The 42,795-nt window shown below is 44.9% G+C and carries 37 protein-coding genes and 1 pseudogene (1 of these 38 cut by a window edge); 18 read left to right on the top strand and 20 right to left on the bottom strand.

The genetic code is table 11. The annotated features are described in order from the left end of the window. The 3 genes from RID09_RS26580 to RID09_RS26570 form a co-directional block, all read right to left on the bottom strand. Positions 1-927 (bottom strand): alpha-hydroxy acid oxidase (locus tag RID09_RS26580; RefSeq protein WP_446338924.1); only part of this gene is annotated, 927 nt, incomplete at its 3' end. 166 nt (positions 928-1,093) lie between these two features. Continuing rightward, the gene (locus RID09_RS26575) at positions 1,094-2,926 is read right to left on the bottom strand and encodes a protein kinase domain-containing protein (protein WP_446338923.1); all 1,833 of its coding nucleotides are present in this window, start codon (positions 2,924-2,926) and stop codon (positions 1,094-1,096) included. A gap of 127 nt (positions 2,927-3,053) precedes the next feature. Further along, positions 3,054-3,479: a DoxX family protein gene (locus RID09_RS26570; RefSeq protein ID WP_446338922.1), complete on the bottom strand. Its 426-nt coding sequence runs from the start codon at positions 3,477-3,479 to the stop codon at positions 3,054-3,056. A gap of 337 nt (positions 3,480-3,816) precedes the next feature. On the opposite strand from RID09_RS26570, the gene RID09_RS26565 reads away from it, so the two are divergent. Beyond that, positions 3,817-4,533 carry a response regulator gene (locus RID09_RS26565; RefSeq protein ID WP_446338921.1) on the top strand — a complete coding sequence of 239 codons (717 nt, stop codon included), beginning with the start codon at positions 3,817-3,819 and terminating at the stop codon, positions 4,531-4,533. 68 nt (positions 4,534-4,601) lie between these two features. On the opposite strand, the gene RID09_RS26560 is transcribed toward RID09_RS26565, so the two are convergent. Continuing rightward, positions 4,602-5,105 carry a leucine-rich repeat domain-containing protein gene (locus tag RID09_RS26560; RefSeq protein WP_446338920.1) on the bottom strand — a complete coding sequence of 168 codons (504 nt, stop codon included), beginning with the start codon at positions 5,103-5,105 and terminating at the stop codon, positions 4,602-4,604. A gap of 78 nt (positions 5,106-5,183) precedes the next feature. Here RID09_RS26560 and RID09_RS26555 point away from each other — a divergent pair, with 78 nt between their 5' ends. Next, a complete protein-coding gene (locus RID09_RS26555) occupies positions 5,184-5,450 on the top strand; it encodes a Precorrin-3B methylase (protein ID WP_446338919.1) in 267 nt (88 codons plus the stop codon). 259 nt (positions 5,451-5,709) lie between these two features. Here RID09_RS26555 and RID09_RS26550 read toward each other — a convergent pair whose 3' ends face one another. After that, entirely contained in the window at positions 5,710-6,198 is a 489-nt protein-coding gene (locus tag RID09_RS26550; protein ID WP_446338918.1) for a hypothetical protein, read from the bottom strand. A 192-nt stretch (positions 6,199-6,390) separates the two neighbouring features. On the opposite strand from RID09_RS26550, the pseudogene RID09_RS26545 reads away from it, so the two are divergent. Next, positions 6,391-6,579 (top strand): annotated as a pseudogene (locus RID09_RS26545) (SWIM zinc finger family protein); the annotation flags it as partial. A gap of 101 nt (positions 6,580-6,680) precedes the next feature. On the opposite strand, the gene RID09_RS26540 reads toward RID09_RS26545, so the two are convergent. Then, positions 6,681-7,706, bottom strand: coding sequence for a hypothetical protein (locus tag RID09_RS26540; RefSeq protein WP_446338917.1), 1,026 nt, complete (start codon positions 7,704-7,706; stop codon positions 6,681-6,683). A 944-nt stretch (positions 7,707-8,650) separates the two neighbouring features. On the opposite strand from RID09_RS26540, the gene RID09_RS26535 reads away from it, so the two are divergent. The 3 genes from RID09_RS26535 (at position 8,651) to RID09_RS26525 (ending at position 11,398) form a co-directional block, all read left to right on the top strand. Further along, the gene (locus tag RID09_RS26535; protein WP_446338916.1) at positions 8,651-9,403 is read left to right on the top strand and encodes a DUF4230 domain-containing protein; all 753 of its coding nucleotides are present in this window, start codon (positions 8,651-8,653) and stop codon (positions 9,401-9,403) included. A 283-nt stretch (positions 9,404-9,686) separates the two neighbouring features. Beyond that, positions 9,687-10,457: a peptidase gene (locus RID09_RS26530; RefSeq protein WP_446338915.1), complete on the top strand. Its 771-nt coding sequence runs from the start codon at positions 9,687-9,689 to the stop codon at positions 10,455-10,457. Between the two features lie 47 nt (positions 10,458-10,504). Next, positions 10,505-11,398, top strand: coding sequence for a vitamin K epoxide reductase family protein (locus tag RID09_RS26525; RefSeq protein WP_446338914.1), 894 nt, complete (start codon positions 10,505-10,507; stop codon positions 11,396-11,398). Position 11,399: 1 nt separating this feature from the next. Here RID09_RS26525 and RID09_RS26520 read toward each other — a convergent pair whose 3' ends face one another. The 5 genes from RID09_RS26520 to ctpB form a co-directional block, all read right to left on the bottom strand. Further along, positions 11,400-12,311, bottom strand: coding sequence for a transglutaminase family protein (locus tag RID09_RS26520; RefSeq protein WP_446338913.1), 912 nt, complete (start codon positions 12,309-12,311; stop codon positions 11,400-11,402). 165 nt (positions 12,312-12,476) lie between these two features. Further along, positions 12,477-13,379, bottom strand: a complete 903-nt coding sequence (locus tag RID09_RS26515) for an FkbM family methyltransferase (RefSeq protein ID WP_446338912.1) — start codon at positions 13,377-13,379, stop codon at positions 12,477-12,479. A 33-nt stretch (positions 13,380-13,412) separates the two neighbouring features. Next, positions 13,413-14,363: an alpha-E domain-containing protein gene (locus tag RID09_RS26510; protein WP_446338911.1), complete on the bottom strand. Its 951-nt coding sequence runs from the start codon at positions 14,361-14,363 to the stop codon at positions 13,413-13,415. Between the two features lie 95 nt (positions 14,364-14,458). After that, complete coding sequence (locus RID09_RS26505) at positions 14,459-15,904, bottom strand: circularly permuted type 2 ATP-grasp protein (RefSeq protein WP_446338910.1); 1,446 nt, start codon at positions 15,902-15,904, stop codon at positions 14,459-14,461. Positions 15,905-16,603: 699 nt separating this feature from the next. Then, a complete protein-coding gene (gene ctpB, locus RID09_RS26500) occupies positions 16,604-17,926 on the bottom strand; it encodes a carboxyl-terminal processing protease CtpB (protein ID WP_446338909.1) in 1,323 nt (440 codons plus the stop codon). Between the two features lie 261 nt (positions 17,927-18,187). On the opposite strand from ctpB, the gene RID09_RS26495 reads away from it, so the two are divergent. After that, on the top strand, positions 18,188-18,886 hold the full coding sequence (locus RID09_RS26495) for a YdcF family protein (RefSeq protein WP_446338908.1): 699 nt from the start codon (positions 18,188-18,190) through the stop codon (positions 18,884-18,886). Here RID09_RS26495 and RID09_RS26490 read toward each other — a convergent pair. The 3 genes from RID09_RS26490 to RID09_RS26480 all read right to left on the bottom strand — a co-directional run bounded on the left by RID09_RS26490 (position 18,880) and on the right by RID09_RS26480 (position 22,787). Continuing rightward, on the bottom strand, positions 18,880-19,815 hold the full coding sequence (locus RID09_RS26490) for a hypothetical protein (RefSeq protein ID WP_446338907.1): 936 nt from the start codon (positions 19,813-19,815) through the stop codon (positions 18,880-18,882). The genes RID09_RS26495 and RID09_RS26490 overlap by 7 nt on opposite strands. Positions 19,816-20,152: 337 nt before the next feature. Beyond that, positions 20,153-21,943: a peroxidase family protein gene (locus tag RID09_RS26485; protein WP_446338906.1), complete on the bottom strand. Its 1,791-nt coding sequence runs from the start codon at positions 21,941-21,943 to the stop codon at positions 20,153-20,155. 49 nt (positions 21,944-21,992) lie between these two features. Beyond that, the gene (locus tag RID09_RS26480) at positions 21,993-22,787 is read right to left on the bottom strand and encodes an SDR family NAD(P)-dependent oxidoreductase (RefSeq protein WP_446338905.1); all 795 of its coding nucleotides are present in this window, start codon (positions 22,785-22,787) and stop codon (positions 21,993-21,995) included. 243 nt (positions 22,788-23,030) lie between these two features. On the opposite strand from RID09_RS26480, the gene RID09_RS26475 reads away from it, so the two are divergent. The 5 genes from RID09_RS26475 (at position 23,031) to RID09_RS26455 (ending at position 28,961) form a co-directional block, all read left to right on the top strand. Beyond that, the gene (locus tag RID09_RS26475) at positions 23,031-24,458 is read left to right on the top strand and encodes an NADH:flavin oxidoreductase (protein WP_446338904.1); all 1,428 of its coding nucleotides are present in this window, start codon (positions 23,031-23,033) and stop codon (positions 24,456-24,458) included. Between the two features lie 175 nt (positions 24,459-24,633). Continuing rightward, positions 24,634-26,091, top strand: a complete 1,458-nt coding sequence (locus RID09_RS26470) for a c-type cytochrome (RefSeq protein ID WP_446338903.1) — start codon at positions 24,634-24,636, stop codon at positions 26,089-26,091. A gap of 178 nt (positions 26,092-26,269) precedes the next feature. Then, a complete protein-coding gene (locus RID09_RS26465) occupies positions 26,270-26,695 on the top strand; it encodes a hypothetical protein (RefSeq protein ID WP_446338902.1) in 426 nt (141 codons plus the stop codon). A 165-nt stretch (positions 26,696-26,860) separates the two neighbouring features. Further along, positions 26,861-28,294 (top strand): c-type cytochrome, encoded by a 1,434-nt coding sequence (locus RID09_RS26460; protein WP_446338901.1) that lies wholly within the window; start codon positions 26,861-26,863, stop codon positions 28,292-28,294. Positions 28,295-28,628: 334 nt separating this feature from the next. Continuing rightward, entirely contained in the window at positions 28,629-28,961 is a 333-nt protein-coding gene (locus tag RID09_RS26455) for a hypothetical protein (protein WP_446338900.1), read from the top strand. Between the two features lie 154 nt (positions 28,962-29,115). Here RID09_RS26455 and RID09_RS26450 read toward each other — a convergent pair whose 3' ends face one another. Next, on the bottom strand, positions 29,116-31,659 hold the full coding sequence (locus RID09_RS26450; RefSeq protein WP_446338899.1) for a single-stranded-DNA-specific exonuclease RecJ: 2,544 nt from the start codon (positions 31,657-31,659) through the stop codon (positions 29,116-29,118). A 221-nt stretch (positions 31,660-31,880) separates the two neighbouring features. Here RID09_RS26450 and RID09_RS26445 point away from each other — a divergent pair, with 221 nt between their 5' ends. Then, positions 31,881-32,408 carry an REP-associated tyrosine transposase gene (locus tag RID09_RS26445; protein ID WP_446338927.1) on the top strand — a complete coding sequence of 176 codons (528 nt, stop codon included), beginning with the start codon at positions 31,881-31,883 and terminating at the stop codon, positions 32,406-32,408. A gap of 594 nt (positions 32,409-33,002) precedes the next feature. Here RID09_RS26445 and RID09_RS26440 read toward each other — a convergent pair. The 3 genes from RID09_RS26440 to RID09_RS26430 all read right to left on the bottom strand — a co-directional run bounded on the left by RID09_RS26440 (position 33,003) and on the right by RID09_RS26430 (position 35,584). Continuing rightward, on the bottom strand, positions 33,003-33,719 hold the full coding sequence (locus RID09_RS26440) for a DUF2259 domain-containing protein (protein ID WP_446338898.1): 717 nt from the start codon (positions 33,717-33,719) through the stop codon (positions 33,003-33,005). Positions 33,720-34,205: 486 nt separating this feature from the next. Further along, positions 34,206-34,388: a hypothetical protein gene (locus RID09_RS26435; RefSeq protein WP_446338897.1), complete on the bottom strand. Its 183-nt coding sequence runs from the start codon at positions 34,386-34,388 to the stop codon at positions 34,206-34,208. Positions 34,389-34,786: 398 nt separating this feature from the next. Next, entirely contained in the window at positions 34,787-35,584 is a 798-nt protein-coding gene (locus tag RID09_RS26430) for a pantothenate kinase (protein WP_446338896.1), read from the bottom strand. 358 nt (positions 35,585-35,942) lie between these two features. On the opposite strand from RID09_RS26430, the gene glgX reads away from it, so the two are divergent. After that, on the top strand, positions 35,943-38,066 hold the full coding sequence (glgX, locus tag RID09_RS26425; protein WP_446338895.1) for a glycogen debranching protein GlgX: 2,124 nt from the start codon (positions 35,943-35,945) through the stop codon (positions 38,064-38,066). A gap of 70 nt (positions 38,067-38,136) precedes the next feature. Here the strand turns inward: glgX and RID09_RS26420 are convergent, their stop codons facing one another. Both RID09_RS26420 and RID09_RS26415 read right to left on the bottom strand, forming a co-directional pair. After that, entirely contained in the window at positions 38,137-38,622 is a 486-nt protein-coding gene (locus RID09_RS26420; RefSeq protein ID WP_446338894.1) for a sterol desaturase family protein, read from the bottom strand. A gap of 139 nt (positions 38,623-38,761) precedes the next feature. Continuing rightward, the gene (locus RID09_RS26415; RefSeq protein ID WP_446338893.1) at positions 38,762-40,096 is read right to left on the bottom strand and encodes an aromatic ring-hydroxylating dioxygenase subunit alpha; all 1,335 of its coding nucleotides are present in this window, start codon (positions 40,094-40,096) and stop codon (positions 38,762-38,764) included. A 390-nt stretch (positions 40,097-40,486) separates the two neighbouring features. Between RID09_RS26415 and RID09_RS26410 the strand changes: the two genes are divergently transcribed. From RID09_RS26410 to RID09_RS26395, 4 genes are all read left to right on the top strand, one after another. Beyond that, on the top strand, positions 40,487-40,906 hold the full coding sequence (locus RID09_RS26410; protein ID WP_446338892.1) for an alpha-amylase family glycosyl hydrolase: 420 nt from the start codon (positions 40,487-40,489) through the stop codon (positions 40,904-40,906). After that, on the top strand, positions 40,890-41,087 hold the full coding sequence (locus RID09_RS26405) for a hypothetical protein (protein WP_446338891.1): 198 nt from the start codon (positions 40,890-40,892) through the stop codon (positions 41,085-41,087). The genes RID09_RS26410 and RID09_RS26405 overlap by 17 nt, the downstream gene beginning before the upstream one ends. A 290-nt stretch (positions 41,088-41,377) precedes the next feature. Further along, complete coding sequence (locus tag RID09_RS26400) at positions 41,378-41,944, top strand: zinc ribbon domain-containing protein (protein ID WP_446338890.1); 567 nt, start codon at positions 41,378-41,380, stop codon at positions 41,942-41,944. A 121-nt stretch (positions 41,945-42,065) separates the two neighbouring features. Next, positions 42,066-42,795: the 5' portion of an alpha-glucosidase family protein gene (locus RID09_RS26395; RefSeq protein WP_446338889.1), read on the top strand. The gene runs 989 nt beyond the window's last position; 730 of the gene's 1,719 nt are visible here — the first part of the coding sequence; the start codon lies at positions 42,066-42,068; its stop codon lies off the right edge, out of view.

Here is a 42,795-nt window from a genome sequence, read left to right as displayed (position 1 = left end):
TGCTAAGGCTTTGAGGACATCTGTGCCACGGCGAATCCCTCCATCCATAAGCACATCAACCTTATCGCCGACAGCCGCAACAACTTCAGCAAGAGCATCAATCGACGCGATCGCACCATCCAATTGCCTACCCCCATGATTGGATACAATCACTGCCTTTGCCCCATGTTCCACTGCCCGCAGCGCATCATCACCCCTTAAAATTCCTTTAACAATAATTGGTAAATTTGTCAAGGACTGCAACCCGTCCAAATCCTGCCAAGTCAGCCCCGGGTCAAGCTGCTGGACAAAATAGGCGAATAAGCCCGACTCGCCGACGATTTCAGGAATATCTCGATGGGCTAAATTTGCCAATTCCATACCCATAGGTAGGGTAAACTGGTTGCGCTTATCTTTTTCTCGACACCCTAAAACAGGCGCATCTACAGTAAGACAAAGGGCATTATAACCTGCGGCTTGAGCCCGTTCAACTAAGTTCTGAGTCAAAGCGCGATCGCGATGCATATAGAGTTGAAACCATAATGGAGAATGAGTATCTATCTGAGATTCTGACTGCACCTGTTTTGATGCCAATGCGACTTCTTCTAAAGGTTGAGTGGATAGGGTACTCAACACCATTGCTGATCCTACTTTAGCCGCTGCTTTTGCTGTCACTATTTCCCCCTCTGGATGTGCCAGACATTGAAATGCCATCGGTGCAATTAGAATCGGTAGGGAGAGAGATTGACCTAAAACGGTTGTACTTAAATCCCGCTGACTCACATCAACCAACATCCGGGGGCGAAGTTTGAATTTCTCAAACGCCGCACGATTATCACGTAACGTTACTTCATCCCAAGCGCCACTGGTGTAATAATCTACAGCCATTCGAGATAACTGCTGATGAGCTAATGATTCGTACTCGAAAAGATTAATAGGTTGAGTCATAGAATGAGGGAACAGGGAACAGGGAAAACCCGGAACGATATTCAATCCTTGGTAATTTTGGGGCTGGGAGATGGGCGCAGTAATTTTGGGGCTGGGAGATGGGCGAAGCATTCTTGAAGAATATTTATCCTCTTCGGAGTAAGTTTTTGGCAAGAATGCTTCGCCCCTACAACAACCATACTCGCCAAATTTTAATCGTTCTATCACAACTACCACTCGCCAAGGTTTGTCCATCGGGGCTAAATGCCACAACTTGAACTGTGTCCGTATGTCCTTCGAGAATACAACAGTCTTGTCCAGTCGCAACCTCCCAAATCCTAATCCTGTTATCGCCACCGCAACTGGCGAGGAGACGCCCGTCGGGACTAAAGGCGAGAGAACGCACCTGGAGTAAATTACCCTTAATGATAGAAGTCTGGGTAAGGGTACGAATATCCCACAACCGAATCATCCCGTCAGAACTGCCACTGGCTAAAGTTATACTATCAGGACTAAACGCGATCGCATCAACTGAGTTTAGATGTCCCGCTAGAGTCTCCAGCTTTTGCCAATGGGGAACGTGCCACAGTTCAATTGTCCCATCCAAACTCCCACTCGCCAAGATTTGCCCATCGGGACTAAATGCGACACAATTAAACCCACTGGAATGACTTGATAAAACCTGTAGCGTTGTCAACCTACGACTCTGCCAAATTCTAATTGTGCTATCTCTACCGCAACTTGCCAATAGGGGTTTATTGGGGCTAAATGCTACTGAATAGACTCCACCGTTATGACTTTTGACACTAACCAGTTTTTTTCCGGTTCGTACCCGCCATAACTTCAGGGTTGTATCCCGACTCCCACTCACTAGATATTTTCCATTAGGGCTAAACGCCAGACAACTCACATCCTGGGTATGTTGTCCGGAAAACCATCCCCCTAAAGTACGAATTTCCCATGCCATACTCACTTGCCACAACTTAATTGTTTTATCGACACTACCACTAGCAAGACTTTTTTTATCTGGGCTAAAGGCTACAGTGCCAACTCCCCCAGAATGCCCTTGGAGTGTATGAACAAAAGAGGCATTAATTTCAGGTTTTGGATAATTAGTTTGGTATTGAATTATTGCCTGAATTATCCCCAATTGACGGAAATCTTGGAGGACTTCCTCAACAGAATGATACCGCTGCTTCAATAGAGGATGAATCATTTTATCCAGAATATCAGCAAGTTTCTGACTGACGGGATTATTCACTAAATACTGTCGCCAGACAAAGCCATTTTCTAAAGGTTCATATAAGTCAAACGGCTGCATCTGAGTTAACAAATGAATGCAGGTAACTCCCAAACTATAGATATCGCTGGCAAAGACAGCTTTACCAAACGTCTGTTCTGGTGCCGCATATCCCGCAGAACCAATTGTTGTGCCAGTTTTAGCTAAAATCGTCCAGGTGGCATACTTAGCCGCACCAAAATCGACGAGGACTAATTTCCTATCGCGACGACGCCGAATAATATTCTCTGGCTTAATATCTCGATGAATAACATTTCCCTGATGAATAAATTGCAGTACGGGGAGTAAATCATTCAACAGACTGCGAATGTGACCCTCTGAAAATGCGCCTACTTCTGCTAACTCTTGATTTAGATTTTGTCCATCGATAAATTCTTGGACAATGTACTGACAATTATTTTGATCAAAATAGGCTAAAAATTCCGGAATTTGGGGATGGTTGCCTAATTCTTTTAATCGTTCAGCTTCTTGGTGAAATAATTGGGCAGCTTTTGGGGAATTGTTTTGTCCTTGGGGGTAAAACTGTTTGATGGCACAGTAAGGGTTTGATGGCTGGGATTCATCCTCGGCTAACAGCGTTCTACCCAATCCCCCAGTACCCAAAAGCCGAAGCGGACGATATCGTTCTGCTACTATCAGTTTTGTGCCGCAAGTTTGGCATAAGTTTTGCTCGGTTTTGTTTTTAGGTTTTGGACAGTTTGGGTTAATACAGTAGCTCAAGAGGAAAAGGGTAGGAGGATAAAAGGGTAAAAAGGTAGAAAGGTAGAAGGGTAATGATCCCTTTCAACTATTGGGGTGCGAGCGGATTTTATTACTGTCAGGTAGCACGGCTGTGCGCCCTTTGTATTCACCCGTTTGTTCTGATCACATCATCCCTTGATTTCGCCGAGTTCATTGAGGATTCTGTGCGTTCATCAAAACTAATTGCACCCGCACCAAAAGCGACAACCATTAATAATCCTCCCATTAATCCTAAATTTTTGAAAAAGGCAATTTCTTCTTCAGGGAAATTAGTGTGAAAAATCAAGGTAGCGGGAATTAAAAAACCAATCAGTAATAATGCTCCCCAACGAGCTTTGTATCCGAATAAAACCGAGAGTCCCCCTCCTAGTAATACAATAATAGTAGGAATGAGAACTAGACCAGCCAAAGGAATTCCGCTAGCAGCCATATACTGTTGAGTGCTAGCGAAACCGAAAATTTTTCCAATCCCTGATTTGATAAAAATAGCAGAGAGGAAGATACGAGCGACTAAAGGGAGGTACTTTTGCATAGGAGTTCCTGCGTTGACGGGTGAATGTCCTATTATTCAGGGTACAAGGTTCTGGAAGTCCAGATACGCCTAGCTTAAGCGTAGCAGTTACCGGGGTTGCGATCGCGCTTTGGGTTCGGGGTAAGCTAAGATGCATTTCAATGAGCGATTCCCTAACCGTGAAATCCCCCTTGGGAGGACAGCAAAGCATGGACGAAGCACAAACATCTTGCTCCCGGGTATAACCTAATTTCAATGCACGACGGCTTAAAGACACCCTAGGACATAATTAGCACAAATCTTCGGCGACGCGAAAAAAATATCTGATTATTGGCAAACCTGATATTAAAGATTAATAATGAGTAAAATTAGAGTCGTTTTGATTGAAGACCATGAACTAACTCGGATGGGCTTTAGAACAGCCTTGCAACAGAGTGATGAGATTGAATGGGTTGGTGAAGCGACAAACGGTGCTGATGGGTTAATTTTACTGGAAACGGTTAAACCGGATGTTGGGATTGTTGATATTGGACTTCCTGATATGGATGGCATTGAGTTAACTCGACGATTCCAAAATATTAAAGAGCATCAGCAAGATAATTCTACAAAAATTTTAATATTAACCCTACAGGGAAATGAAGAAACTGTTATGGCTGCATTGGCAGCGGGGGCGAATTCTTATTGCCTGAAAACGGTTAACCGAGATCAATTATTAAAGGCGATTAAACTTACGCATAGGGGCGATGTTTGGCTCGATCCCGAAATCGCTAAAACTGTCCTAAAACATGCCAGTTTAACCCAAGCTCAACCTGAGATAGCAGCCGCCAAAGAAACAGCACCGATTCAGGCTTCTATTAGCGAGTCCAGCCCACTTATATCAGCTTGTCCTTTGACTGAACAGGAGTTAGCCGTTTTGCAGTTCATTATTGAGGGGTACGATAATGACATGATTGCTAAACGGTTAGATATTCCAGTGGAAATAGTTCAAGTTTATGTCCGAAATGTTTTAGAAAAACTGCGTGGTGATGGTTCCACTCAATCAGCAGTTCAGGCGATTCGTTCTGGGTTGATGTAGTGTCAGAATCTGAACAGATGCTTCACTGCGTCGATAAAAGAAACATTGAAATGCAAGGGTTTAAGCCTTTATCGGTTCAAAACCAGGCAAAATAGCGAGCGAGACGCTCGCACTACGGCTTGACTAATCGATTCGGGAATCTTATCAAGGTCTGTACGAATTAGAGTTAATTGCTCCAGATGCCGTAGTTGAGTGACCACATCGGGAATTCTTTCCCAAGGGTTCCCACTTATGTCCAGCTTCCGCAGGTTGACCAAATTTGCCAGTTCAGGCGGCAAAGACTTCAAGCGATTACCCAAAATCAAGGGAACAAGTCGATGCCCTATCAACTCGTAGCCTTTCAGCCCTTGAGAACCCTTTTTCTCTTTTGCCCAAGTTCCCAAAATCAATGTTTCAAGTTGCGTTAGCTTGCCAATCTCTGGAGGCAATTCTGTTAGCCCTTTTCCTGATAAATCTAATTCTTTCCATCCCTCATTCGATGCCTGGTTAATGAGTGACAGCAACTCTTCCCGCGTCATACCATCCCCTATGCTGAATAGCTCTATTTTGACAGAGCTTTTCGGGGATGTCATGGTATTCAGCCCCCCAAGTAAGGGCAAACGCTTTCATCCTAAAGGTTAGGATTGAGAGTAGTGCATTCTGATTAAAGTATGGCAAAACAGAAACAACCCCTGACGGGAAAAGCACTGATCAAGGAAGTCTGTCGGCGGATTCGGGTTGCCCGTAGCTACTGGGATGCTCACAATAATGCTGCCTGTCGCCGAGAACGCGATCGCGCCTTAGCTCTTTATAATACCCTGACCAAAGAACAAAAAGAACAGATTCCCCAAGTATTGCGAGTGTGGCTTCGCTACCGCAGTGAAAAATACTTCGGCGCACACCGAACACCGCCCAAGTCGAAACGAAATTCAAAATAATACCCTTGGGGATTTTGTTCTAGCTTGCTCTTCAAACATCGAACTCAGGTGACTTCTGATTTGTCAAATTGAAACAGGTTCTTTGTATCCTTATAGTGATACTAATTGATCAGGAGAAAAATACTGTACCTCACGAACTTGCAATACGCTGTAACAGAATTTTTCATTCTCTGTTGCAACAAACCGCCAGCCGATTTATTTTTTTTGTCTACGAATGTCTTGTTTTGTAGTCGAGGTGTTGACTTACAAAAGTCAACACTTACGGATTCAAGATCATCCTTCGATGCTGCTCAAGCATTTCAATGCTGTCGGGAATCGATATAAGTATTTCGCCCGCAACGAGTCCGTCGCTGTCGTCAAAACCGTTGGCAAAAACGGTCATCGTAACAGTTACGTGAGGGTAGCAATCAGCCGGGAACTGATTTAAAGTAGCGATCGCTGAATCAATACTTCTGATAAAAGCTAATTCCGCTTCTTCTTTTCTGGCTCTGGCCATTGTGATTGAAGCGTTTAACTGAGACGGAGTGAGATTTAACTCATCTCCTTTATTCACGAGATAGGCGTAACTGAGTGATGCGTTTTGGTAGTCTTCTGTTGCTTTCTCAACTTTGGACGTATCATCTGTCCAGTAAGTGTTGCTGTGGCAACTTCGAGCATTAACACTTCCTTGGGACATATAACTGGGTGATTCGGGATGAGAATGGAGTTTTGGAGAATCACCTGCTGTCAAAGGTGTCAATGCGAACATCGTCATCATCAATATTTTTTTTATCATGTGATTTTTTCGGAGAACTGATAAGCTGCGTAGCAGCTTAATTGTATGATATAAAGACAAGGTAAAAACCCGGATTTCTCACCACAATTGCCCAAAGGCTCATACAACCTGGATTAACTGTAGAATAAGGCTTTCAACACTCTGTCAAAATTCCGGGTCGGTCAGAAGGAATTTTGGTTGGGAGAGAAACGATTACCATCAACCAGTGAGTTGGATTCAACTGCCAAAATTACCGCCATTTTGATTAAAAAAGTCGGCGATTTTCCTGCTTTTTGGCACAAGGATAGTTCGTTTATCGAGACAATGGAACAGGTATATCAGCGAGTGCGGACTAAAAATAAAGAGAGTTTCTGAACAATGGGGTGTTTTTCCCGGATTTCCCTGTTCTCCCACGCTCATCATCTCACACGCGATCGCTCTAGTCGTGCGACCATCTTAGTCGCTATGCCTATTCCTTACAAATGTGGGAATGAATTCAATAAAGATTGCCGATAAAAATTTAAAACTCGTTGAGTATAAGCCGCCGTTGAACCCTGATTATATTGCTGGGGATCACCTGTCATCCACCAAGCCGCAGCCCGCTGTACCGCCACTGTCTCATTATTATCACTCGCCTCATACTGTTCATTAAGCACATCTCCCATCACGCAAACTAAAATAGTACGAGCCGTTACGGGAGAGGCTTCAAAATCGGCGGGTGTTAGTTCCTCTCCAATACATTGATTAGACCAACGGGGAATATTTTCTGGTTTAATTTGCCAATCACTGTAAAGTCCATCATTTTCTATTCCCGTTTGCGGTGCTGCCCGTCGTAGTGCTTCCACTAAAGCGGCGACTTTAGTATCAGAAATCGCGTTATTAGCTGAGGAAGGGGCGGCGGCTTGAGGTTGAGAGGCGGCTGACGATTGATTTTCCGTCCGTTGCGAAGACGATGCTGGTTTTGTTGCAGAGGGAGTAGTGGTGGGTTGGGCGGGAGTCGCTGGGTTTTGCGCCTGGGGATTGCGGCGTTGCTGTTGGTAATTTTTCAGAACATTCTGAATGTAAGTGTAGGTGTAAGAGTTTCGAGGAACGCTATTATATTGACTCCCATCCCCAGTCATCCACCAAGCGGCTGTTCGTTGTATTGCCACGGACTCATTATTATTACTGGCGCGATACTGTTCGTTCAACACATCCCGCATCACGCAAACCAAAATAGCCCGCGCCGTTACGGGAGAGGCTTCAAAATCGGCAGGTGAAAGTTCCCGTCCAGTACATTGCTTTGACCATCGGGGAATGTTACCCGGTTTAATTTGCCAGTCACTATAGAGTCCATCATCTGCCCTCCCCGTTTGCGGTGCGGCTAGTCGCAAGGCTTCCACAAGCGCTGAAACTTGAGCATCAGAGACTTGAGCGTATACCGGGGAACTCCAGAGTCCCAAAGAAAGTAACGCTGTACTCAGCAGGAATCGTTGAACTGGTTTGACGAATTTGAAACCCATGGGTGACACCTTGTCTGGCTAAAGAAATCAATTGTCGGGGCGGTTTTAGGCACTAGCGCTAGCTGAAGAGCCAATAACGGCTTAACAAGAACCGCCCTGATTCAATTGTAGGAGTGTGTCATTTATGTATGGGGAGGAAGCAAGCCCCCTTACATAAATAGCACTGCGACAGGACTTACCTTGAGAAGCTATATTGGTATCCGTCCTTCCCGTGTACACAAGTTCTAGTTTATGTTACCTTTTTGAGGAATTTGAGTCGATGAGTGGATTGCTGCATTAGTGTTATAGAGGAGTAGAGGAGAGATTTGACTGAATTTTTTGTACGCTCAGATACATTTAATCAAAAAGTCCGGCTTCTGGCAAAGCGCTAATCTTATAGTTAGAGCCACCCAGACAGCCCGGTTGAAGGAGTAATGCCGTCAGGAACCCCACGGCTATAAGCCGGGGGCTTGGAATTTAGCCCGTACCTGACCAGCCTAAGACCTACGAGGTCTACGTTAACGGCAAGCGTTAAAGTTCCTACCTTGGGATGCTTGCGCCAGTCCCATGCTCTAGAACCGAGTGGTTAAACAGGTGTACAAGGGTTAAGCCAGTGCCACTTGGAAAGTACCGACCGTTAACATTGGCGAGGCTAACGTCACCCCAGCAATGGGAGTTAGGGGCAACCATACCCCAAAAACTAACCCTTATGCGTACAGGTTGAAAACTTTGAGCTTGTAATTGCCCAAGCTGGCATACAAATGCAAGATGTCACCGGAGCAAGTAAATCCAAGGCGATAAGGGTTTTGACCTTAAATTGCAGTCGTGTACACGGGAAATGGAGCCGATACATTCTTTAAAAGAGGAAGTCCTGTCGGACTGCTGTTTATGTAAGAGGGCTTGCTTTCTCCCCATACATAAATGACAGGGGTTTCCATTCGCCCCCTTACCAACCCCAATTTACGATGAATAATCCGTTTGACAAATATCAGCTCAGTCCCAATACGTTTGGGATACTGAGAAACCTGATGATGATGACCACAGGCGCTACGGTGGTTGTCGCCCTGATTTTTGGCATTGGGTTATGGCGAACTGGGTCTCGTTTTTTGGGGCAAGTGACTACCCTGTTTAACGCCCCTCAACCCGCACCCGAAGTTGACGTGCGCTCTTTGATTGTCCAGCAGGTGCGGGAGGTTAGCGATTTGACCACGGCTGTTTTTACGATGGAGGCGGTAGTTCCTAGCCGTCAAGCTCGGACTTTGGCAGGTTATGCGATCGCGGAAACAACACTCCTTTATATTGCTTATGGTGAGGTGCGGGCTGGTGTCGATTTGGCAGAATTAAAACCAGAAAATGTGCAAATTGTCAATGATACGCTCCAACTTCAACTCCCACCCCCCAAAATTTTAGATAGCAAAATTGACGTGAATCGGTCTCAGGTGTATGACTACGATCGCGGCTTCTTGGGATTAGGACCCGATACGGCGCCCCAGTTGCAGATGTTGGCGCAACAAGAAACCTTGAAAAAAATTGTCTTCAATGCTTGTGAGCAAGGGGTATTAGAAAAAGCCAACGAACGCGCCGAACTCGTCGTAGGTCAGTTGTTAACAACAGCAGGGTATAAACAGGTGCAGGTGAACACTCAATCCCCGATACCTGGAACTTGTCAGTCGGCGGCGTTAGCCTCTCAGCCTGCTCATTCTGGGATAGCCCCTTAATGGGAGTGCAGAGGCTTCAAGGGTGGAAAAGACAAGGGAAATGGGGAGATGGGGGAGATTTTTTTGTTCCAGAAGTCCCTCAGGAGGATTACGCTGGAATTAGAGAATTTATCCATATACCAATGAAGATGCGTAGGAGTAGTATAAAACGTTACCAAAGGGACGATTCACCCATCCAGTCCAGGCAACATCAGTCTACGCCATGCCATCAATTGGCTAATGGGAGTAAATCCGGGTTTTTGCATCAGGTTCCCAGTCGAATTCAAGAGGACTTAATTTGACGATGACTTACTGTCTGGGCATTATTAACCGTTTTGGTATAGTCTTAGCGGCGGACTCTCGCACCAATGCCGGGGTAGACTATATTTCTACTTACAATAAGCTTTTTGATTTTTCCCTGCCAGGAGAACGAGCGATTATTATATGTACATCGGGAAACCTTTCGATTACTCAAGGAGTAATCAATCGGTTGCATCGGGATCTACAGAGTCAGGAAGAACTGAATATCCACTCCCTCCCGAATATGTATGAGGTGACTCGTTACGTTGGCAGCAAACTGCGGCAAATTCAAGATCAAGACCGCCCTTGGCTAGAACGCGATCGCATTGATTTTAACTGTAGCTTATTAGTCGGGGGTCAAATTCGCGGCGAACAACCTCAACTCTATCTGATTTACACTCAAGGTAATTTTATTCAAGCCACGCTGGAAACGCCGTTTTTGCAAATTGGTGAAACCAAGTATGGCAAACCCATCCTTGACCGAACTCTTACTTATGATATGCCACTAGAAGCTGTTGCTAAGTGTGCTCTGCTTTCTATTGATTCAACCATGAAATCAAATATTTCAGTCGGACCACCGATTAACTTGGTTATGTATGAAGCTGGCACCTTTATGGCTCGCCAGAAACTGAAACTGCGTCTAGGTGATCCCTATTTGGCAAAAATTCGCAAGTTATGGGAGGACTCGTTACGGCGTGCCTTTGAATCTATGCCGAATATTGAATGGCAGCATCCAGTAGAGGATAATCAGCAAGAAGATATTCTGATTGATTGAATTCCCTATTCCCCGTTCCCTGTTCCTCTTCCAAGGACGAATGACGCATGACGAATGACAAAGTACATAAGACAAATCGATATTGGATTGGTGCGCTCGCCGTTTTGGGAATGCTGGAAACGGCATTCCTCACAGTGGTTGAATGGTTGGGAAAAGTGGCGGAAATTTGTCCCACTCATGGCTGTCAAGCGGTGCTAGAAAGTCCTTATGCCCAGCTTTTTGGACTCCCTCTACCCCTATGGGGATTTCTTGCCTATACCACTTTGTTAGGGGTTTCCCTAGCACCCTTAGCTATTAAATCTTTGTCATCCGAGTGGGTGCAATCCAGTTGGCTGGTTATGCTGGCAATTACCACCTGTATGCTGGTGAGTAGCAGCTATCTGATGTACGTGATGCTGTTTATTGTCAAGGGAGTTTGTCCCTACTGCATCGCCTCGGCGCTGTTGTCCTTCACCCTATTTCTGTGGACTACCATCGGTCATGATTGGCAAGATATTGGACAAGTCACGCTGACAGGATTGGCGGTTGGTTTGGTCACGTTTACTGGGATACTGGGAGTCTATACTGATGTTCCTAGCGCTAGCGCTACTACAGGAGAATCGGGTCCACCCATTACCCATATCTCCGGTGCGGCTGAACTCGCCTTAGCAGGTCATCTGAACACAGTAGGGGCAAAGATGTATGGTGCATTTACTTGCCCTCATTGTCACGAACAAAAACAACTTTTTGGTCAAGCCGCATTTAATCAAATTGATTACATTGAATGTAATCCTCGTGGCAAAAATGCCCAACCCGAACGCTGTCAAGCTGCTAATATTCAAGGAGTTCCCACCTGGGAAATTCAGGGACAGTTTTATCCAGGGGTGCAACCGTTAGAACGATTGGCAGATATTTCTGGCTATCAGGGTTCAGAGGCGTTTAAGTATGAGTTTCCTTATTGACTTATGAGAGGTGTATTGTATCGGACTGAAAACCGCTATATTCATCTCTGGAAATAGACAAATTAATTTTCATATCAGACTCAATTTTCCTAGCGCCTTCACCCACCGATTTAGTCGTCGCGATCGCACCCGAAATCGGGGCAGCATAACGGGGTATAGCGCAAGCCACGAGGGGAATATGGCGATCCGTGACAACGACGCCTTGATTGGGATCATAGCCTTGCCACCCTGCACCAGGTAAGTAAATCTCTACCCAAGCATGAAGGTATCGTTGCGATCGTTCTAGATTACCTTCCTGATACCCACTGACAAACCGTGCGCCTAATCCCATCACCCGACAAACGTCCATGAATAGCACCGCTAAATCTCGACAAGATCCGCGCTTTAATTGCCACGTTTTACTGGGAGACCAAGGTGCCCCTTTTTCCCGATATTGGGGTTTACAATGACTGTAGAGATGTTGATTGAGTGTTTTGACAAAGTTAACGGTATCACCCTTGACTTGCTGGTAAATGTCCTGCGCTAATTGCTTTATTGCGTCCACTAAGAGGGGATCATAAAATTGCTGATAAGGCTGTAACTGAGATGACCAGTAGTCGGGGTAGTCAATGGGTAACTGAGTTGCCCACGGTTCCAGTTGAATGTTATCGGGATCGGTGCGACAGGTTTCGACAACGGATGTAGCACTGATCGTTAATTGTTCGGTGCTGGTATTAAACCAAAGCTTCGCGATCGCATTCCCATCTAGTTCGATAATCTCGGAAATGCTTGCGGGTTTGGGTTCAACGTCTAGTGTAAACGAATGCAGTTTCTGAGTCCCGTCACAGCGGGGGCTTAACCTCAAGATATGGGGTTTTAGAATAACGGGCTGATTATACGTATAGGTTGTGGTGTGGCAAATTTTGTAACGCACCTTAATTATTAATTAATAGTTTCGTGTCAATTATTTATATTTCTAAATTCCCTAAAATTGGAATCAAACCTTTATCTTATGTTAGTTACGTTAGCGAAAATTTGTCGATTTTTACAAAAAATAGAGATTGTGTCTAAATCATTTGTACAATCCTGTCGTCTTTACTTAAGCAGTTGCACCAAGCAATTCAGCAACTTCCTTAAACATTTTTCCTCTATATACGGCTAATAAATCGCTTCCTTTATATTCTGATTTTTCTGGATTAAAAACTTTTGGTCGGACAGACATTAAGTTTTTGGGTAAGCTGAAAAAGTCATATCCAAGTTCTCGAAGCATTTCAATCGTAGGATGTTGGTGAACTGAAGAACTAGTAGTAATAAGTTCCACCAGAATTATATCAGGAGGATTATTCTGAAATACCTCGTATCCTCCCTGCAAGACTTGGAGTTCAAAACCCTCTACATCAATTTTCACAAAACGTATTTTTTTACTTACTATTTCAGGTAAAATTGATGCTAGAGACCTTACCTGAACCTTGCTCTTAGTTGGATTATTTTGTTCATAATTTCTAATTAATGACGCTAATCCACTATGACCACTAGGAATCTTTAACTCCAGGGTAGTATCTTTCGTACCTAAAGCACAGCGGTGAAGACTTATATTCTTGGTGTTATTGTATTTTATTGCTTCTTCAATAAAACCTTGCATTTGTGGGTTGGGTTCAAACGCATGTACGTGTCCAGTTTCACCCACAAGAGATGCGAGCGTAAATGTCACTATACCTAGGTTGGCTCCAATATCTAAAGCTATATCGCCAGGACGTACAAGTTTTTTACACAACCAATTTATCTTCCGATCATTATTATCACCCATGTAAAATGCACAACGTCCGCTAAAATCGCCTAGTGAGCCACGTACATACTTTCCGTTTCGTAATCTAGCCCAAACTATTTCATCACTCTCACCTGCAATTTTTTGAGCCCAAGAGTCTGCGATCGTTGCACATCCCCTATAAAAAGGGTAACTATGCAAAATTTTAGCAACAAGTTTCTGTCTAAAGGTTACCATATACTGACTCCAGCTTATAAATTTTGAAACAAGTTAACCAACTGGTTCTACCGCACAAAATGTTGTCGAGATTTGGTTACCTACTTGATTAATTTCGATTTGCATTTGATTTAAAAATTCATGCAAACCCTGCTCGAAAACATCTTCTATCGTTAGATATCCTAATTGAGAACACAAACGACCTAAAGCACGTTCGGCTGGGTTGCACCACGTTCCACGAGGAGTGCTAGTAATTTGATGCAGCGATTGTTCCGCTTGCGCCAGACAGAAGTGAATTGAGCGGGGGAACTGACGGTTGAGAATCAGAAATTCGGCGACACTGGTGGGTGTAATCCGATGCTGCGACTTGCGATACATTTCATAAGCACTGGCAGATTTGAGCAGTGACATCCATTGAATTTGATCCAATGGTGTTCCCACCCACTGTACAGACGGGAGTAACACAAAATACTTTACATCTAGAATTCGGGTCGTTTTATCTGCCCGCTCTAGCAATCTGCCCATTTGCCCAAAATGCCATCCCTCATTATGAGTCATTGTGGCATCCATAACTCCAGCAAAGCGATGGCTAGCCAGTTTGACTTGGGTGAAAAAATCAGGTAAGGCTTGTAACGCTCCTCCTTGGGAAGCCTCTTTAACCATCAGGAAAAATTCATTGACCTCTTCCCACATTTCTGAGGAGATCACTTCCCGAATCGAACGGGCGTTCTCACGAGCGAGCTGAAGTACCGATAAAATTGAGTTGGGATAATCTGGGTCAAAGGTGAGGAAGCGGATAACGTTGTCCGAGGTAGCTTCCCCGTAGCGATCGCGGAATAAATCTGAATCCCCAGTTGTAATCACCAACGGTTTCCACTGCTGGGTCACTCCTGGTGGCATATCCAGCATTAAATTTAAATTAACATCCACAAACCGAGCGATATTTTCCGCACGTTCGATATAGCGATTGAGCCAGTAGATAGAATCAGCAACCCGACTTAGCATAAGTATTTTTGATTGGTTATTGCTAATTAGTCATTAGTCCTTTTTCAAGGAACTTTTTAACAGGGGAGAGGAAATAGAAATTCCTACTTCATAATTTATAAATGGTTAAGCACCCAAGTATCCTTACTTCCTCCACCTTGGGATGAATTCACCACCAGAGAACCCTTTCTCAGAGCCACACGGGTTAATCCACCGGGATGAACGTAAACATCGTCTCCCCGATGCAAAATGTAAGGGCGCAAATCGACATGTCGTCCTTCTACCTGATGATCAATCAACGTGGGTACTCGCGACAGGCAAAGGATGGGTTGGGCAATATAATTGCGAGGATTGGCTTTAATCCGTTCCGCAAACTCCGCCCGTTCCACCTCAGTGGAACTCGAACCCACTAGCATCCCATACCCCCCCGACTCATTGGCAGACTTAACCACGACTTTCTCTAAATTATTCAAGACATAGTTTCGGTCTTCTTCCTGCCAACATAAATAGGTGGGGACATTGGATAAGATTGGCTCTTCTCCCAAGTAATAACGAATCATTTCTGGGACATAAGCATAGACAACCTTATCATCAGCTACACCTGTTCCGGGTGCATTAGCTAAGGCGACTCGCCCTTGGCGATAGACATCCATGAGTCCAGGTACACCTAACAAAGAGTCGGGACGAAAGACTTGGGGATCTAAAAAGTCATCATCGACACGGCGATACACCACATCCACTCGCCGCAATCCTTTAGTCGTTCGCATTTGCAAATAGCCATCCACGACGACTAAATCCCGACCTTCAACCAATTCCACACCCATTTGCTGGGCTAAAAAGGAATGTTCAAAGTATGCAGAGTTATAAATACCCGGGGTAAGGACGACGACGGTGGGGTCAGGAAGTTGATGTGGCGCTAAATTGAGCAGGGTTTCTAGCAAATGGCTGGGATAGTCATCCACTGGCTTAATTGCCATGGTTTGGAATATCGCCGGGAATGTAGTTTTCATCACCCGACGGTTTTCTAGGACGTAGGAGATACCAGAAGGCACACGCAGGTTATCTTCCAGAACATACCACTGACCGTCGCGATCGCGAACTAAATCGGTTCCGGTAATGTGACACCAGACATCGCCTGGGGGTTTTAAGCCTACGCAAGGTTTGAGGAATCCTTTTGCCGAAAAAATAATTTCGTAGGGGATTTTGCCATCGCTGAGAATGCGCTGTTCCCCATACATGTCGTTGAGGAAGAGATTAAGCGCTGTGATCCGCTGTTTCAGTCCTTGCTCTAGTATTTCCCATTCTTGAGCTGAGATAATCCGGGGAATGATATCAAAGGGAAACACCCGTTCAATGCCCTGATTATCACTGTAGACGCTGAAGGTTACCCCTAACTTCAGCAGGGCGACTTGAGCAGTTTCCCGGTGTTGCTGGAGTTCATCAGGGCGCAATCCCTGCATCCAATTAATCAGGGCGGCTGCTGACTGTCGTGGCTGTCCTTTGGCTGAGAACAGCTCATCATAGAATTCTTCTGGATTGTAGAGATCCCATTGTACTGCCACGTTGACTACACCCCTCCTCGATGTACACCCTACGTATTACAAGATTGGTCTAAATTGGATCTAGAACTGTAGTGAATATTACCGTTTACTGGGAGTTCAGGTAAAGCTTACCGAAAAAAATTGCTATTTGTAACAACTTCTAAACTTTAGTAAATCCTGTTTGGCAACTAGGGACAATCATGTTACTTTGAATATGGAGGTCGTCCTCCAGAGTCATAATAACTGGAGAAAAACCAACGAAGAGTCAGAGGTTATGACGATCATCCCCCATCTTTGACTCTGCCACAGAAGTAACTAACCTAGCGTAGCAGTAAGGGGTTAGATTCGGTGGAAACCGAAACCCAACTCAAGTCCAGAAAGACAGATTTATGCGGGTCAATAAGCAGTGAACCTGTGGAATATGTAAACCCCTTAGTAAGCTCAGATTAAAACCTGAAAAATTAACGGCTTGAAAAGTCCTAATAGAACGATCGGTTGGGTCTAACCTCTTTGGTTAGACCCAATTGATTTGGGATACCAAATTCGCCTTTGTTACCCCCTTTTGCCACGGCGATTAAAATCGCTGCTATAAAAATTAGAGTGCTATGGCACGTCTGTCTGATGATAGGGGCAGGTTTAGGATCAAACTCTTGTCAAGAGTCATTAGTCATTAGTAGAAAACAAATCACCAATGACTAATAACCAACCCAATTGATAGTCTTACCGAACACTAATTGGTTCAGTCGGTTTATTCAAACCCCGTTGTGCTATCACTGTATTTTCGAGAACGGTAATCGCTTGCTTATATTGAGGATCTTCGAGTGTGGCACGTAACATCGGTTGTGTCACTAAACGCTGCTGTTGGGCGCGAGTTAAATCAATTTTCACATCAGGGGCAATTCCCTTGTGATTAATATCAATACCACTAGGAGGATAGTAGCGGGAAATCGTAACAGCTAAGCCCGAACCATCGGATAAGGAATGGACAGACTGCACGACGGCTTTACCAAATGTAGTCGAACCGACAACCATTCCCCGTTTATTATCCTTGAGCGCACCCGCTAGAATTTCACTAGCGCTGGCTGAATTGCCATCAACTAAAACAACGAGAGGAAGTTGAGTCAGGGCGGTTTTGTTGGCAGAAAATTTTTGTTCTCCGCCTTTACGATCAACTGTGTGGACAATCTCACCATCATTGATCCACATGCGGGCAATTTCAATACTGGCGTATAATAACCCTCCAGGATTTCCGCGCAAATCTAAAACATAGCCATCTACCTTTTGACTATCCAGATTGCGGATTGCCCGTTGCATTTGTTCCGCCGCATGGGAACTAAATTCATCGACGCTGATATAACCCACCTGCATCTGACCTTCGTTTTTGAGGGTATAGTGTACAGACGGTAGCTCAATTTGGGCGCGGGTTAGAGTGACATCAAAAGCACTTTGCCCTTGACGAGAAATTTGCAGTATCACCGATGAGCCGACTTCTCCCCGAATTAACGCCGAAGCTTCTTCAGCACTCATTCCTTGAGTGGATTTGCCATCAATGGCGAGGATTTTATCTCCCGACTTAAGTTGGGCTTCAAACGCCGGCGAATCTTGAATCGGTTCAACAATAACCAGCTTTTGGGTTTTCTCATCAACACCCATGCGAATTCCTACCCCAGATAGTTCACCCGCTGTTTGATCAGTGAGGGCTTTAAATTGTTCGGGTTCTAAAAAGCGAGTGTAGGGATCACCAATAGGTTCTAGGGCGTCGCGAATAGCTTGGTAGGCTTGTTCGACAGACGTATAATTGCGGTTGAGTAGCTGTTGACGGGTCGCTTGCCAATCCACTTGATTGAACGAGGGATCAACGTATTCCTGATTAACAATTTGCCAAACTTCATCAACAACCGTCTTGGGACTATCCTGAAGCGCCGCCGAGACGGAGCGATTGCTGCCAATTGGGGCTAACCATGATAATGTGGCTGTTGTTGCGATCGCACCAGTTAAGAGGATGCTTTTGAGCCAAGGGAAGGTTTTGGGATATTGATTCATGGGAAATACGTCGAACAGACTATGGGTGAGTTTAAAGCGGACAGTCAAAGCGTACCCAGTCGTTGGCTTCTACCGTTAGCATTCCCTGAGTAGGGATAGCATGGTTCTGGCGGCATCAAATCCGTCTATTGCTACTATACTCAACTTATCTGGCTAATTTCCAGAAATTTTGTGCCAGTTTACCTATTGTCCTGTTGATGAAGACAATCTCTTCGCCTCGGACAGTAAGAGTGCATCAAGTGGTAAGCCTGAGTGAGACGATTGATTACACGCCATTGGCTAGGGTTTCTGCGTTGGCTACTGTCTAAGCAACGACTACGCTGGTTAGGCTTAGGGCTATTAAGCCTAGTCGTTATTCTTAGTATAGGGTTACTTGCCAATATCCTGAGGTTGCAGGTAGGAGCCTCTGCACCTGTGGATACGTTTTTTGTTTTGGGGGGAAGTATTCGCCGAGAGGTTTATGTTGCTCAGTTAGTGAAACAACATCCCCAAACTCCCGTTTTGATTTCTCAAGGCTCTAAGGAACCCTGTATTTGGCTCATCTTTCAAAAGTATAACGCGCCAATAGGTCAGGTTTGGTTAGAAAAATGTGCGGATTCCACGTTTGGTAATTTCTACTTCGGTATTCCCATTTTACGTCGCTGGGGGGTGCGTCATGTTCAGTTAATTACCTCTAAGAGCCATTTACCACGAGCTGGGTGGATGGCGCAAATTCTTTTGGGGGCGAATGGGATTTGGGTGGATGTGGATACGGTACAGGAACGGGGGATTCCAGGTAATCAGGAATCGTGGTTGAAGACGGGACTGGATATGACGCGCAGTCTGGTTTGGGCGCTGTTGAGTCAGGGGATTCAGCCGCACTGTTCTGAGGTAACACCACTAACGGAGGTTGATTTAGACGCTTGGCGCAAGTCAGGATTCAACTGTGAATATCAATGGTGGTTAAAGCTGGATTATTGATTGGCAAAGCGTTGGTGTCTAAAAAAGAGTTGGCTATCACCATAGTAGGATGCCACAAATTCCGAGGTGGTTTCCAGATGTCCGATAATTTGAGCGTTTTGGCGATAACTTGGCTCGTCTATAATATCAGCGTTCTGGTTGGCGTTTTCGTCTCCTACGTTTTTGGGATCAACGGCATAGAGGGAAAATAAAGAGGTTCCAACAGGAATTGTGGCAAGGTCATCTCTGAAATCATGGGGTGGTTGTTCAGGAAACTGAATAGTGGGATTGGGAACCATAAAAAGGCGATAGGGATAAAAGGGAGCAGGTTCTGGATGACCCGTTTGGTCTATTTGGGCAAAGCCTTGTAAATAGAGTTTGCGGGGAAATTTGCTGACGCGGCGGAAGATTAAATTGATGAATTTAGGACCTAAATCGTTTTCTTCGGGAACGATATTAGACAATTCATTGGCAAAGAAATTATAATTATTACCTTGACCCGTGAGGGAAACCAACGCCGAGAAGTTTTCGGAGGGTTTACCATCCACCAAAAGCTTGAGGGCTAACCCTGGGGCAAATCCGCGATCGCTGGGATCACCTGTGAGGGATAATCGTAGAAGACCATAGTCGGCTCCTTTGAATAAACCGGTAAATGGACTGGTCGGGGTGGGGACTAACTTAACCTTAGCCACACTTGCATGGGCGTGAATGGCTTTGTTCCATTTGCGGGGCGCTTCATCGGCTAAGCGATCCATTTTTATGCTTAAGAGAGTAAAAAATAAACCGATAACGTCAATTTTTTTTAGTGGCGGTAGGTTATCGTATCGGGATTCTAAAATTCTTTGCTGCCAAATAAAGTCCTGCTTTTTTGCAGCATTCCAAGATTCATAGTCGTTAGGTAGTGGCTCTAAATTGTGGGCATTATGCCAAAATTTTTGCTGCTTTTTCATTGGGGTGACTGGGTAAAAAAGTATTGGGGTTTGTCGTGTCTTTTAAGTTTTATGGGGGAAGTCCAAAAAGTTATCCTTGATTGCTTCAACTTATGGGTTAAATCCGTTAGTTTTTTCTGGTCTCCCCCATGCAAAAAAAGCGAAGCATCCTCTGGTCTCCCCCCTCTTGTAGGGGGGAATGAGGGGGGTAGGGGGACGGAAGGGGGACAGAAGGGGGACAGAAGGGGGATCTATAAGGGGCGTTGCGACCCCCCACACCCCCGCCGCAACGCTTCGCTAGTTACTATTACCTATTGCCTATTGCCTATTACCTGTTCCCGACTCCCAATCTTAATGATTAATATCCCGAAACACCAACTTTACGCCAGGGGGCAAAGGCATTTTGCACGCCGAATAAAGCGGGGCTGACTGTAGGATAATGGCGGCGCAGAACCGTTAACATACTGTTGTTGTCAATCCAATCTAAACCCCATTGAGTGTAGACTTCGGCGGTGTAGTCTTTGGTGAAGAAGCGATCGCTCTTGAGTCGTCGGGATGCCATTAGGATAAAGATACGGAAGGCTGTATCACTGAAGCCAAACCCGGCGGGTGGGTTTTCGGCAAACATGCCTACCATTAAATCAACGCTGTTGATGTCGTTGTTGTAAACTTCCCGTAGTTCCTTTGCCCATTGAGGGTCTTCGGTGATGTCCTCAAAGGTTTTGACCCGTTCACGACCAATGAGTTCACGGAATTGATTATAACGGGGAACGCCGCGTTCGCGATCGCGTAATATATCAACAGCGGCTAGATCGAAGACTTCGCCGTTATCCCGGACTAATTGCTGTAGAAAACGCGGGTAATTATATAAGGTAATTGCCCCAGGATGAGTGATCCCAAATGAGTAGAATAAATCGGGCATACCTACTTTATCGACTAGCGTCCGGCTACGATTCCCTGATACTTCAAATAGATTTTGAGTTAACCGTAATTCCCCATTGTTGAGAGAGTAAAATTCAAACTCATCTGGCATTAAGGGATGCATCCGATAGACCGAGACAAATTCTTCGGTGAGATAGTAGGGGGCAGTATGATGATCTGTCGGTGATCCGATAATACCACTGAGGACTTCTCCCTCTCCGATACGCCCAAATAATCCTTTGACATGTTGACCTAAAAATCCCCACCAGTTGGCGTTCATGGCGATTTCTAAGGCGGGATGTCCCAGGATTGCAGGCGTCCATTCAACGGTATGGATTTTGGCGAGTAAGGCGGCGTTAATTAGTCGGGCGTGATTAAACAGATCATCCTCTTTCCAGTCGGGATATTCGTTTTTGAGATGATCGCAAATAGTATTGTGTTCTTTGACGAATAGAGTATGTAACATACTCAAGCCTACCCACCAGTTCTCATCAAAACCCACTAGGTCGATGCCATTGTCTGGGTTGATGGGTAATAAGTTATCGTCACCGACAATTAGCTTACCATCGACATGAGTCCGCAGCTTATCAATGGTATCCTGATCGCTACCATAAATTTGTGACGCATCCCACCAATGAGTGACTCGGTTCAGAAAGGTGGGGGGATTTTTTGTATCTCCGTCGGGACGAGTGGAGTCGGGTAAAGTCGCGCCCACTTCTAGAGGTCGATATTCTTGGGGCCACGGATCATCTGCTTCTAGAGGAATCTCAAATTTCTTCTCTAACGTACCCCCATGGGCGAACCAGTCATGGGTTTGAAATTGAATCCAAGATGCGGCGTGTAAGTTTAAGGTGCTAGCGGGTACAAATTTATCCCGTGTCAGTAATTTGCGGCTAATTGTACGCGGATTGGGTTCGAGTAAATTCTTTTGGTCAGGATGAGTGTATTGTAGGGGAACGTTGCGTCCAAAACGGGAACCCGCCTGACCCATTTCTGGCTGTTCTAGGCTATTAAAACTCCCGTCGGCTGTACGAATCTTGAGATGGTGACCATCTGGACTGGGTGTAGGTTGTGTTCCATCACCTTGGCTAGGTAATTTTGCTGTATCATGTAGGTTTTCTTGCCGCATTCGGTTCCGGAACTGGAATAATTTTACTAATGCCAGTGGAACGGGTAATTGATGCCAAGGTTTTTGCCGACCTTGAGCCGATTTGGATGATTTAGCCATGATTTAAATTCCTTATTATTTAGATACAATAATTAACAACTCTCTCTCATCACTCTTGCATACTTCTGACAACTTGAGTCACCATTGTTCGGGGAAGAAAGCGAACCGATAAAGCCAGCAGTTTGTTTTTCACACCAGGAATAACGACTGGTTTGCCTTCCACCATGCTTTGATAGCCAATCTTAGCAACCGTTTTCGCATCCATAATCTGGCGTCCCTTGACCAATTTTGATTGTTCCATATTTGCCCGTTTTTGAAATCCCGATTCTGTTGGGCCAGGACAAAGGGCTGTCACGGTTACTCCGGATTTCTTGACTTCATTGGCGAGGGCTTCTGAGAAGGACAGGACATAAGCTTTGGTGGCGTAGTAAACTGCCATCATAGGTCCGGGTTGAAAGGCAGCAGTGGAGGCAATATTTAATATTTTTCCTTGCTTATTTTGGATCATTTGAGGTATAAATAGCTTGGTCAGATGGGTTAAAGCAACCATATTAACCTGCATCATCGAAAGTTCCGTCATCAGGTCAGTTTGCTCAAAAAATCCGTAGGTGGCAAAGCCAGCATTATTTACCAAAACATCAACAGTCATCGTTTCTTGTTGAAGTTCGGCAAAGATTTCCTGAGGGCTGTTCGGGTCAGACAAATCTTTGACTATTGTTTTTACCGTGATCCCGAATTTATCGGTGAATGAGTCAGCCATCTGCTGCAACTTATCGGCACTTCGGGCAACTAAGACTAAATTATAGCGATCGCGAGCCAATAGTTTCGTCAACTCATAACCAATACCACTGGATGCACCAGTAATCAGAGCAGTTTGGGGGTGATGGGGATTGAGGGAAGACATTTTGAAACCAGTAATAGAGAGTCTGAGCAACGACAGAGGCGATTGAGTTGGTTCAAACCGCCTCTGTTTGTTCCATTGATGATAACCAGCCTCAGCCTGTTCGCCACAAAACCCGGATATTTTTAACAAATCTTAAAATAAATTCAGTTGTCCCAGGAGTTGCCATAATTGAAAAATTAGAATATTCTGGATTTTTATCATTATCTTATATAAACGTCCCTTGCCGCCAATAACGAATGACAAATGACAAATGACAACGATATCATTTTTCAACCAATAACATTCCGGAACCTCACTGTCAACAATCGCATTTTTCGCTCGAATATTTCCGGCAGATTCGATAATTATGATGGTTCCGGTAACCAAGCCCGAATCAATTGGGAACAGAAGTTTGCCAGAGGAGGCGTAGGTGCAATTATTTCATCGTTTACGCCCGTGCAAATTCGGGGACGAATCCTGCCAAACTATGCCACGATTGACCGAGATGACCGTATTCCCTTCTGGCGTAAAATTGGCGAGGTTGTGCATGAGTATGACTGCAAATTTATCATGCAACTGAGCCATTCAGGGCGTCAGCAGGATGTGAGTGGCGTGGAAAACCTTGATTTAAAAGCCCTCAGTTCAACCAGTATCACAGAATCGTTTCATGGTTTTGAATGCCAAGCCATGACAAAGGCTGAGATTAAAGAAACAGTTCAGGCGTTTGCGGCGGGGGCGAGACGGGCGCGAGAGGCGGGATTGGATGGTGTGGAACTGCACGGCGCCAATGGTTATTTAATTACCCAATTTCTCAGTTCTGGGATTAATGACCGCAATGATGAATATGGGGGTTCTTTAGAAAATCGCGCTCGCTTTTTGTTGGAGATTATTACAGCAATTCGTCAAGAAGTGGGTGATGATTTTCACCTACAAGCTAAGATTAGTGCGGTGGACTATAATAATGCCGTGATTCCGTGGGAAAAGCCGGGGAATACCCTAGACGATTCGATTCAAGTTTGTAAGTGGATGGAAACGGCTGGAGTTGATGGGATTCATGTTTCCACGGGGAGTCTATTTCCTCATCCCTTGAACCCTCCCGGTGAATTTCCCAGAATGGAGGCAATGCGCTGGTATGATTTGATGTTATCCAGTGGGATTCATACCTTTCGCAACTATTTACTGTTTCGGGTTCCTCTGTTGTATCCAATTTTCTTATTCTTATGGAATCGAGTTCAGAAACAGACCCAGGATCAACCGATTCAGGGATTAGAGGTAAAGGCGCAAGCATTGAATGAGTCGTTCCAGACGTTCGTGAATTCCCAACAGATGCAGGAATTGTTGCAGAAGTATCAGGGGGTTAGCATTAATCACGCGGCTGAGATTAAAAAACAGGTGAATATTCCAGTTATTTGTACGGGAGGGTTTCAACAGGCGTCCTATATTCGTCGGGCAATTCAGGAGGGATTCTGCGATGCGGTTAGTATTGCCCGTCCCTTAGTCGCAAATAATGACCTAGTTCACCAGTTTAAGGCAGGAAAAGACTTGCCAGAACGTCCTTGTACTTACTGCAACAAATGTTTACTCAATGCCTTAGAAAATCCCCTCGGTTGTTATGAGTTACACCGCTATAATAACTCGGATGAAATGATTGCAGAAATTATGACTGTGTTTGATCCTGCACCGTTTCAGTAAGCCGGGATATGGGGGTTCCAGGTGTAAGCGACTAAGTCTCTACCGGGGTAGGTTTAGTCCCATCTGAGTGAGTTGATAAACAACAACAGTGAAACCTCCCCGACAGAAACCAGGTTCCTTGAGCGAAGCGAAGGGTCTTCCAGAATCACCAATCACCAATCATCAATGAACAATTATGGAAAACTCAACGCCCTTGAAGTCAACGGGGAAGGCTTTTAAGAAATTATGGATTGTGATTGCAGGAGTTATAATCGCTGCAATTATTGCTTTAATTTCTCCCCTATTCTTGAATAATCCTGTGGATTATACTAATATTAATGACCATTTTAAATATGGGTCAATTGGCAGTGAACCCGAAAATGGGATGCCCTATTGGATTTGGAAAGTTCTACCCGCCGTATTTCCTGACAAATTGCCCGGTGAAGGGTATCAGTCCCTAGGTTTTCTTTACGAGCCGGGAAAAGACCGCCCTATTGGGTTTTCTCAGCGTCGCGTTTTGATTGACCGCGTTGGCTTGAATTGTGCGATTTGTCATGTCGGTTCGCTGCGGGATACGCCTGAGAGTGAGCCTCAAATTATCCCCACGATGCCATCAAATACAGTGAATCTGCAAGGGTATATTCAGTTTCTGGGAAAAACGGCTTTGGATGAACGATTCACACCCAACCGAATTTTAGCCGAAATTGATGCCCAAGGGGGAAACTTTAATCCGATTCAGATGTTAATTTATCGCTATCTGGTTATTCCCCAAACGCGGGATGCGTTGATTACTCAAGGGAGTCAACTGGCTTTTTTAAACGAACAACCGGATTGGGGTCCAGGACGGGTGGATACGTTTAATCCCTATAAATCGATTCAGTTTCACTTCCCGATGGATGAGTTAGAAGAAGATGAAAAAATTGGTACGGCTGATTTACCCTCTATCTGGAATCAAAAACCCCGTGAAGGATTGCAACTGCATTGGGATGGGGATAACAAATCAGTTCATGAACGTAATTTAAGTGCAGCGTTGGGTGCAGGAGTGACTCCGGTTACGGCGGATTTGGAACGGATTAAGCGGATTGAGGATTGGTTATGGGAACTTCCTCCACCGACTTATCCGTACCCGATTAATCGGGAATTAGCGGCTAAGGGTCAGCCAATTTATCAAAATAATTGTGCCAGTTGTCATGCCTTTGGTGGGGCGAAGCTGGGTAAGGTGACGCCGATTGGGGAAATTGGTACTGACCCGCATCGGTTAGATTCTTATACCTACAAGTTGCTGTCTAATCAAAATACCCTGTTTGTGGGGACGCCGGAACGGTTCAAGAATTTCCGTAAGACCGATGGTTATGCCAATATGCCATTAGATGGAATCTGGTTGCGAGCGCCTTATTTGCACAATGGGTCTGTACCGACGCTACGAGACTTGTTAGAAAATTCAGGAAACCGTCCTCAGGTATTCTATCGCGGGTATGATGTATTTGATCAAGAGAATGTCGGTTTTGTCTCAACGGTTGCCCAGGAGAAGGGAAAGCAGTATTTTAAGTTTGACACTACCGTACCTGGCAATAGTAACAAGGGTCATTTGTATGGCATCGAACTTGCTGCGGAGGATAAAGCTGCATTGGTTGAGTATTTGAAAACGCTTTAATTTTTGGAGATTGGAGAAGTGCGATAGTTTTGTGTATAGACCGGGTTCACTACTATCATCTTTTTTTACCCAGATGGGGCTGAACCCGCCTCGACCGAGTTTTGAATTAACCTCCTTATCCCCCCTGTCTCCCCATCTCCCCTATGTCCCCCATCTTTTAGAATCAAGAGAAAAAATTATGAATTCTTATGCAAAATGGTTTTGTCGTGTTGTCTGGCTAGGCATTGTGGTGAATATGTTTTTTATAATTCCCCTCTGCTTTTTTCCAGAAGTTCTACTTTCGCTATTAAAGATGCGAATACCCGTGCCAATTATCTGGGTACGGGCGGCTGGACTATTGCTACTGGAACTTAGTATTTTGTATATTCCGGGAGCAATTGATCCTTATCGCTACAAAGCAACGGCTTGGATGTCAGTATTCCTTACACGGGGCGCGGGCGCTACTTTTTTCCTAAGTGCTGTTTTGTTCTTTGGGCAAGAGTTAGGATTTCTCACGATTGCTTTAGTGGATGTATTTTTCATGATTGTGCAAGGGATTCTGTTATTCTTAGCCATGCGGAATCAACAGCCTGAAATGCCAGAAACAGCCCAGGAATTTTCCTAAATCGGTCATTTTCGGAGAAATTAGACGGGTAGCAGTGACCCACTTGCACCAATTAATTTGGGAGCCCACTCAATTGGAGTGGGTTGCCCTAGACTATCACGTCTCTCTAGGGCTTTTTTCATTAAAAGCAATAGGAGTAAACTAAACAACAATAAGGAGAATTTTGTGGAAAGTAAAAGCTCAAAAATTGGACGAACAATTACAGCGATTGTAATTATTATAATTTTGCTAATCGGTAGTGTAGGATATCTGGCATGGTATAACCTTTTTCGCGAAGTAGACACCTATTACGAATCAGTCGAAGAGCATTTTAAATACGGTTCAATGGGTACCGAAAATGCCGAAGGCGTTCCCTATTGGATTTGGCTAGTATTACCCCGGCTTTTCCCGGATAAACTCCCAAAACCTGGTGGCTATACCTCCCTAGGAATTACCTGGGAAGAAGGACAAGAATTACCTGTGGGCTTTTCTAAAAAAATTATCGGCTTTCCCCGCCAAGGAATAACCTGTGCGCTGTGTCATAGTGCAACCTATCGCCAAACCCCAAAAGATAAACCAACCATTGTTCTAGGGGGACCCTCGAATAAATTTAATTTGCAAGGTTATATTCGCTTTCTCAGTGATTGTGCCACTGATCCCCGATTTAATCCGGACTATATTTTAGATGAAATTAGATATAATTATGACCTGTCTTGGTTTGATAAGCTACTCTATCGGTTTATTATTATTCCCCGCACCCGGAAAGAGTTATTAGATCTTAAAGAATCCTTTGCCTGGATGGAAGAACGACCGGATCAAGGATCGGGACGCATTGCTCCGTTTAATCCGGTGAAGTTTCGAGTTTTAGGACTACCCCTAGATGATACAATTGGCAATTCCGATATGATGTCGATTTGGAATCAAAATCAACATGAAGGATTTGCCTTACATTGGGATGGGTTAGAAACATCACTCACAGAAACCGTGAATACTGGAGCGATTGGTGATGGTGCGACGAAGGAGTCAATTAATATTGAGGGATTACAGCGGGTGGAGGATTATATTCGTCAATTACCGCCGCCAAAATATCCATATAACATTGATCAAGCTTTAGCTGCACAAGGGAGTCAAATTTTTGAAAATAACTGTGCCTCTTGTCATGGGTTAGGCGGCGAACGAATTGGAACTGTTATTCCTATTGATGAGATTGGTACTGACCGCTATCGTTTAGATATGTGGACGCAAGAAGCGGCTGATGCGTATAACGAGTTTGCCGAAGGATATGATTGGGATTTTGATCAGCTTCGCAAAACTAATGGATATGTGGCGGTGGCGTTAGATGGTTTGTGGTTAAGAGCGCCCTATTTGCATAATGGTTCAGTCCCGTATTTAACAGATTTATTGGAGATCCCACAGAAGCGGGCGAAAGTGTTTTATCGAGGATATGATGTGTATGATCCGGAAAAAGTAGGGTTTATTGCTGAAGGAGTAGAGGCGAAGAAAGAGGGGTTTAGATATGATACGATGGTGACGGCAAATAGCAATCAAGGTCATAGTTATGGCACAGAGTTGGTGGCTGAGGATAAGCAGGCGTTGATTGAGTATTTGAAATCCCTTTAAGTGTTATTCGTGATTTTTGATTTGTCCTTTGTCAACGATTACAATAAAAAATGGTAAGATTTTGGCATAAGGGTAAAGCCAGTAGGGAGCATCTCCATATCAGCAAAAGTCGTGTGGAAAGCGAAGCGCAAACATTTAGCTGACGTACTTCTAAATGGGAGTCAGATGCTCACACTACTGACTGAGCGGCTCAACTCTCCTTGGCTTCCCTGCACCTTAAAGAGGGCGGATTTAGTCAAGTTATCAGTTTTTTAAATCACGTTATCTGTCAAATCCGTCCCGACAAACCTGCACCCCTGCACCCCTTATTTCTTAAGGGGTAATTACAAATCCCATGACTGATTCAGATAAACAACCACTAACGCGGCAAAAAATCCTTGATAGCTTGGACAATTTAAGGATTGATGAACTGCGGACTCTGCAAAAGGCGATAAATCAGCGGATTCAACGCTATGTCGATGCCTTGGGTAAGCCACTACTGAGCGACTTAGTGGCAGGATTGGAATGGACTCAAGAGTATAAAGATAATCCACCCATCTCAGATGAACGACTCCAGGAAATCAAAGATGGGGCAAGACCAACAGATGCTGAATTAGAGGATATCGCTGAAGCGTTAGAAATGGATACCGATGAACTTTTGCAGATGCTGCGTTTTCGTCAAATTTGACGGTTTTGTTGGCAGGAAAGGTTTATCGTTGCGCTGTCTTCGCCATAAGCGTTGAAACATTTACGACAAATGCTTAATTTAGTATAACCTAAATATACATCTACTTTCTCTCACCCCTACCTAGCGGTGTTTCCTATGATATTTAATTGATAAATCAAGAACTCTGTGCCAACATTCCATGAATTGTGGACAAGGGAACCTGATAAAAATAGTGACGCAAAAACTGTTCTTCTTCTACACCGGATAAAAAGACTTGAATCTTTTCCTGTGTCATCGGATCGATCGCGTCCCCATCCAATTCCCCAATCGAGCCACTGATTTGGATTGATCCGCCTTGGTGTTTCACCTGAAACCCCAAACCCGAAAGGGCGGCTAGTCCCAAATGTAAGGTGCGATCGCTTAATTCTAACTTTTCTTGCAATTGCCCTAGGGTAGCGGATTTCCCGGTGCGACTGAGGAATTTAGCCAGTCCGACTAATTTCTCCCAAACTTGGCGGGGTGGGAGTTGAGGCGGTGGCGGATACGCGATCGCTAATTTTCGTTCACTTTGCATCGCCCGTCTAAACCAGAGTTGCAATTCATCCCAACTGGTTGGACATTCGCGAACGGTTAACGGATCAGTTGATTCAGGCGTGAGAGTTTCCTCCTGTTCCCCAACCCGGGCTGGTTTAGTCAAATGATCGGACATTGACAGAACGTTATCGGTAAACCCCACCCCTACACCTCTATCCTCCTGCATCCCATCGCGCCAATCTAAAATCCAATCCAGTTGACTGGGAAGATTAAACGAGGAAATCCTATCCCCCGATTGAACCGCCACTAAGCGCACTTCAAAACGTTTTTTAAAGTTATTATAGTCCAGTTCCACAATCGCATTACATCGACCTTTGGGAACTTCATCTTGATAATGTCCCCACCAGATACCCGGAAAGCCCATACTTGTAGAATCATCCCAGATTTCCAATTCGGTTTTAATATATTGCACCTTTTTGCCTTTCAAATCTTGGGTATTACGATTCCAAACCGATTCAAACCAACAGTTTTCAATCAGCAGCTTAGGAACCGGATTACCCATTCCACAAGGTTCCAATAGTTTCAGTTCTTGGAATAAAGCTTTTCCCAATGCAGCAACCGTGACAACAATATCAGCGGTAACGACAGGGGCTAATAATATGTCTTGGGCGGCTAATTCTTGGCGTAACTTTTGATTGATCGCTTCGGTAAATAAGGGAATATTTTCCACAGGCAAACTTAACCCAGCAGCAAAGGGATGTCCGCCGAATCGGTGTAATAGGTGTTCTTGGGATTGGACTAATTCATACAGATCAATCCCATTAACCGAACGGGCAGAACCTCGGGCGATTGTTGATGGTTGATGGTTGATGGTTAAGGGTTGATGGTTGATGGTTGATTGGAAAAATTCTCCCTTGTCTCCTGTGATCCTCTGCTCCCAGACGTGCCATGGCACGTCTCTACATTGCTGCTGTGCTACCCCATCCTCACCTGTACTTAATAAAATTGTCGGGCGTCCATATTCTTGAGCAATTTGACCGGCGACTAAGCCTAAAACTCCCGCTGACCATTGGGGATCGTTTAGGACAATAACATAAGTTGTCGAAAGGTCAAGTTGTGCTAGTTTCTGTTTAACCTGTTCCGTAATATCTTTCTGTAAGGATTTGCGGCGACTATTGGCTAATTCTGTTTCTAGGGCTAAGGTTTGAGTATAGGCTTCATCGCGACGGGTTAATAACTCCACACAAAACGAAGCATCACCTTGAATCCGACTCACCGCATTAATTCTTGGACCTAAGCCAAAAGAAATATCCGTGGGGCGATCACCACTACGCTGACAGAGTTCTAAAAGCTTGGCTACACCGGGACGGGTGCGGGTTTTCAATTGTTGCTGTAGCGTTTGAATTCCCCGTTGGGCTAAATAGCGACAATCACCACTAAGCTGGACTAAATCGGCAATTAAACCAATCGCCACTAAATCCAATAAGTCCTCTAGAGGTTGTTGGGGAATATCGGGTAATGTTTGATAAAGTGCCTCAACTAACTTATACGCCACCGCCACACCAGATAGATGAAACAGGGGATGGGTTTCGGCAAAATAGCGGGGGTTAATAATAGAAACGACCTTAGGGCGATCATCTGGTAATGTATGGTGATCGGTAATAATTATGTCTATCCCCAATTGTTGAGCATAATCAATTTCGCTGAGATTCGTGCTTCCCGTATCGCAGGTTACGATCAGTTGGGTCTTCCATCGTGCCAGTTGGTCAATTCCCGAACAATTTAACCCGTGAGATTCCGTGATACGATTAGGAATGTAATAGGTGAGTTGTTGATTCTGAGGCAAAAACTGTCCCAATCCTTCCCATAAAACACTGGTTGCCGTAATCCCATCGGCGTCAAAGTCACCCCAAATCGCCACCTTTTCTCGCTTATCCCGCGCTTGCTGCAATCGCTGCACGGCTCGCTTCATTTCCTGACCAAATTCAAAGGGACTAGCGGGTTGATATAGATCAGGATTAATAAATGCGGCTAATTGGTTTAACTCGCGAATTCCACGTTGCCATAATACCTGCGCGGCGTAGTATCCTTCTGAGGCTGGGGTGTAGGATTTAATCGCGTCAAGAAACCATTGAGGAACATCAGGAGATGGTTGAACCTGCCATTGGGGTTGAGGTTGAGGCATGAGGGACTTAGGGGTGCGATCGCAATGCTTATTTATTGTACTCTCTCCCCTCCTCCCCTCGCCCTCTCGCCCCCTCGTTCCCAGGCTGAGCCTGGGAATGCCACCCCGGAGGCTCTGCCTCCCTCTTCCTCAAGTTGCGATCGCGCTTTTCTAAAGCTCTATCCCCTGACTCCGCCTGAATGGTAAAATCGAGCCTATACCTGCTATCACTCACCGTCACGATGGGACGATCGCGCTACCGCGTTATAGCCAAACAACCTCACTTCCTCACCTGCACGAGTGTTAATTGGATTCCCCTTTTCAGCAAGCCAGAATTAGCGCAAATTGTTCTCGACTCTCTCCGCTTTCTACAAAGTCAGCAGCGAATTGCTCTACACGGTTACGTTCTCATGGAAAATCACCTGCATTTGCTCGCCTCTGCTGATAACTTATCTAAAGAAATCAGGACGTTCAAATCCTTCACAGCTCGAACAATTATAGATTGGTTGATTGAACACCAGAGTCATTTTCTTCTGACTCAACTCAAAAGTGCTAAACTTGCCCATAAACATGATCAAAATTATCAGGTTTGGCAGGAAGGATTTCATCCGCAAATGATTGTAAATGAACAGATGTTAAAGCAAAAGCTAGAGTATATTCATCATAATCCTGTGAAGCGTGGCTATATTGATGATCCAGCTCATTGGCGCTATTCGAGTTACCGCAATTATATCGGTCAACCGGGATTGCTATCAGTGGATTTGATTTGAGGAGGTGGAACCTCTGGAGTGTCGGGTGAGGGGGAGGCAGAGCCTCCCAAGTGGCATTCCCAGGCTGAGCCTGGGAACGAGGTACGGCTGAGCCTGGGAACGAGGTACGGCTGAGCCTGGGAATGAGGTACGGCTGAGCCTGGGAACGAGATGGGCGAGGCGGGGGGGAAATGTATGCATAATATGACAACAACACTCAACCTGCTCTCTGAGTGACTTCCTCTCCGTAATCAATACTAAATAGAGTTGCTCTAAATTCGATAATTCAGATGCATTGCTCCCTAGATTTCTAGTTAGAGGATGTATCAGTCTTCGCGTTGAGTGTTGCTGTTAGAAGTTGCGTCTTTGGCAAGACAGATATTAGATTTAACAGGTTCTTCGCCTTTCCTCCTTTCTCGGTTTTGCAAGTAACGTTAATATCTGTCAGTGAAGCTTTCTGATTAGCTTCAATTTCTACTTTACTACTCTCTGTGCAAAGTACAAGCAATTGAAATTTTATTTTACTTTTCTTTTCAATCCATAACCTATCGAAATTTAACTTTAAACTGATGAGAGTACCTGCTCTAGTCTAAATCAAGAGTATAACTTCTGTGACTAATCCCCAAACGGCTCCAGGGAAAAGCTTTGCACTAATGTGGTTTTGACGATATCCTCATGAGTGGGTTGGAGCATATCCAGCAGCACCACGATGTTATTTCCGTTAGGAGATAGCCGCACCTCTCGAATCCCATAGCCTTTCACGGCATCCCGGTAGTTGTTCAGATTACCCAGAGTCAAGCGCTGATTCTGATAATTTATGATTAAGCGCATGGACGCCCGTGCGACTGGAGAAGTGCCTCCAGATAACAGGGAGGGGATACGCCTTTGCTCTAGACGAATTTGTAACGGCTGGTTTTTGAGGCGAAATGTAACGGTTTCGATATCATCTGACTGACGGGTGCTATCAATGACAGGGAGTTTAATGCCTACTTTTAGCTGATTCAGTCCCAAATCTTGTCGGAGTGTTAATGTATCTTGCAGCAAGTCATTTTCAGCCGCTTGATTGCTGAGACTATAGGCATCGCGATCATAGTCTGTTCGCAGACAACCATTTCTAACACAAGAGTTATTGGGGATATTGATAATTTGGAGATGAGCCGTGGGAACCTCTGTCACTGAATCCCGATAACTTTCTAAGTAAATATAATGACGATTATCAGGGGAGAATCCCGCCAAGCGAGCAGAAGCGTTGAGTACGGCTGCCAATGCGGGGTTGAGGAACAGGATCACACTAGCTGCGATCGCGGGAGACACGAGTGATGCAATTTTCATAAAAATTGAAAATTTTCATGAGCCGATTTTGCCTCATTTAATATAACCTAAATTTAATTGATTCCCCTAAATTCCGGTCTGATTGCCGTTCTTGGTTAAACTTTCTCGTGGCTAGCAGGAGGTAATTAGGTTTTCTGGGATGAGTGGCAATTGGCACATTGAATTCAATTTTTTCCGGATGCTCTTAGGCAGATAGAGAATGAGGAAAAAGTAGATGCACCCTGATGACTCCCCTCAGCGCTTATTTCTCCTTCGCGTTGAGGGTTTTTTCTTTTGAAAGCGTGGTAAATACAACAGGGTGAAACTCCCCCTTCCCTTAGTCTTCGCCAACCTGCCGATTAGGACTGAATACTATAATCGACAATTAATCTTGCCGCTCTATACACCTCCTGGTCAAGGTTATCCAATAATGCGATCGCGCTTTTGAACGAAAGTTGAGCGCAGTCCCTAGATGGTATCTTGATTTAGGTAGGGTTAGCGAAATGCTCAACTCCAGAATGTATCATCTGAGTCCGGCTCTTGGTCAGGAGAAGCCGTCTGATTTTGCACCTCGGTGTCTTGGTCATCGACTAAACTCTTTTGTAATTGACGACATCTAGACAGGAGTTCTGCCAGATTTTCTTCCATATCTTTGAGTTCAAATAGCTGGATTGGGTTGGAAAAGGACATTTATTTAGGGTCTGAATGGTTTACTTTTACCTAGTTTTAGTATTCCAAGTCCAAAGCTAAATTCCGTGTATTACTTATATTTTTTTGATGAAGTTGTTGCTAAAAAATGGTAAAGCTAATACTCTTCTGATGAAAATTATTCAAGAGTTTTTTTCATAAAAATATGTCGAGAAAAATTAAAAAATAAGTCGTAATTAGACTAGGGGCAAGGGCGGGTCAATCTAATCCATTTTTTGCCAGAGAACGAATTAATCTGCTTTTTTGAGGTGCTTAACATATATAAAACGATTTTTTGGTGGATAAAATATTCTCAAATTGCGCTCTTATATCCACCTCAATGCTTCTTATAATTAATTTTCCCAAAAATTATGTCTTTGTGACTATACATATTGCCTCCTTTATCCTCCCTTTGAAGCAACAACTTTAATTCCCCAAAAAATTAAGTGATAATCGGCAAAAACATGAGTGGAAATTTGAGGATGCTGAATCTGTAAATAGTTTAGCAACAAGTCAGAGTCTCCGCCAGTTAAGGCAATCGGGCTGTTAGGGAATCGATGCAACCAGTCGGCAATAAACTCTCGAATTCCTGCTAGTAGAGTATAAATAACGCCACTTTCAATCGCCTCAGACGTGTCCACTGCCCAACGGTTGGGTAATTGGCACTTAGGTGAGATAGAAGGTAAGGCGGCTGTTTTGTGGGCTAATGATTCTAGTTGTAATTTGAGTCCTGGTAAAATAGCACCACCCACGAGATGGCGATGCTCATCGACACCCGTAAAGGTTAGTGCTGTCCCCGCATCAATCACCAGCACTGGATAATTATAGGTTTCCCCTGCCCCTAACACAGCGAGGGCGCGATCAATGCCCAAGGTGGGATAGACGCCTAAAAGCGGTACATCCTCTAGAGTAATGACGTGGGCAGCAGGATAGGTTTGCCACAATGGGGTTTGCTCAGGAATGACTGAAGCGATATAAAGGGGTAGGTATTGATTGGAGGAATACCAGGAAAGGAAGGGTTCACCGAAAACGGTGGTAGGTAGAAGACCAGATGTCCAGTGTTGGATGAGCCATTCCACCTCTGCTGCTGAAAAATGCTGGGTATCCCAAGCATCTTGGAGAGTATCTCCCGCAAACCAAGCCCAGTGCAGCCGAGAGTTACCAATCATCAATGCGACATAATGGTCTTGGACATTCATGTTCGGTTAAAATTACTTAAACGTTGGAGATTGGAGATGGGATAGGTTAAATGTATACCATTGGGTGCAATAAAAGTTTCAAAATTACCGCTTACCAATTCTGTTGGATGTTTGACTTATCCCAGTTCACTTCTAAAAACAGTAGTTGACCTTGGCAATCCCCCAAACCATTGATTTGCTGATCTACCTATTACCAATCAAGGGCATTCATTGCTGGGGGGAGGGAATAATCTGCTTTCATTGTTGGTTAATCCTGATCAGGTGCAAATGCGATAAGTAATTAGATCCATCTTACGGCTTAGGAGAAAGGTTGCCTTGAGCTTGAGTATTTTATATTGATGGATAAGGAGGTTCATGTATGTACGTACCCGTTTGGCCCGGTAAAAGTTACCCTTTAGGGGCAACTTGGGATGGCAAAGGCACAAACTTTGCTTTGTTCAGTGAGAACGCAGAGGCTGTCGAGCTTTGTTTATTTGATGATGAGAATCAGGAGACACGGTTGGAGTTGACGGAAGTCAGCAACTTCGTCTGGCATGGTTATTTACCGGGGATTAGTCCGGGACAACGGTACGGTTTCCGAGTCCATGGTCCCTATGCACCGGAGGAGGGTCATCGTTTCAATCCCAATAAACTGCTAATTGACCCTTATGCTAAGGCATTGGATGGCGAGATTGGCTATGGAGAGGAAATCTTTGGCTATCCGTGGGATGATCCAGAGAAAGACTTGATATTGTCTGAAATTGATGATTCTCACCTCATTCCCAAAGCCGTCGTTGTTGATGAGTCTTTTGACTGGGAAGATGACGAATTCCTGCAACGACAGGCTCACGAAACTATTGTTTACGAAACCCATGTTAGAGGCTTCACTCAGCTACACCCAGACATCCCTGAACCCTTACGCGGCACCTATGCTGGACTGGCGCATCCTGCCGCGATCGCGTATCTTCAGACTTTGGGGATTACGGCGGTGGAATTGCTCCCCGTACATCACTTCTTGTCCCAACCGGGACATTTAGTGGATAAAGGGTTAAAGAATTACTGGGGTTACGATTCAATTGCCTATATGGCGCCCCATGCCAACTACAGTGCCAGTGGGACTCAAGGGCAACAGGTGAGTGAGTTTAAGGAAATGGTCAAGGCGCTGCATAAAGCGGGCATTGAGGTGATTCTGGATGTCGTTTACAATCATACCGGCGAAGGAAATCATCTCGGTCCTACCCTTTCACTGCGCGGAATTGACAATGTGGCATACTACCGCCTTGTAGAAGATGACCTCCGCTATTACATGGATTTTACCGGGTGTGGTAATTCCCTGAACGTGCGTCATCCCCAAGTCCTGAAGCTAATTATGGATAGCCTGCGGTATTGGGTGCTAGAGATGCATGTGGATGGTTTTCGCTTTGACTTAGCCTCGGCATTAGCACGAGAACTCTATGAGGTGGATAGTCTGGCGGCATTCTTTGATATTATTCACCAAGACCCTGTCCTCTCAAATGTGAAGCTGATTGCTGAACCCTGGGATGTGGGCATGGGAGGCTATCAAGTGGGTAAATTTCCCCTGCTGTGGTCAGAGTGGAATGGGCAATATCGAGATACCGTGCGAGACTTTTGGCGAGGTGAAGATAGCAGTTTAGCTGAATTTGCCTATCGCTTCACCGGAAGTTCTGACTTGTATGAGTCCAACGGACGCCGACCTAGTGCTAGCATTAACTTCATTACCGCCCATGATGGATTTACCCTGAATGACCTTGTAAGCTACAACGACAAGCATAACGACACCAATGGGGAAGAAAACCGGGATGGGGAAAGCCATAACCGTTCCTGGAATTGTGGGGCGGAAGGAGAAACTGATGATCCAGAGATTCTCCAGTTAAGGAATAGACAGCGGCGCAACTTTCTGGTGACGCTGATGCTATCCCAAGGCGTCCCCATGCTCTTAGGCGGCGATGAAATTGGGCGAACCCAAGACGGGAATAATAATGCATACTGTCAGGATAGTGAAATCTCCTGGTTTGATTGGGATTTACCGGAGGGAAATGCCTCACTTCTCAACTTTACCCGTCAACTGATTTACTTCCGCCGCCAGCATCCGATTTTCCGGCGACGCAAGTGGTTCCTCGGTCGCGCTATCTACGGTTCTAGCGTTAAGGATATTGCTTGGTTCAACCCCGATGGCGGTGATATGACAGAGGATCAATGGCTGGCAGGATATACCAAAGCGATCGGTATTTTCTTAAACGGTGAAGAAATTGCCGCGCGGGGGGATGAGGGAGAACGAGTCATGGATGATAGTTTCTTCCTCTGCTTCAATGCTCACTATGAGATGATTGAATTTACGCTCCCCCCAGGATTGCAAGACCGGGAATGGCTGGTTTTGATTGACACCGATAAGCCTCGCTTTATCGAGGAAGAGATCAGCTATACCGAGGATAAGCCGATCCCTGTCACCGCGCGATCGGTGATGGTGTTGCGACGACGATAAGGTTAGTTGTAGAGACGTAGCAGGCTACGTCTCTATAATTATGCTCCCCCATCTTCCTCATCTGCCCCATCTACCACCATCGCAATTGTAAATACCCGCGTTCGGGTTGCTTCAATTCCTCATCGGTTAGCCATTCTACAGGCTTATACGTCCCGAAAACCCGATCCCACCAATCTACAGCTAAACCAAAATTGTGATGCCACATTTTATATTTGTGGTGGACATAGTGAACAGGCATTTTCATCCAGAAGCACCGTCTTGGATTTTCGTGCTGTAGCTGATGGGCATAGGCACAAAAGGCAGCATAAAAAAGTCCACCCAGGAACCAACCGAGTCCAACTTGCCAAGAATAGAAGAATAGGAGGCACATGACAATAAAGCTACCCCGCACATAATCCCGGAACTCCCACAGCACCCCCTGTCCTTCATTGCGGCGGTGATGATCACGATGACGTTCACCAATGCGGGCATTAGCGTGCATCAAGCGATGCATCCAGTATTCCACGAAAGAAGCCAGGACAAATGCCAGAACAAAACAGATGATTGGGCTAATCAACTCTTTTCCCTCACACGTTCGACTAACTAATTGAGCGACAATTTGCTTATCAGTATATTATCGGGGAATTTTTATCTCCCGGCTGCCTAAGAAGGGCGGGATCAGTGCCAAAACGTTATTGGTAAAACCCACCCCTACGCTAGGGAAGATTACGTGGTGGAACCGTTCGCCCTTCATAGAATCGTCGTTCCAACCTACCCAATCCAAACCAGCCGATGCTAGCAATTAACGCAACCCCACTGGAGAAAATGGCTGAGATGGTTGCCGTTTTGTCAAAAAACAGCGTCAGTAACGGGATAATCGCCCAAGCAATTGCCCCCACGACAGCAACACCACGACGAATCTGCCGAATTTTAGCTAAGGCGGTGCTGCAACTTTTACACTTTATCGTATGGGAGTGATACCGATCCAGTAGCGTTTCTTGTGATAATCGGGGAGGTAGGGGTTCGTCAGGGAATGAATCTGCATTATATTGATTCACCCACTGGCGGAACTCGAACACAAAACGATCGGCTTTTGTGGGTAGATAAAACGCTTTGCTGAAATTGGAACTCCCGCCTTTAGCATCGAGGTAACGTTCCTGATAATGGAGAAAAATTTGATCATCTTCCAAAACCCCATTCTGCCCAATGTGAGAGTACCAACGGGGAGTGAGTTTAATGAAGAAACCGGGGAGTTTAGCCGCAAATTTAAAGGGGAAGCGAGCAAATAAACGACATTCTCCCTTGCGAATCGGCGTAGCATACACCACCGTCATGGTTCTGCCAAATTGTTTCGAGGTGAGGTCATGCCACATTAATGTGGGGGCAATAAATGTGGTGTCTTGGCGTCCGAGGGTTCCTTTACGGGGTCCTTGTTCCCAAACTCCTTTAAACCCCTGTTTCCCGGATTCGGTAACTTCTAGCTCAACTGGACTGGCATAGGCGCGATCGCTGACGGAGCGATGATGGGTAAAGGGAACGTGGCTCACATCTAGCACGTTTTCCAATAATGTCAACGCATCGTAGGGCAAATCCCTAAACGTGTCAATGCATACCCATTCCTCTGAGGAATCGTCCAAGGGTTCGACGATGGGAACCTTGACATTGGGCGCGTTTTCTGGGTTGCCGGGATAAACGAATAATAGACCCTGACGTTCAGTGGTGGGTAAGGCGGTAACGCAGGCGCGTTTGGAGGTTTGGGCGGTACTGTCTTCAGTTTGTTGAGGAATGCGATCGCACGTTCCTTCTCCTGTAAATGCCCAACCATGATAGGGGCATTCCAGCAGCCCATCTTCAGCAATTCTACCTTGTGACAGGGGAGCAAGTCGATGGGGACATTGATCGTCAAAAACACGCCAGCAATCGGCAACTTTATCCCACCAGATGACTAGATCTCGACCCAGCAGAGTGAATTGAGTGGGTTGGGAGTGATCTAAATCCTTAAGGTAATGAACGGGATACCAGGCTTGTGTGCGATCGAAGGAATGGGTCATGGTTTAGGCAACAGGGCATTCTCATAAGGCTCCTATCCAAGTTTATACAGAAAAGGCGGCTGGAAACCCACGACATCAAAGCGTGAGATGAGCTGAATCTGGGAAAAACGTTCATCATTGATTCCTACCCTAGAAGGATGAATCATCAGCTTACCCCCTGTCAGGATATTCCTGTAGACATGGTGGCTACCAGTTAACGAGACAATCCTGATACTATCGCCGCAGGAATGGCACAAGGCTGCTGCTGAAATGTTAGCTGTGTAGATTCAAGAGGCAATCGCCTAGAGAGGCTAAGCGAGAACAACGCCATACTATTTGGCATTCCACCTGAAATCGGGTTAATTCAACCTGAGATTTATTGTGCTGTTTCTGTGAAAAAAAGGAGGTTTCATGCAACGCCAGCAATGGTGGAAAAACGCTGTCATTTATCAGATTTCGCCGTGGAGTTTTAAAGACACCATAGAAAATGGCAAAGGAGACTTAGAAGGGATTATTGAGAAACTCGATTATATAGCTGCCCTTGGCGTCGATGCCATTTGGTTAACGCCCATCTTTCAATCCCCGATGAACGATCTAGCTTATGATATTACCGACATGCGTAAGGTTGATCTAATGTTTGGGACGCTGGAAGACTTTGAGCGATTACTGAACCTATCCCATACCCTGGGTCTGAAAGTGATGATTGATCAGGTTTGGAATCACACCTCAGATCAGCATCATTGGTTCCAGGAAAGTAAAAAAAGTCGGGATAATCCCAAAGCCGATTGGTATGTTTGGGCAGACGCCAAAGACGATGGTTCTGCTGGTTGATGAACCGATTAGCGCTAAATTAATGCGCGATACCCTGAAGAAAGTGCAACAGTATTTCAGCGAAGGGGGTAATTGCTGGATTGTCGGAAATCATGATTATGGTCGTCTCAAATCCTGTTGGACAGGAAAAGATGCTGAAGGGAATCCCTATCCAGAGGAATTTTATCATGCGATCGGCTAAAAATTTCCGCTTATGGCGTCTTTTTTGGGGAATTAAATTTATCTTAGTTTCCTCATCAGTTATCAGTTGTCAGTTATCAGTTATCACCGACTTAGCACTGCTTATTGATAACTGTTCACTGAACACTGTTTACTGACTTTACACTTGTTATTACTTTCTGTCTGTATTTAGTAACTAGGACTAAATGGATTGAGATCGAGTAAACAGTCCCTCCACTAAGCTTTTTCATTGACAGGGCTAAGCGAATACGTTAGAATTTTACTATAGACATTCGCTGAGGTCGAGAGCGTATGCAAATTACTTACAAGTTTAAGTTGAAACCAAACAAGCACCAAGAAAAAGCCTTCGAGCAAGATAGGCTTAACATCCGGTATGTTAAAAATCGAATGATAGGTGACAGAGAATTTACTTGTCAGTCTCGCTTTATTTTAGGTGATTATTGCTCTCTTTACAACAAACAAACATACTGGGTTACAACATTAAGGTCTGATATTGAAACATACATAAATGTAAATCCGCGTAAATCGTCTCAACAATGCTCAGGATGCGGGTTTACTTCTCCTAAAAATAGGGATAAAGAAAAATTTGTATGCGAATGTTGCGGTCACTATGCAGGCGCGGATATAGATGCTGCAATAGTGATAGCTAATCGTGCAAAAGAAAAGCTTGGAATAGTTTCTCTACCGTTGGTCAATCGGAAAGTCACGCCTAAACCTGAAATAACAGGTTCTCCAAAAAAGAGGGAGTCATTGGGGTTGCTCGTGAGTCCTAGGAATCCGTCATCTAAGGTTAAATATAAGGTTAAATATGTTCAATTTGATTTGTTTAACCTGAAAACCGAATGGGAAACAAGGTGAAACCTGCTTCCCGAATCTAAAACTATAGCGTTAGCTTAGTTTTAGTTCTTCAAGTCACGCTGTACTTAGAGGCTTAGAGAGTAAAGCCACAAGAGGTAACAACAAATAAATTTAATCGCGTATGATTGAACAATCTACCCTCAATCCCAAATCTACCACCTTAGACAAGGTTGAAAAACCCAACCCAAATCAAAAATCCAATGAGTGGTGGCGTAGTGCCGTTATTTATCAGGTTTATCCCCGCAGCTTCATGGATAGTAATGGGGATGGTATCGGTGATCTGAAGGGGATCACGCAAAAACTGGACTATATCGCCTCCTTGGGCGTTGATGCGGTTTGGGTTTCACCATTTTTCAAGTCCCCGATGAAGGACTTTGGTTATGATATTTCTGACTATTGTGCGATAGAACCCATTTTTGGCACAATGGAAGACTTCAAGTGTCTCCTGAAGAAGGCAGATGAGTTGGGCTTAAAGGTACTCATTGATCAGGTATGGAACCACACATCAAACGAACATCCCTGGTTTCTAGAGAGTCGCAGTAGTCATGATAATCCCAAAGCTGACTGGTATATTTGGGCGGATGCAAAGCCAGATGGGACGCCGCCAAACAACTGGCTTTCAACCTTTGGTGGGAGTGCTTGGACATGGGACTCTCAACGGGAACAGTATTACCTGCACAATTTCCTAGCCGAACAGCCCGATTTAAACTGGTATAACCCAGAGGTTAGACAAGCCATTCTGGATGTGGCAAAGTTTTGGCTAGATTTGGGTGTCGATGGTTTCCGCCTAGATGTGGTGAATTTCTTTACCCATGATCGCCAACTGCGGGATAATCCACCCCGACCCAAAA

Source organism: Coleofasciculus sp. G1-WW12-02 (assembly GCF_040219735.1).
In the GTDB taxonomy this organism is placed as follows: Bacteria; Cyanobacteriota; Cyanobacteriia; order Cyanobacteriales; family Coleofasciculaceae; genus Coleofasciculus.
The sequence above is the reverse complement of the archived record's forward strand: the minus strand, read 5'-3'. Positions and strand labels throughout refer to the sequence as shown.

Bases quoted from the DNA above. Each gene is read 5' to 3' on its own strand.
- RID09_RS26570 (WP_446338922.1), bottom strand. From the start codon at position 3,479: ATGCAAAAGTACCTCCCTTTAGTCGCTCGTATCTTCCTCTCTGCTATT.
- RID09_RS26565 (WP_446338921.1), top strand. From the start codon at position 3,817: ATGAGTAAAATTAGAGTCGTTTTGATTGAAGACCATGAACTAACTCGG.
- RID09_RS26560 (WP_446338920.1), bottom strand. From the start codon at position 5,105: ATGACATCCCCGAAAAGCTCTGTCAAAATAGAGCTATTCAGCATAGGG.
- RID09_RS26555 (WP_446338919.1), top strand. From the start codon at position 5,184: ATGGCAAAACAGAAACAACCCCTGACGGGAAAAGCACTGATCAAGGAA.
- RID09_RS26550 (WP_446338918.1), bottom strand. From the start codon at position 6,198: ATGTTCGCATTGACACCTTTGACAGCAGGTGATTCTCCAAAACTCCAT.
- RID09_RS26540 (WP_446338917.1), bottom strand. From the start codon at position 7,706: ATGGGTTTCAAATTCGTCAAACCAGTTCAACGATTCCTGCTGAGTACA.
- RID09_RS26535 (WP_446338916.1), top strand. From the start codon at position 8,651: ATGAATAATCCGTTTGACAAATATCAGCTCAGTCCCAATACGTTTGGG.
- RID09_RS26530 (WP_446338915.1), top strand. From the start codon at position 9,687: ATGACTTACTGTCTGGGCATTATTAACCGTTTTGGTATAGTCTTAGCG.
- RID09_RS26525 (WP_446338914.1), top strand. From the start codon at position 10,505: ATGACGAATGACAAAGTACATAAGACAAATCGATATTGGATTGGTGCG.
- RID09_RS26515 (WP_446338912.1), bottom strand. From the start codon at position 13,379: ATGGTAACCTTTAGACAGAAACTTGTTGCTAAAATTTTGCATAGTTAC.
- RID09_RS26510 (WP_446338911.1), bottom strand. From the start codon at position 14,363: ATGCTAAGTCGGGTTGCTGATTCTATCTACTGGCTCAATCGCTATATC.
- ctpB (WP_446338909.1), bottom strand. From the start codon at position 17,926: ATGAATCAATATCCCAAAACCTTCCCTTGGCTCAAAAGCATCCTCTTA.
- RID09_RS26490 (WP_446338907.1), bottom strand. From the start codon at position 19,815: ATGAAAAAGCAGCAAAAATTTTGGCATAATGCCCACAATTTAGAGCCA.
- RID09_RS26485 (WP_446338906.1), bottom strand. From the start codon at position 21,943: ATGGCTAAATCATCCAAATCGGCTCAAGGTCGGCAAAAACCTTGGCAT.
- RID09_RS26480 (WP_446338905.1), bottom strand. From the start codon at position 22,787: ATGTCTTCCCTCAATCCCCATCACCCCCAAACTGCTCTGATTACTGGT.
- RID09_RS26475 (WP_446338904.1), top strand. From the start codon at position 23,031: ATGACAAATGACAACGATATCATTTTTCAACCAATAACATTCCGGAAC.
- RID09_RS26470 (WP_446338903.1), top strand. From the start codon at position 24,634: ATGGAAAACTCAACGCCCTTGAAGTCAACGGGGAAGGCTTTTAAGAAA.
- RID09_RS26465 (WP_446338902.1), top strand. From the start codon at position 26,270: ATGAATTCTTATGCAAAATGGTTTTGTCGTGTTGTCTGGCTAGGCATT.
- RID09_RS26455 (WP_446338900.1), top strand. From the start codon at position 28,629: ATGACTGATTCAGATAAACAACCACTAACGCGGCAAAAAATCCTTGAT.
- RID09_RS26450 (WP_446338899.1), bottom strand. From the start codon at position 31,659: ATGCCTCAACCTCAACCCCAATGGCAGGTTCAACCATCTCCTGATGTT.
- RID09_RS26445 (WP_446338927.1), top strand. From the start codon at position 31,881: ATGGGACGATCGCGCTACCGCGTTATAGCCAAACAACCTCACTTCCTC.
- RID09_RS26440 (WP_446338898.1), bottom strand. From the start codon at position 33,719: ATGAAAATTGCATCACTCGTGTCTCCCGCGATCGCAGCTAGTGTGATC.
- RID09_RS26435 (WP_446338897.1), bottom strand. From the start codon at position 34,388: ATGTCCTTTTCCAACCCAATCCAGCTATTTGAACTCAAAGATATGGAA.
- RID09_RS26430 (WP_446338896.1), bottom strand. From the start codon at position 35,584: ATGAATGTCCAAGACCATTATGTCGCATTGATGATTGGTAACTCTCGG.
- glgX (WP_446338895.1), top strand. From the start codon at position 35,943: ATGTACGTACCCGTTTGGCCCGGTAAAAGTTACCCTTTAGGGGCAACT.
- RID09_RS26415 (WP_446338893.1), bottom strand. From the start codon at position 40,096: ATGACCCATTCCTTCGATCGCACACAAGCCTGGTATCCCGTTCATTAC.
- RID09_RS26410 (WP_446338892.1), top strand. From the start codon at position 40,487: ATGCAACGCCAGCAATGGTGGAAAAACGCTGTCATTTATCAGATTTCG.
- RID09_RS26405 (WP_446338891.1), top strand. From the start codon at position 40,890: ATGGTTCTGCTGGTTGATGAACCGATTAGCGCTAAATTAATGCGCGAT.
- RID09_RS26400 (WP_446338890.1), top strand. From the start codon at position 41,378: ATGCAAATTACTTACAAGTTTAAGTTGAAACCAAACAAGCACCAAGAA.